This is a genomic window from Rhodococcus sp. MEB064 (assembly GCF_000834565.1).
Classification (GTDB): domain Bacteria; phylum Actinomycetota; class Actinomycetes; order Mycobacteriales; family Mycobacteriaceae; genus Rhodococcoides.
The window spans coordinates 57,672-102,641 of record NZ_JXQS01000005.1 but is presented as its reverse complement, the minus strand read 5'-3'; the positions used below and the strand labels follow the sequence as shown (position 1 = coordinate 102,641).

At 65.2% G+C, this 44,970-nt stretch carries 38 protein-coding genes and 1 pseudogene (1 of these 39 cut by a window edge); 20 read left to right on the top strand and 19 right to left on the bottom strand.

Going from position 1 to position 44,970, the window contains the following annotated elements:
* Positions 1-320: 320 nt before the first annotated feature.
* Genes RU01_RS02710 through RU01_RS02700 form a run of 3 tightly spaced genes read right to left on the bottom strand, consistent with a single transcriptional unit; the run spans position 321 to position 5,475 of the window.
* Positions 321-1,634, bottom strand: coding sequence for an amidase (locus RU01_RS02710; protein WP_231568576.1), 1,314 nt, complete (start codon positions 1,632-1,634; stop codon positions 321-323).
* On the bottom strand, positions 1,580-3,397 hold the full coding sequence (locus RU01_RS02705) for a hydantoinase B/oxoprolinase family protein (RefSeq protein ID WP_082042838.1): 1,818 nt from the start codon (positions 3,395-3,397) through the stop codon (positions 1,580-1,582). Before RU01_RS02705 ends, RU01_RS02710 begins: the two co-directional genes overlap by 55 nt.
* Positions 3,394-5,475, bottom strand: a complete 2,082-nt coding sequence (locus RU01_RS02700; RefSeq protein WP_027504877.1) for a hydantoinase/oxoprolinase family protein — start codon at positions 5,473-5,475, stop codon at positions 3,394-3,396. The genes RU01_RS02705 and RU01_RS02700 overlap by 4 nt, the downstream gene beginning before the upstream one ends.
* Before the next feature lie 369 nt (positions 5,476-5,844).
* Between RU01_RS02700 and RU01_RS02695 the strand changes: the two genes are divergently transcribed.
* The 8 genes from RU01_RS02695 (at position 5,845) to RU01_RS02660 (ending at position 14,049) form a co-directional block, all read left to right on the top strand.
* A complete protein-coding gene (locus RU01_RS02695; protein WP_027504876.1) occupies positions 5,845-6,579 on the top strand; it encodes a FadR/GntR family transcriptional regulator in 735 nt (244 codons plus the stop codon).
* A gap of 136 nt (positions 6,580-6,715) precedes the next feature.
* Positions 6,716-7,267, top strand: a complete 552-nt coding sequence (locus tag RU01_RS02690) for a MaoC family dehydratase (RefSeq protein ID WP_027504875.1) — start codon at positions 6,716-6,718, stop codon at positions 7,265-7,267.
* The gene (locus RU01_RS02685) at positions 7,264-8,478 is read left to right on the top strand and encodes a CaiB/BaiF CoA transferase family protein (RefSeq protein ID WP_042572949.1); all 1,215 of its coding nucleotides are present in this window, start codon (positions 7,264-7,266) and stop codon (positions 8,476-8,478) included. Before RU01_RS02690 ends, RU01_RS02685 begins: the two co-directional genes overlap by 4 nt.
* A complete protein-coding gene (locus tag RU01_RS02680; RefSeq protein WP_042572948.1) occupies positions 8,475-9,845 on the top strand; it encodes an MmgE/PrpD family protein in 1,371 nt (456 codons plus the stop codon). The genes RU01_RS02685 and RU01_RS02680 overlap by 4 nt, the downstream gene beginning before the upstream one ends.
* A gap of 26 nt (positions 9,846-9,871) precedes the next feature.
* Positions 9,872-11,035, top strand: coding sequence for an acyl-CoA dehydrogenase family protein (locus tag RU01_RS02675; protein WP_027504872.1), 1,164 nt, complete (start codon positions 9,872-9,874; stop codon positions 11,033-11,035).
* Positions 11,032-11,847, top strand: a complete 816-nt coding sequence (locus tag RU01_RS02670) for an HpcH/HpaI aldolase/citrate lyase family protein (RefSeq protein ID WP_082042837.1) — start codon at positions 11,032-11,034, stop codon at positions 11,845-11,847. Before RU01_RS02675 ends, RU01_RS02670 begins: the two co-directional genes overlap by 4 nt.
* A 133-nt stretch (positions 11,848-11,980) precedes the next feature.
* Positions 11,981-13,321 (top strand): hypothetical protein, encoded by a 1,341-nt coding sequence (locus RU01_RS23510; protein ID WP_331386521.1) that lies wholly within the window; start codon positions 11,981-11,983, stop codon positions 13,319-13,321.
* Positions 13,318-14,049, top strand: a complete 732-nt coding sequence (locus RU01_RS02660; RefSeq protein ID WP_052493092.1) for an HD domain-containing protein — start codon at positions 13,318-13,320, stop codon at positions 14,047-14,049. The genes RU01_RS23510 and RU01_RS02660 overlap by 4 nt, the downstream gene beginning before the upstream one ends.
* Positions 14,050-14,056: 7 nt before the next feature.
* Here RU01_RS02660 and RU01_RS02655 read toward each other — a convergent pair whose 3' ends face one another.
* Positions 14,057-14,356 carry a nucleoside triphosphate pyrophosphohydrolase gene (locus tag RU01_RS02655; RefSeq protein WP_042572974.1) on the bottom strand — a complete coding sequence of 100 codons (300 nt, stop codon included), beginning with the start codon at positions 14,354-14,356 and terminating at the stop codon, positions 14,057-14,059.
* Positions 14,357-14,374: 18 nt separating this feature from the next.
* On the opposite strand from RU01_RS02655, the gene RU01_RS02650 reads away from it, so the two are divergent.
* Positions 14,375-15,472 (top strand): HNH endonuclease, encoded by a 1,098-nt coding sequence (locus RU01_RS02650; protein ID WP_042572947.1) that lies wholly within the window; start codon positions 14,375-14,377, stop codon positions 15,470-15,472.
* Positions 15,473-15,543: 71 nt separating this feature from the next.
* Here the strand turns inward: RU01_RS02650 and RU01_RS02645 are convergent, their stop codons facing one another.
* The 5 genes from RU01_RS02645 to chvE form a co-directional block, all read right to left on the bottom strand.
* Positions 15,544-17,289 carry a TerD family protein gene (locus tag RU01_RS02645; protein ID WP_042572973.1) on the bottom strand — a complete coding sequence of 582 codons (1,746 nt, stop codon included), beginning with the start codon at positions 17,287-17,289 and terminating at the stop codon, positions 15,544-15,546.
* Positions 17,290-17,361: 72 nt separating this feature from the next.
* Positions 17,362-18,348, bottom strand: a complete 987-nt coding sequence (locus tag RU01_RS02640) for a LacI family DNA-binding transcriptional regulator (RefSeq protein ID WP_231568575.1) — start codon at positions 18,346-18,348, stop codon at positions 17,362-17,364.
* A gap of 86 nt (positions 18,349-18,434) precedes the next feature.
* Positions 18,435-19,769: a multiple monosaccharide ABC transporter permease gene (mmsB, locus tag RU01_RS02635; protein ID WP_042572945.1), complete on the bottom strand. Its 1,335-nt coding sequence runs from the start codon at positions 19,767-19,769 to the stop codon at positions 18,435-18,437.
* The gene (mmsA, locus tag RU01_RS02630) at positions 19,766-21,304 is read right to left on the bottom strand and encodes a multiple monosaccharide ABC transporter ATP-binding protein (protein ID WP_042572972.1); all 1,539 of its coding nucleotides are present in this window, start codon (positions 21,302-21,304) and stop codon (positions 19,766-19,768) included. Before mmsA ends, mmsB begins: the two co-directional genes overlap by 4 nt.
* Before the next feature lie 8 nt (positions 21,305-21,312).
* Positions 21,313-22,446, bottom strand: a complete 1,134-nt coding sequence (gene chvE / locus RU01_RS02625) for a multiple monosaccharide ABC transporter substrate-binding protein (protein ID WP_042572971.1) — start codon at positions 22,444-22,446, stop codon at positions 21,313-21,315.
* 290 nt (positions 22,447-22,736) lie between these two features.
* Here chvE and RU01_RS02620 point away from each other — a divergent pair, with 290 nt between their 5' ends.
* The 7 genes from RU01_RS02620 (at position 22,737) to RU01_RS02590 (ending at position 31,014) form a co-directional block, all read left to right on the top strand.
* Entirely contained in the window at positions 22,737-23,549 is an 813-nt protein-coding gene (locus tag RU01_RS02620; RefSeq protein ID WP_442970432.1) for an acyl-CoA thioesterase, read from the top strand.
* An 87-nt stretch (positions 23,550-23,636) separates the two neighbouring features.
* Entirely contained in the window at positions 23,637-25,262 is a 1,626-nt protein-coding gene (locus RU01_RS02615) for a long-chain fatty acid--CoA ligase (protein WP_042572943.1), read from the top strand.
* Positions 25,263-25,349: 87 nt separating this feature from the next.
* Positions 25,350-26,558, top strand: coding sequence for a hypothetical protein (locus RU01_RS21990; protein WP_052493091.1), 1,209 nt, complete (start codon positions 25,350-25,352; stop codon positions 26,556-26,558).
* On the top strand, positions 26,558-27,925 hold the full coding sequence (locus tag RU01_RS02605) for an outer membrane protein assembly factor BamB family protein (RefSeq protein ID WP_042572942.1): 1,368 nt from the start codon (positions 26,558-26,560) through the stop codon (positions 27,923-27,925). Before RU01_RS21990 ends, RU01_RS02605 begins: the two co-directional genes overlap by 1 nt.
* A 199-nt stretch (positions 27,926-28,124) precedes the next feature.
* A complete protein-coding gene (locus RU01_RS02600) occupies positions 28,125-30,014 on the top strand; it encodes a helicase-related protein (protein ID WP_231568574.1) in 1,890 nt (629 codons plus the stop codon).
* A gap of 69 nt (positions 30,015-30,083) precedes the next feature.
* The gene (locus RU01_RS02595; protein WP_052493090.1) at positions 30,084-30,434 is read left to right on the top strand and encodes a TA system antitoxin ParD family protein; all 351 of its coding nucleotides are present in this window, start codon (positions 30,084-30,086) and stop codon (positions 30,432-30,434) included.
* Between the two features lie 4 nt (positions 30,435-30,438).
* Positions 30,439-31,014 carry a zeta toxin family protein gene (locus RU01_RS02590; RefSeq protein ID WP_042572939.1) on the top strand — a complete coding sequence of 192 codons (576 nt, stop codon included), beginning with the start codon at positions 30,439-30,441 and terminating at the stop codon, positions 31,012-31,014.
* A gap of 4 nt (positions 31,015-31,018) precedes the next feature.
* Here the strand turns inward: RU01_RS02590 and RU01_RS02585 are convergent, their stop codons facing one another.
* The 4 genes and pseudogenes from RU01_RS02585 to RU01_RS02570 all read right to left on the bottom strand — a co-directional run bounded on the left by RU01_RS02585 (position 31,019) and on the right by RU01_RS02570 (position 34,086).
* The gene (locus RU01_RS02585; RefSeq protein WP_042572938.1) at positions 31,019-32,389 is read right to left on the bottom strand and encodes a cytochrome P450; all 1,371 of its coding nucleotides are present in this window, start codon (positions 32,387-32,389) and stop codon (positions 31,019-31,021) included.
* 111 nt (positions 32,390-32,500) lie between these two features.
* Positions 32,501-33,010, bottom strand: coding sequence for a hypothetical protein (locus RU01_RS02580; RefSeq protein ID WP_231568573.1), 510 nt, complete (start codon positions 33,008-33,010; stop codon positions 32,501-32,503).
* 70 nt (positions 33,011-33,080) lie between these two features.
* Positions 33,081-33,680 (bottom strand): annotated as a pseudogene (locus tag RU01_RS02575) (transposase); the annotation flags it as partial.
* A 94-nt stretch (positions 33,681-33,774) separates the two neighbouring features.
* A complete protein-coding gene (locus tag RU01_RS02570; RefSeq protein WP_042572937.1) occupies positions 33,775-34,086 on the bottom strand; it encodes a putative quinol monooxygenase in 312 nt (103 codons plus the stop codon).
* 107 nt (positions 34,087-34,193) lie between these two features.
* Here RU01_RS02570 and RU01_RS02565 point away from each other — a divergent pair, with 107 nt between their 5' ends.
* A complete protein-coding gene (locus RU01_RS02565) occupies positions 34,194-35,135 on the top strand; it encodes a GlxA family transcriptional regulator (protein ID WP_027504856.1) in 942 nt (313 codons plus the stop codon).
* A gap of 378 nt (positions 35,136-35,513) precedes the next feature.
* On the opposite strand, the gene RU01_RS02560 is transcribed toward RU01_RS02565, so the two are convergent.
* On the bottom strand, positions 35,514-35,903 hold the full coding sequence (locus RU01_RS02560; RefSeq protein ID WP_052493089.1) for a nuclear transport factor 2 family protein: 390 nt from the start codon (positions 35,901-35,903) through the stop codon (positions 35,514-35,516).
* Positions 35,904-36,599: 696 nt separating this feature from the next.
* Here RU01_RS02560 and RU01_RS22710 point away from each other — a divergent pair.
* The gene (locus RU01_RS22710; protein WP_156148764.1) at positions 36,600-37,082 is read left to right on the top strand and encodes a hypothetical protein; all 483 of its coding nucleotides are present in this window, start codon (positions 36,600-36,602) and stop codon (positions 37,080-37,082) included.
* A gap of 93 nt (positions 37,083-37,175) precedes the next feature.
* On the opposite strand, the gene RU01_RS02550 is transcribed toward RU01_RS22710, so the two are convergent.
* The 5 genes from RU01_RS02550 to RU01_RS02530 form a co-directional block, all read right to left on the bottom strand.
* On the bottom strand, positions 37,176-39,410 hold the full coding sequence (locus tag RU01_RS02550; protein WP_042572935.1) for an NADP-dependent isocitrate dehydrogenase: 2,235 nt from the start codon (positions 39,408-39,410) through the stop codon (positions 37,176-37,178).
* Positions 39,411-39,632: 222 nt separating this feature from the next.
* The gene (locus RU01_RS02545) at positions 39,633-40,382 is read right to left on the bottom strand and encodes an amino acid ABC transporter ATP-binding protein (protein WP_156148765.1); all 750 of its coding nucleotides are present in this window, start codon (positions 40,380-40,382) and stop codon (positions 39,633-39,635) included.
* 26 nt (positions 40,383-40,408) lie between these two features.
* Complete coding sequence (locus RU01_RS02540; protein ID WP_027504852.1) at positions 40,409-41,149, bottom strand: amino acid ABC transporter permease; 741 nt, start codon at positions 41,147-41,149, stop codon at positions 40,409-40,411.
* Positions 41,150-41,160: 11 nt separating this feature from the next.
* Positions 41,161-42,021, bottom strand: coding sequence for an ABC transporter substrate-binding protein (locus RU01_RS02535; RefSeq protein WP_042572933.1), 861 nt, complete (start codon positions 42,019-42,021; stop codon positions 41,161-41,163).
* A gap of 169 nt (positions 42,022-42,190) precedes the next feature.
* Entirely contained in the window at positions 42,191-43,204 is a 1,014-nt protein-coding gene (locus RU01_RS02530) for a LacI family DNA-binding transcriptional regulator (protein ID WP_042572932.1), read from the bottom strand.
* A 169-nt stretch (positions 43,205-43,373) separates the two neighbouring features.
* Between RU01_RS02530 and RU01_RS02525 the strand changes: the two genes are divergently transcribed.
* Entirely contained in the window at positions 43,374-44,336 is a 963-nt protein-coding gene (locus RU01_RS02525; protein WP_042572966.1) for a dihydrodipicolinate synthase family protein, read from the top strand.
* Positions 44,326-44,970, top strand: the 5' portion of a protein-coding gene (locus RU01_RS02520; protein WP_231568572.1) for an NAD(P)/FAD-dependent oxidoreductase. The gene runs 510 nt beyond the window's last position; only the first 645 of its 1,155 coding nucleotides appear in the window; it begins with the start codon at positions 44,326-44,328; the stop codon falls past the right edge of the window. Before RU01_RS02525 ends, RU01_RS02520 begins: the two co-directional genes overlap by 11 nt.

The window sequence follows — 44,970 nt, the reverse complement described above, 5'->3', positions numbered from 1 at the left end:
GTAGATCTCGGCGGCAGCCGACACCGTCACGTCGATGGTGACGGGGTTCGCGGGGTCTGCGTCGCGGCCCGGTCCCGAACTGCAGGCGGTCAGTCCGACGGTCAGTCCGAGTACCGCCAGGAGCGGCGCGACTCTGCGTCTGTACATCTGTTCCTCGCTGGCTGGTCGATGTAGTGACGGACCACGAGAGGCGTCTCCGACGCCTGATCCGTTCGGTTGCAGTGCGGTTGGTGATCCACGCAACACCGACTTTACGGGATACATACGATGATTGACAGCGTTCGTGGTGATTTGTCACCCGCGATTCCGACAATTACCGCTCAATCATCTGATGTATGACGGCCAGGGCGTCGCTCGTGCCAATCGGTCGCGCCCTGATACCGCACCCCGGCCTCGAAGAGCACACTCTCTCGACCTCGCGCAGCGGTGAGCTGAGCACCGACCGGCATCCCCGACAGTGGGTGGAACCCCACCGGCAGCGCGAGAGTCGGTCCGTCGTGCAACGACCACGGATAGGTGAACTGACCCATCCGTCGAGACAGGGCAACCACGCCGTCACCGCCGGCGAGGGGCGGCACGTCCACGGGCATCGTCGGGGTCAGCACCAGGTCGACGTCCTCGAGGACCGGACGCAGCAGGGCTCGGAACCGTTCGCCCGCCTCGTGCGCCGCGGCGCGATCCTCGTCGGTGATGCCGAGCCCCAGCATGATTCGTTCTCTGGTCGCCGCCTGGAACAGGGACGGTTGCGTACGCAGCCTCGCTCGATGGTGACGCGCGAGATCGCTGTAGACGATCGTGTAGACGATGTCCTGGGCGTCGGCCGCGAAGGGCAGCGACACGGGAACGATCGTCACGTCCAGCTCGGCGAACAGGCTCACGGCGTTTCGGACGGTACGGGCCACACCCTCGTCCACGTCGGCGCAGATGAACACGTCCGGCACTCCGACACGGACTGTGCCCGTGACGTTCTCGGTCGAGCGGGAGGACAGTGCGTCGAACAGGGCGGCCACCTCCCCGACCGTGCGCGCCATCGGGCCCACCGTGTCGAACTCCTCGCTGACCGGGTGAACACCGGCCGTGCTGATCGACCCTCTACTCGGACGCAGGCCGGTGACACCGCATGCGGCGGCGGGGAGTCGGACCGAACCGCCGGTGTCGGTACCCAGCGCGGCGTCCACGATTCCGGCCGCGACGGCGATACCTGAGCCTCCGCTGGAGCCACCCGGAACCCGGCCGAGGTCCCACGGGTTACGTGACGGCCCCGCGGCCGAGTTCTGCGAGGTCACGCCGACGGCGAACTCGGCCATGTTCAGTTTCGCGGTCACCCGAGCGCCGGCCGCACGTAGGCGTGTCACCACGTCCGCGTCGTGGTCCGCCCGGTGGTCGGCGAAGTAGGCCGAGGCACAGGTGGTCTCGATGCCGGAGACATCGATGTTGTCCTTGACCCCGACGGTTTTCCCGGAGAGAGGCCCCTCGCCGGCCGGGGGTGCATCGATCCATCGGATGACACTCCCCAACCGAAGGTCGAGAGCGAGCGGGGACAGGTCCGGTGTCTCACCGGCCTGTCCCCCACTCTCGGTCAGGCTGCGCTCCGCGCTCGCAGCTCCGCCGTCGCGTCCTCGTCGACGGTCCACGATGCGGTGTTCACGACCACACCGTAATCGCGTCGCGCGTCCTCCTCGGTGAGGTACTCGTCCCAGACGTCGCTCAACACCTGGAACGGGTCCCGCTCGAAGGGATCGCCGAAGCCGCCACCGGACGGGAGCTTGATTTCCAGGGTCTCACCGGCACGGATTGTCTCCTGGGTCACCTTGGAGTAGAGCACCTCCTCGCGGTCGGTCCCGGCGTTACGAGTGAACGCACCCGAGACGCCCTGGTGCCCACCGAGTGCTCCCGCCGGCGGATCCGAGCGGTTGTCCGCCTCGGAGCCCAGGAACGTGTCGGTCTCCATCAACCACTTGCGCACGCTGCCGATACCGCCACGCCACTTGCCGGGAGCCGGTGCCTCGTCGCGCAGCTCGTATCGCAGCGCCCGCATGGCGTGGTTGAGCTCGAGCTCCTCGATGGGGTTGTTGCGGGTGTTGGCCATCAGCGCGTCGACGGCGTCCATGCCGTCCTTGCCGTTGCGGCCGCCGTACGACCCCTCGTTGATCTCGATGTACACCCAGTACGACTCGCCGTCGGGCGCGATTCCGGAGTATGCGATGGCACACAGCGCCGCGGACGATCCTGCGATCGCATGGTCCGGAAGGACCGGTGCGAGAGCGAGATTGATCGAGTCGAACACCCGGTTCACCTGAGAGAAACGCGCGAAGCACGACGCCGGGAAGTCCGGGTTGAAGATGGTGCCCTCGGGTGCGTACGCCTTGACGGGTCGGAAGCAGCCGTCGTTCTGCGGAACGAAGTCCTCGGTGAGGTCCTCGTCCAACAGAATGGTCCGGATCGCCGAGACCGCGACCGGGAGGACCGACCCCTCGAAGGGGACGTTGAAGGCGGTGGGGACCTGACTGTTCGAGCCGGTGAGGTCGATCAGGATGTCCTCCCCCTCGACCTGCACGCGTACGGCCACCTTCAGCGGCTCGTCGCGGTTCTTGCCGTCGTCGTCGAGGTAGCCGATCGGTGCCTCGTAGCTGCCGTCGGGAATCTCGCGGATCTTGGCACGCAGCATGGACTCCGAGTAGTCCATCCACCGTTCGCCCGCACTCATGACGGTGTCGAGACCGTACTTCTCGAGCAGCTCCGTGAAGCGCTTCTCGCCGATCCGCGAGCACGCGATCAGGGCCTCGAGGTCGCCACGGTTCTGCTCGGGGGTGCGGACGTTGTCGAGAATGTGCTGGATGAGGTAGTCGTTGCGGACGCCCGCCTGGTAGATCTTCATCGAGTCCATGAGCTTGCCCTCGGCCCACACGTCGACGACGTCCATGCACAGTCCGGGGAAGTTGCCGCCCACGTCGGAGACGTGGCCGGTGCAGCCCGCGAAGCCGATGTGTTCGCCCTGCCAGAAGATCGGGATGATGACGCCGTAGTCCGGCGAGTGTGCGGCGCCGTGGTACGGATGGTTGTGCAGGATCACGTCACCCGGTTCGTACGTTCCCGCAAGCCTGCGGTTGACACCCCGAATGTAGGCGGGGATCGAACCGCAGTGCATCGGTGTGGAATCCGACTCGCACAGCTCACGCCCGTTGATGTCGAAGATGCCGGCGCCGAGGTCCTCCGACTCGCGGATGAGGCTGGAGTACGCCATCCGGTAGAGCACCTGGGCCATCTCCTTGGCCATCGACTGCAGAGCACCGCCGATCACCCGGAGCGTGATCGGATCGACCTCCACGTCGTTCCACGTGCGCGTGGAGTCACCCGCCAACGAAACTCCGGTGGTGGGCATCAGCGTCTTGCTCATGCGAGGTTCCTCTCGATGATGATGTGGCCGACGGCGTCGACGGTGGCGTGCTGATTCATTCCGACGATGGTGGTCGAGTCGAACTGCTCGACGATGGCGGGTCCGTCGAACCTGTTGCCCGCCAGCAGGAGAGATCGCTCGTACACCGGGGTCTCGACCCATTCGGGCTTCGCGGTGTCGTCCTTCCAGAAGAGCGCGCGGGCCGTGGTCTTGATCGCGGCGGAGGCGTCGGCGGTGCCCTTCTCGATGTCGGCGATGCGCACGTGAGGCACCGCACCGACTCCCGTGACACGGACGTTGATCAGCTGCACGGGCTTGTCGTCGAAGCGCTGGGAGTACGTGCGCCCGTGCGCCTCGTGGAAGGCCTCGGCCGTCGTCTTCACCCAGACGTCGTCGATCTCGCCGTCGGGTGCCTGCACGCGGAGCTCGTACCCTTGCCCCACGTAGCGGCAGTCGACGCTGCGCTCGAGCGAGATGTTCTCCGGTGCAACCCCGTCCGCCCGCAACTGGGCCACTGCCTGCTCGGACAGCCGCTCGACCTGCTGACGCAGCAGCTCGATGTCCGGGTCGGCCGACGAGGTCCACACCGTGGTGGGCTCCTCGTAGCGGATGTCGGTGGTGAGCAGACCGACCGCCGACGTGATGCCGGGGTGGCCGGGCACGATGACGCGCGGGATACCGAGCTGATCGGCGATCTGCCACGCGAACAGCGGCCCTGCTCCACCTTCCGCGATGAGGGAGAAGTCGCGGGGGTCGTACCCCTTGCGCACCGAGTGCAGGCTGATGGCTTCCGTCATGGAGTGCGCGAGGATCTTGAAGATGCCCATCGCCGCCTCGTCGAGAGGCGCGTCCAGCTTGTCGGCGATGTGGGTCTGGATGGCGGTGCGGGCGAGTTCCGGCTGTACCCGCATGGTGCCGGACAGGAAACTGTTCTCGCGCAGCCACCCCATCATGACCATCGCGTCGGTCGAGGTCGGCTCGGTACCGCCGTGGCCGTAGCACGCAGGTCCGGGAACGGCACCGGCGCTGCGCGGTCCGACGCGGAACATGCCGCCGTCGTCGACCACCGCGATGGAGCCACCGCCGGCGCCGATGGTGTCGACCTCCGCCATCGGCACCATCGCGTGGTAATCGCCGATGCGAGTGTCCAGGAGGTGCTTCATCCGCAGTGCGCCGTCGGGCGCCACTCCCACGTCCGCCGAGGTGCCGCCGACGTCGAGGGTGATGACGCTCGGGAAGCCCGACGCCTTGCCGATGGCGCAGCCGCCGAGGAGACCGGCGACCACGCCGCTGGTCAGCAGTGACACGGGGATCTCACTGGCGCTCCGGGAGGTGACCAGTCCGCCGGCGGAGGTCATGAGGTGCACGTCCTCGCCGACCTGTGCCGCGCTCGCCTTCTGTGCGAGGTTCTCGATGTACTGCGACGTCTTCGGCCCGATGAACGCATTGAGCGCGGCGGTGGAGAAGCGCTCGTACTCGCGGTACTGCGGAGCGACCTCGCTGGACAGCGACACGAAGACGCCGGGGAACTCCTCGGCGATGATCGCCTTGACCCGCTGCTCGTGGGTCGGGTTGCGGTACGAGTGCAGAAAGGCGACGGCGATGGCGTCGACGCCTCGCTCGCGCAGGAGCCGAACCTGTTCCCGCACAGCATCTTCGTCCAGGGGTGTCAGGACCGCGCCGGAGGCGTCGATACGCTCCGGAACGACGCGCCGGTTCCGCCGCGGTACCAGTTGCCACTTCTGCCACGGCAGATCCTGGTAGTTGGAGTAGTTGAGGGGTCGCTTCTTGCGTGCGATGTGCAGGAGGTCGCGGAACCCCTCCGTCGTGATCATTCCGACGTCGCACCCGTTGTGCTCGAGGACGATGTTGGTGGCCACCGTCGTGCCGTGGAAGAACATGTCGATCTCGGCCGGGTCGATTCCAGCCCGCTCGGCCAGGACAGCGATGCCGTCCATCGTGCCGATCGAGGGATCGTGGTTGGTCGACGGCGTCTTGTGCACCACCACGGTGCCGTCGTCGTCCCACAACACGAGGTCGGTGAAGGTTCCACCGACGTCGACTCCGATTCGTTTCATGTGCCATCCAATTCTGTCGGCTCTCACGTGGGGAGCAGGAGTGGGACGACCGGGACGCGTCGCTGCAGTCCGGGAGTCCGTGCGGGGTCTCTGTACACCCTGCGAAGGTGACCCGAGTCATAGTGCGCCACCCCGTGCCCGAAAGCAATACCTCTGATGTTTCGGGCAGGTGAAGCGTTGTCACGCACCCTTCGGGCCAGTTCGACGGCATTCGACACCCTAAACAGCCGATGTATCACCGAGGTGACCATCTTCCGATGCCACTGCTCACCGCAGTCGCTCGCGCTACGCTCGTGCTGTTCCGCCACCGTCGCCCCACGTGATCGCCCGTCGTCACGAGCCGGACGACCGACCGAGAGGCCCGCCTCAGTGCCCGAATCCTCGACCGCCGATCCGAGCGCCAAGAGCACGCCGGCCTACGCCGCACTCGCGACACGACTGCGCGACCGCATCCTGTCGGGCGAACTGCAGCCGGGTGAGCGCCTCCCCAGCGATACGGAACTGACGGCGGAGTTCGGCGTCGGCCGGAGCACCATCCGCGAAGCCCTACGGTCGTTGGCGAGCCAGAATTTGATCCTCACCACTCGCGGCGTCACGGGCGGCAGCTTCGTGGCGGTGCCCAGCGTCGGCCACATCAGCGAGCACCTCGAAACCGGTGTCGCGCTCATGACCACGGCCGATGCCGTCACTGTCGACCAGCTGATGGAGGTACGCAACCTCATGGAGGTGCCTGCGGCGGGCATGGCCGCCTTCCGCCGCACCGAGGACCACCTCGATCAACTGCGCGCCTCGATCTTCGATCCCACCGACGCCCAGGGGCCGGAGACCTTCGTCAAGAACCAGGAGTTCCACCTCGTCCTGCTGCGCGCTGCGCAGAATCCCCTGCTCGAACTCATCACGGCACCGGTGTTCCGGGTGCTGTCGAAGCGATTCGGTCGTGATCACGCGCCGGAGGGCTTCTGGCAGTGCGTCGACCATGACCATCGGGCGATTCTCGACGTCGTCGCCGCGGGCGACTCGATGTCCGCGATGGACATGATGCGTCGCCACCTCGACCATCTGGGCGGCTCCTACCGACAGATGGACAAGCTGCGCACCCAGTAGCACCAAACATCTGCTCTTTCCTCAGAATCGACCGCATCGGATCCTGCAGATCCGGTCAGATCTCCCCCTTGACGGTCTAATCATCTGATGTTTATGGTTCAGGTGCAGGCTTCGCCGACCGACACAGGGAGACACCGTGGCAGTCCATCCGGCCGTTCTAGGGCGCTTCTTCGAGGATTACGTGGTGGGTGACGTCTACCAGCACCCTCTGGGACGCACCGTCTCGCAGGCCGACAACACGTGGATCACGCTGCTGTCGATGAACACGAACCAGAACCACTTCAACGCACATCTCGCGGCGCAGAACCCGATCACCGAGGGGCGCGTCATCGTGAACTCGGGCTTCACGGTTGCGGTGATTCTCGGCATCTCCGTACTCGACATGAGCCAGAACGCGATCTCCAATCTCGCGTTCACCGACATCAAGATGTCTCATCCCGTGTACGAGGGCGACACGCTGTACGCCGAAAGCATCTGCACGGGCCTGCGACTCTCCGAGTCCCGCCCCTATGCCGGCATCGTCTCGATGATCACCCGTGGCCTCAATCAGGATGGCGTGGAGGTCATCTCGTGGAAGCGCTCCGTCATGGTGGCGACGCGAGAGAGCGGCATCGGCCAGAACTACTTCCCGGAGGCGCAGAGCGGTCCGCTGCAGCTGCCGTCCGACACGAAAGGCGACGCACGATGAAACCACTCGAGGATGTCCGCATCATCTCGCTGGAACAGTACGGCGCAGGCCCGTTCGGCAGTCTTCACCTCGCCGACCTCGGTGCCGACGTCATCAAGATCGAGGACCCCAACGTCGGCGGTGACGTCGGCCGGTACGTGCCGCCGTTCAACGAGGGCGAGGACTCGCTCTTCTTCGAGACGTTCAACCGCAACAAACGCAGTCTGTCGCTCGATCTCTCCACACCCGCCGGGCGCTCCGTCTTCGAGGACCTCGTGAAGTCCAGCGACGCAGTCTATTCGAACCTGCGCGGTGACGTTCCCGCCAAGATCGGCATCACGTACGACGATCTCAAGCACCTCAACCCCGCTATCGTCTGCTGCAGCCTGACCGGGTTCGGTATGACCGGTCCGCGCGCGAAGGAACCAGGTTACGACTACATCCTGCAGGGACTCGCGGGCTGGATGAGCGTCACCGGTGATCCCGACGGCCCACCCACCAAATCCGGTCTCTCGCTGGTGGACTACTCGGGCGGGTTCGTCGCCGCGATCAGCCTGCTCTCCGGTCTGCACGCCGCGCGGCGTGACGGTGTCGGCGGGGACTGCGACGTGTCGCTGTACGACACCGCGATGTCGCTGTTGACGTACCCCGCGACGTGGCATCTCAACGCGGGTTTCGAGCCGGTGCGAACCAAGAATTCGGCCCACCCGTCGCTGGTCCCGTTCCAGGCCTTCGAGGCCACGGACGGCTGGCTCATCGTCGGCTGCGCCAAGGAGAAGTTCTGGGAACGGCTCGTCGTCGCCATCGGCCGACCCGATCTCGGCGCCGATCCTCGCTTCGCAAGCTTTTCCCTGCGGGGGCAGAACAAGGACGTTCTGCTGCCGATGTTGGAGGACGTGTTCGCGACCGACACCGTCGCACATTGGTTGTCGCTGCTGGGCCCGGCAGGCGTTCCGTCCGGACCGATCAACGACGTGGCGCACGCGCTCACCGAACCCCACACGCTCGCACGCAATCTCATCGTCGAGACCGAGCACCCGGTGTACGACACGGTGCGCCAACTCGCCTCCCCCGTCAACTTCGGGCCGCAGCGTCCCGAATACCGACGTGCACCGCAGCGCGGGGAGAACCTCGAGGAGATTGTGGCCGAACTCGGCTACGACGAGGAGACCATCGCCACCCTGCGCCGTAGCGGCGCCTTCGGCGAGGTGACGGCCGAGGCACACGCGTGACCTCGACCGTGCTGACCGAGTGGGCGACGGGAGTCACACTCGACGATGTGCCGCCGGCCGTGCGGCACGCGACCGCTCGTCACCTGCTCGATTCGGTGGGTACCGCGGTGGCCGCGCAGCGTCTGGGCCACGGACGCGCCGCCTGGACCGTCGCCGACGGTCTCGGCGGCCCTCCCGAGGCCCGCCCGTTGACGGGTAACCGAGCACTGTCCGCACCCGCCGCCGCCCTGGCCACCGGCGTTCTGGTGCACGCGCTCGACTTCGACGACACGCACGCCGGCGCGCTGGTCCACGCCACCGCCGTCACCCTGCCGGCAGCCTTCGCCGTCGGCCAGCAGACCCACGCCACCGGTGCCGAGGTACTCACCGCCGCGACACTCGGCCTCGAGACGGCCTGCCGGCTGGGCGCTGTCAGTCCCCACGGTTTCCACGCTCGGGGAATCCACGCGACCGCGGCGGTGGGCCCGCTCGCTACGGCCGTCGTCGCCGGTCGACTCGGAAAGTTCGACAGCCAGACCCTGGTCAACGCTCTCGGCATCGCTGGATCGTCGAGCTCAGGCCTGCTCGAATTCCTCGACACCGATGCCGACACCAAAGCGCTGCACCCTGGCACGGCCAGCTTCAACGGCATCCTGGCCACCCGCCTCGCAGCCGCCGGCGCCACCGGACCGGGCTCCGTGTTGGAAGGGCGACGGGGTATCTATGCGGCACTCACCGATCGACCCGTCGACCTGACCGTTCTGACCGACGATCTCGGAACCCGCTGGGAAGCACTGGGGATCGGCATCAAGCCGTACCCCAGTTGCCAGCTGATGCACGTCACCCTCGACGCGGTGTCCGCCGCTGTCGCGGGCCACGACATCCACATCGACGACATCCGTGACATCGAGGTGCTGGTCCACCCGGACTCCACCCCGTTCGTGTGCGGACCCAACACGGGCGTCGCCTCCCCGCGCAGCACGTACGACGGCAAGTTCGATCTGCCGTGGAGCGTGGCCGCGTTGCTGCGCGACGGCGTGGTCGACGTATCCACCTACACCGACGCGTCGATCGCCCGAGCCGACGTGCTGACAACGGCGCGCACGGTCCGCGTCGTCGAACGTCCCACCGACGGGCCCGCGGCCGCCGCTCCCGGACACGCCACCATCACCCTCGCCGACGGCCGTGTGCTCGTGGGAGACGTCGGCGGAAGTCGCGGCAGTAGCGCATTCCCACTCGACGACGCGGCACTTCGGGAGAAGTTTCTCGGCAACTGCGGCCACGACGCTCGTGCGGACGAACTCGCCGATCGCGTTCTCGGACTCGCCGACGAACACGACCTCTCCGCCGTGCTCGATCTCGCCGCAGCCATCGCGCCCGCCCCCTGACCCTCGCCTGGAAGAAGGACACCACCATGGATTTCACGTACGACGAACAGCAGACGGCGTTCCGTAAGGCATTGCGCACCTTCGTGGACAAGGAGATCGTCCCGGTCGCGAACGAGTGGGAGAAGACCGGCCGCTACCCCACGGAGATCGTCGACCACATGAAGGCCATGGGCCTGTTCGGGATCACGACGCCGGAGGAGTACGGCGGCCTCGAACTCGACAAGGTCTCCTTCACTCTCGTCTACGAGGAGTTGGCGCGTGGATGGATGGGCATTGCCGGCATCGTCGGCAGCCACAACCTCTCGTGCTGGATGATTGCCAAGCACGGCACGGACGAGCAGAAGCAGTCTCTGCTCCCGAAGCTGGCCACGGGTGAGTGGCGTACCGGCGTCGGCCTCACCGAGCCGGGTGCGGGCACCGACCTGCAGGGCATCAAGACCACCGCCAAGCGCGACGGCGACCACTACGTCGTGAACGGCGCGAAGACGTGGATCACCAACGCGCGGCATGCGAACGTCCTGCCCGTGCTGGTGAAGACCGATACCTCCGCCACCCCTCCCCACAAGGGCATGAGCCTGCTGCTCATCGACACCACCAGTGAGGGTTTCGAGGTCCAGCGTGACATGGGCAAGCTCGGTTACAAGGGCACCGAGTCGTGTGAGATCAGCTTCGACAACGTCCGGGTACCGGTCGACGCACTCCTCGGCGGCGTCGAGGGCCGTGGACTGCAGCAGGCGTTGTCTGGACTCGAGATCGGTCGACTCAACATCGCGGGCCGCAGTGTGGGAATCGCGCAGGCGGCCTACGACGCCGCGCTGCAGTACGCGAAGGAGCGCACCGCCTTCGGACAGCCCATCGCCGAGTTCCAGGCGATTCAGTTGAAGATCGCCGACATCGCCACGCAGCTGCAGGCTGCCCGGCTCATGACCTACTGGGCTGCATCGCAGGCGGATTCGGGCAAGCGCGTCGACATGGAGGCGGGCATGGCCAAGTACTTCGCGTCGGAGGCCGCCATCACCGCCAGCCTCGAGGCCATGCGTATTCACGGCGGCTACGGCTACTCGACCGAGTTCGTCGTCGAGCGTCTCTACCGCGATGCGCCGCTCATGGCAATCGGCGAGGGAACCAACGACATCATGCGCACCGTCATCGCGAAGTCGTTGGTCGCGGGATCGAGCGTGATCGGGTGAGTGGGGCGCTCACCTACCTCTACGTCCCCGGCGACATGCCGGCCCGCTTCGACAAGGCGCTCGCCTCGGGTGCGGACGCCGTCGTGCTCGATCTCGAGGATGCAGTCGCTCTGCGGGACAAGGACTCCGCACGCGCGGAGGTCGCCGCCTGGGTCGCTGCGTGCGAGCCCGGTGACGTCGAGTTGTGGGTGCGCGTCAACCCGGGCCCGCTGCAGGAGGCCGACATTCGCGCGGTGGCGCATCCCCGGCTGACCGGGGTGTGGCTCCCCAAGGTGGGGTCACCCGAGGAGATCGCGATCGCCGATCGGGTGCTCGCCGACGTGTGTCCACACGCCGCGGTGTCGCCATTGCTCGAGACGGGTGCGGCGCTGTTCGACGCGCTCGCCATCGCGCGAGGACCCCGTGTGCGCTTCCTGCAGATCGGTGAGGCCGATCTCGCCGTCGACCTCGGTATCGACGGCGAATCGGACCCCAGCGCGCTGCTGTTCGCGCGGTCACAGGTGGTCGCGGCCAGCGCCGCCGCAGGCCTCCTCCCCCCGCTGGGGGCCGTGTCCCGCAACTTCCGCGACCTCGACGCGTTCACCGCGGACACGCACTCGCTGTCGCGTCTCGGCTTCGTGGGCCGCGCGTGCATCCACCCGGCCCAGGTCCCGGCGGCGCGCGCGGTGTTCGAGCCCACGCCCGAGGACGTCACCCGAGCACGCGCCGTGCTCTCGGCCCTCGAGTCCGGTGGGGCCGGGGTCGACCAGGACGGCCACCTCATCGACGAGGCAGTCGCGAAGCGGGCACGGCGGGTGATGGAGCGCGCGTAGAGGGCGAGTGGGTTCGGGCCCGAAACATGTCGGTGCCCTGCTGTAAACAGTGAGTAGGCAGACGGATGATTCCTGCCGGCGACGCTCGGTTCTCCGACGTCGAGCTAGCTGTTCGCACAGAATCGAGAACCCCATGGACCACGACAGTCGCGGCTTGGGCGGTATCCCCGCCGGCAATCCCGGTTTCACTATCGCAGTCGAGATCGACCGACCCTTCGACCAGATCGAACCGGACGAATACCTCCGGCTGCTGCACCTGGTCGGTGACGACGCGGCCAGGATCGACCGTTCCCTACTCGGTCATGCACGCGTCGTCCTCGACGTACCCGACAGCGGATGGTGGGTCTCAGGGCAGGCCGCTCTCCATGCTGTCGACAGGCTCGCAGAGGAGTGGACCGTCCTCGGTGTCGAGACGAGCCGATCGGACCTCTGGTCCACCAGCCCTCACATGGCCGACAGTCGCCTCCCCCGCACTCGCCGACTGCCGGCGAGTGAGGGCACGCGGTACACCGTCATCATCGAGGTCGAGCCATTCGATACCGATCACGGCGCTATCGAGCTCTCCCGGCACTTCCCGTTCGGCGAGCGCGCCGACGCCGTCGTCGCCGAGAACGGACTCGACCACATCATCGTGTCGAGGCGCGATCGCGACGTGTCCTGGGCCTGCCAGCTCACGGCGAAATCCTTGCACTCCATCAGCAACGCGTGGTCCATCACACGCATCAGGACGGTCGAGACAGCGGTATGGAAACGAGAGCACTCTCGTCCGCGCGTCGACAATCGGCCGACGGCAATCCCGCAGTGGCAGTACGCACTCCGTATCGACGGCACCAGATGCGTCGTGGTCACCGACAAGGATGTCGACCTGGACAACTGGTACGCGAAGTACACCAACTCGGACGGCATGACCGGCGTCGAGCAGTTCTTCCACGGCCCCGCCTGGTTGACCGACGACGGTATCGCGAACCTTCGCAGGAACGGCGACGCCATCGACGCATGGATAGCTCCCCTGCCCAGCGGTGGCCTACTCGACAACATCACCGACGGATACGGCCGAGTTCTGCCCGTCGACGATTCCGACGGCACCGCAGCATGGTTGATGGAATCGATGTACGACAAGCCCGCCGGACTGATCATCGAACTCGGTCCCAACGACTACGACCCAGACGACGAGGGGGACGTGTTCAACGCGCAGATCCACGTCCTCGACGACGGTGTCTACATGGTGCGACGATCGCGAGCCGTTCTCCAGCGACTCCGACTGGCCGACCATGGTGTCGAGGGGTTGGAACTGGACCTCTGGCATCACGACGATCATTTCGACGACTGCACGGACGGCTACCTGTTCACCCGTGATACGCATTTGATCGCCAACGCGTGCGTCGCGTGGTTCCGCCAGAACGGAGTCACGGACAAGCGCAGTTCTCTGGGATGCTCGTACGAATTCGTCGACCACCTCCCCCGCACTTCATGACCTCCGACCGAAAGGACACCATGCCGTCGACGTCCGACGCCCTCACCCGCGCAGTGCGCGATGTTCCTCTGAAAGACATGGATCCATCGCTACTCGCCCACGCCATCCGCTACGAGGTAGGTGGCCACGGACTCGACACCTCCTCTCTGCAGGACGCGCTCGCTGTCGCGTCGTACGCACACCTGACGCAACGGCGTACTGCGCGCGGTGATCAGATCAACGACCCCTACATCACGCATCCGTCTCGAAATGTGCTGAGACTGAGCCGGTACGGGAGCTCGGACCTCGACGTTCTGGTGGCTACGGCCCTTCACGACACCGTCGAGGACCAGGCGGACCGCATCGTCGAGGTACTCGGCGGCTCGACTGCACTCGGCGCTATCGAGACCCACTTCGGCGCGGAGGTCGCCAGGCTCGTCGATGCCGTGACCACTCCGCCGAAGAACGGCCGGGATCGCGCAACGCAGTACGCCGAACACGTGACGACAGTAATCCGCGACCCGAAGGTTTTCCTGGTCAAGGTGTCCGACTTCGTCGACAACGCCGGCAGCCTGAAGTACCTCGCAGACGAGGCGAAGCGAACCAAGCTGCTGCGCAAGTACGCGCCGCTCGTCGAGATCTTCGAGGTGGCCGCCACCGAGCACGGCGAGGCCCTTGGTCTCACGGCGGACGGGATGGAGGATCTGCGCGGTCACCTGGAGTCGATCAGGGAACAGACGAGGAACTGACTCCGCGTCATTCCAACCAGATGCGATCGACGAAACCACCCCGGCGTTCGCGTTTGTCAGCCGCAAGAGCAGCCACATCCGCCATCGTGAGCCCCAGGGACGATGCCAGACAACTGACGACCTCGAACACGTCCGCCAGCTCTTCCGGCCGGTCGTCGCGACCGGCGCGTCGGAACTCGTCGGCCTCCTCCATCAGCTTCTCGGCAAGTGCCAGCTCGAACTCGTGTGTGTCGAGCTGTCGCGTCCGAGGTATACGGCCCGACTGCTCGATGATGTCGGGAATCAGATCGCGAACGAGTTTGCCCATGTCGCTAAGTTTGATGCCATGCACCCGCGCACGCCAACCGACGCCCTGACGCTCGGCCAACATCTGGTCAGTCTTCTGGACAGCGGGGCACGAGTCGCGACCTACAAGCTCGCAGTCCTGGTCGCTCTACTCGAGTACTGCGTCGAACACGTTCCTGCGGAACAGGATGCGACCATCGACGTCGACTTGACTGACCTCGCGGAACGCGTCATCGCCCTCTATTGGCGTCAGGTGCGCGACTTCGAGGGCGTGTACCTCCGACAGTCGTCCAACCGGATCGCGAAAATCCCGGATGCGGTGCGGCAGTTGGCCGCGCAGACCCGGTCGTTCGGCCGCAATCTTCCTCTCGAGACCGCGGCCGCTGCGGCACCCGAACTGTGGGAGAAGACGGTCGACACAGTTCGGCTGACCATGATCCAACAGCCACTTCATCGCCTGCAGAAGGTTCCGGGCGCCTCGACCCACTCGACGTTTCTCTACGACGATTCCTGGATGCACGACGCGGTGGGCAGGAAGCGGATCGCAGAAGTCGGTAATCGCATCACCCTTTATCCGGGTGTCGCTTTCGGCCTCGCGCGCTTGTCCGGTCTTCTCAAGCCAGGTCTCTTGCTTGCATGGGTAGACGACGTGCGTCGAATGAACCCTGCGCTGTCAGAGGGCGTCCCAGACCTCGAGGGGCATCTCTTCGGCCAGGACCGCATCGCTCTGCAGAGACCGCGCCAGGTCCTGATCGACGAGTACGGGGACCGCTGCTTCTACTGCGGATCGCGGGTGGGACCGGCAGCCCATGTCGACCACGTCCTGCCCTGGTCTCGAGTCGGATTGGACGGACTGGCCAACCTGGTGCTCGCCTGCTCGCGGTGCAACACGAGCAAATCCGATCTGCTCCCTGAACGCACCCACGTATCTCGAGCACTGGATCGCGATCCCGATCGATTGACAAGTCTGGCCGCGGCCATCACGTGGCCAGTTCAGTACCACCGAGTCGTCACTGCTGCTCGCGGTCTCTACGCCACTCAGCCCGATGCGTCACCGCTGTGGCGCGCGCCGGGCGACGTCGTTCCCCTTACTCGGGATGTCACGTGGCTGCACTCGAAAGTGATTTTCCAAGGCTGAGTTTCCGGCGTCAGCAACGACCTCCAGGCCGCGAGGGTTGCGCCACGCGCGGATGGTGGTGCGGGCGCTGATCAGTCGTCGACAACGACTCCGTACCGGGTTGCCAGAGCGGCGAGACCATCGTCGTACCCCTGCCCCACTGCTCGGAATCTCCACGCGGTGCCCCGCCGGTAGATCTCGGTCAGAATGAGACTCCGCTCGGTAGTTGCGGCATCCAACACTGCAGTCGCGATACGCGATTCGGGCGTGGAGAGCGAGATGGACACCGCACCGACATCACCGAACGTGTGCTCGTTCTCGATCGCCGCGGCGATCACGATGCGCTCGACGTCGTCGGGCACGGCACTCAGACCGATGCGGACGCCCTGCTCGCTGTCCCCGTCGAGGGACAGCACCACTGCCCCGTCGGACGTCGACGGGGCGTTGTAGAACACGAAGTCTTCGTCGCTGGACACCACGTCATCCGCTGTCGTCAGGAATGCGACCACGTCGACGGCGATGGGGTCGGCGTCGGCGGCGCGCCATGATGCATCCACAGTCACCACGGTGGTGTTCTCCGGCAGATCGACGACGCCGCCCCGCGGAACGAGTGGGGTCAGTGTCCGCCGGGTCCTCACCTCGATGCGCGGAGTCACCTCGTCGAGATTCAATGCTCTGTCAACGTCGATCGAGGACAGCGTCGTCAACTGTCGTTCCCGTACGCGCGGCATACGCGGGTCACCGTCGCCGTGGGACAGCAGAAGTACGTCGGTCACACCTGCACTCAGATTGACGGCAGGGGTGGCGCCCAGTTGGATCAATCGCGACCGCATGAGCACCGACTCGGCGTGGGATCCGCCCATCACCAGGACACGGCGAGTCGACCAGGGTGCGGCGGACGGGGTCGGCAGAGGCATCGTCGCCACGACGGGCTTCCGCGGACCTTTTCGTGTGCCGGGGCGGACGGCGCGCATCAGATCGTGCAGCACGTACTCCGTAATTACCGGAATGCCCTGCGAGCGCGCCCGAGTCACTTTGACGCTCTCCGACGCGGGATCGGTACAGACGACGACGCTGGTGTACCTACTGACGGAGTTCATCACGTCGAGCCCGGCATCGGTCAACTGCTCGGCCAGACGCAGTCGCGGGGTGCGCGTGTCGCCGCTGATGACGACGCGCATGCCTCGAATCAACCCGTGCGCGACATCGAGCCGTCCGGGGTTCTCCCAGGGGCACTGCGTTCGAGGAATGGAGTCCGGGTAGAGGGTCAGGCGGTCACTGCAGGTGACGACCGGGAGCGGCAGATCGAGTGAGCGCGCGAGCCGAGAGCTGTGGGTGAAGATCTGCGCCAGGACGCGGGCGTCGTCGTACGCGTCGTGCGCCTGGGACTGCATCACCTTCCAGTGCGCGGCGAGGGTGGACAGCTTATGGTTCGAGAGGTCCGGCTGGAGTCGTCGGGACAGAGCTAACGTGCACAGCCGTTGACGCGTCGGCATCTCCAGACCGGCCCGCATCGATTCGAGCTTCAGGAACCCGTGGTCGAAGCTGGCGTTGTGCGCCACCATCGTGCGCCCGTCGAGCATCGACATGAGGTGCGGCGCGATGTCCTCGAAGCGCGGAGCACCGGCCAGCCGCTCGGGTGTCAGATTGTGAATGTGGACCGGCCCGGGATCGCACCCGGGATTGACGAGAGTCGACATTTCACTTCCGACGCGTCCGTGATCGTCCAGGGTCAGGGCAGCAACACTCAACACCCGGTCACGGTTCGCCTTCAGCCCTGACGTCTCGACATCGACCACGACCCAGCGGTCGTCGGGCACCGAGGTTGCACTGCGCATGGACATCCACCTTCGCGAGGAAACAGACTGCCCGGTCACTATGCACGATGACCACGACATCGCGCCCGCCCGTCAGTCGGGCGGCGCACCGGTACTCGCTCGGGTCACCAACCTGGGCGCGATGCTGAACCGCCGGGTACTTCGGGTGCCGGACTCGATCTGCGCGAGCAGGATCTCGACGCTCCGGATCCCCACTTCGCCGAACTCCTGACGGATCGTGGTCAAGGGAGGCGAGTAGAACTCGGCATCGGGCACGTCGTCGAAGCCCACCACGCTGACGTCGCGCGGAACGCTTCGGCCGGCAGCATCGAGAGCGCGCAGGACCCCGAGGGCCATCGAGTCGTTCCCCGCGAACACTGCGGTGACACCCGCGATCTGCGCCAGGACAGTGCCGGCGGCGCATCCCGATTTGGCGGTCCAATCCCCGTTCAGGATCGGCGGCGGATCGATACCCCTGTCCTCGTGGGCCATTCGCCAGCCGCTCACCCGGTCGGCTGCCTCGTACCAGCCGAGCGGACCTGCCACGTGCCACACCTCGCGGTGTCCGAGCTCCAACAGGTGCGACGTGGCTGCCCGTGCTCCCGCGACCTGGTCGACGGACACCACGGCCAGTTCCCCGGCGGGCGAGCCCTCCACCGCGACGAGCGGAAGGTCTCCGGCCAATCCGGCGATGTCGCCGTTGTCGGTTCGCAGAGGCGCGATCACGACGACGCCGTCGACACCTTGCTTCTGCAACCGACGGACGCAGGCATTGATCGCGTCTTCGTCGAGCGATGTAGGGACACCCACCAGCACGGAGTAACCGGCTTGTCGGGCAGCGCGTTCGACGCTGTACAGCGTCGAGACCGGTCCATGCAGAGCATGACCGGTCCCGACGATGCCGATAGTGCGGTTGCTGCCGGTGACCAACGCACGAGCAGCGGTGTTGGGCCGATACCCGAGCTGTGTGATCGCTTGGTTGACCCGCGTCCTCGTTGCCTCGGTAACATTCGGGTGACCGTTGATCACGCGGGACACGGTCTGGTGGGACACGCCTGCGAGTCGGGCCACGTCTGTCATGGCCGGTCCACGTGTCGGCGTCATCGTCCCCCCGTTCGCTCGATGGTCGTACCTGATCTCAGCACGCCCGAGCGCTTCCTGCCTGTCTAGTTGGGCGTGGAGGGTGGCACGGTGACGGCCGGGCCGGGTGCGGACGGGGTGGTGCCGCCCAGCATCTCGGCCGGAACCGGGAGACCCATGTAATTCGACGGTGCCGGTTTCTCGGCCTTGTCCGGTTTACCGCCTCGACCGCTGGCGGCTCGACGCTTCGTCCAGATGTCGAACGCCACGGCAGCGAGGAGCACCAGTCCCTTGACCAATTGGACTCGCTCACTGGGCGATCCGATGAGGGACATTCCGCTGTTGATGACGGCGATGATCAGTCCGCCGGTCAGAGCGCCGACGATGCGACCGACACCGCCCTGCACTGCTGCACCACCGATGAAGGCGGCCGCGATGGCGTCGAGCTCGAATCCGTTACCGGCGGTGGGGCCGGCCTGGTTGAGTCGGCCGGCGAAGATGATGCCGGCAAGGGCGGACAGCACACCCATGTTGACGAAGAGCCAGAACGTGACCGGCTTGACCTTGATGCCCGACAGCGACGCGGCGTGGATGTTGCCGCCGATGGCGTAGACGTGGCGACCGAATACCGTTCGGCCGGCCAGCGTGGAGTACCCCATGACGAGCACCGCGAGGAGGATCAGGACGTAGGGCAGGTTCTTGAAGCGCGCCAGCTGAACAGCGATGGCCAGTACGAGAAGTCCGGCGAAGGTGACCTTGGCGATGAACAGCGGCAGAGCGTCGACAACCTGGCCGTACTTCTGCCGTCCTGTGCGGGTCCGCCACTGGCTGAACACGATTCCAGCGATGGCCGCGATGGCGACCAGCAGCGTGAAGATGTCGGCGCCGCCCAGGGGTCCGAGGCCGACGTTGCCCAGGAATCCCGGGAGGAAGCCGTTGGACAATGTCCGCACCGGTCCGGGGAACGGCCCGATGCCCTGGTTGCCCAGCACGATGAGGGTGACGGCGCGGAAGACGAGCATGCCGGCCAGCGTGACGATGAACGCGGGGATGCCGAAGTACGCGACCCAGTAGCCCTGCCACGCTCCGATCAAGCCGCCCACGACGAGCGTGATCAGCACCGCCAGCGGCCATGGCACGTTCTGTTGAACCATGAGGACACCGGCGATGGCGCCGGTGGCCGCGACCACCGATCCCACGGACAGGTCGATGTGGCCGGCGATGATGATGACGACCATGCCGATGGCCAGGATCAGGATGTAGGAGTTCTGCACCACCATGTTGCTGATGTTCTGCGGCACCAGGAGTTGGCCACCGGTGAGCGCGGTGAAGAGCAGGATGATCAGCGCGAAGGCGATGAAAATTCCGCTCTGGCGGAGGTTTCGCGTGAGCAGCCCCCGGACGGTCGACAGCTGATTCATCGAAGTACTCCTGTTCCACGGGTCATAAGATGCATGAGAGATTCCTGCGTCGCGTCCTCCCGAGTCACCTCACCGGTGATGCGGCCTGCGGACAGCGCGTAGATCCGATCGCACAGCCCCAACAGTTCGGGCAGCTCGGACGAGATCACGAGAACGGCCTTTCCTGCATCGGCGAGGCTGTTGATGATCGAATAGATTTCGAACTTGGCGCCGACGTCGATTCCTCGCGTCGGCTCGTCGAGAATGAGCACGTCCGGATCACTGAAGATCCACTTGCTCAACACGACCTTCTGCTGGTTGCCACCGGACAGCTTGCCGACAACGGCTTCCACGTTGGGAGCCTTGATGTTCATGCTCTTGCGGAAGCCCTCGGCAACCTCGTACTCGTGGTTGTCGTCGACGAATCCGTGTGCGACCAGTTTGTCCAGGGCCGCGGTGGAGATGTTGCGTTTGATGTCGTCGATCAGGTTGAGCCCGTAGCGCTTGCGATCCTCGGTCGCGTACGCGAGGCCGTGTTCGATCGCGTCGTTGACCGACTTGATGTGGATCTCTTTGCCGTACTTGTACAAGCGCCCGGAAATGTCCGTGCCGTAGCTGCGCCCGAAGACGCTCATGGCCAGTTCCGTGCGGCCGGCGCCCATCAGCCCGGCGAGGCCGACGATCTCACCGCGGCGGAGCGTCAGGTTCGCCTTGTCCACGACGGTCCGACCGTGCTGGGTGGGGCTGTGCACGGTCCAATCCTCGATCCGCAGCACCTCCTCGCCCACCGTGGATTCGTGCGGCGGGAAGCGGTGCTCGAGATCGCGGCCGACCATGAGCGAGATGATGCGATCCTCGGTGACATCCGGGTTGCGCATGTCCAGTGTCTCGATGGTCCGACCGTCGCGGATGATCGTGGTCCGGTCGGCGATGGCCGCGATCTCGTTGAGCTTGTGCGAAATGATCACGCACGTGATGCCCTCGTCCCGCAGACCGCGCAGCAGGTCGAGAAGGTGGGTGGAATCCGAATCGTTCAGTGCCGCGGTCGGTTCGTCGAGGATCAGCAGTGTCACGTCCTTGGACAGTGCCTTGGCGATCTCGACGAGTTGCTGCTTGCCGACACCGAGGTCGTTGACGACGGTGACCGGGTTCTCCCGCAGCCCTACACGGTTCAGTAGGGCTGCGGCCTCGGAGTTGGTGCGGTTCCAGTCGATGAACCCACGCTTGGACCGCTCGTTGCCGAGGAAGATGTTCTCGGCAATGGACAGATGCGGACTCAGCGCGAGTTCCTGGTGGATGATGACGATGCCCTTGGCTTCGCTGCTCCGGATGTCGGAGAACTCGCAGGCCTGACCGTCGAACACGATGTCGCCGTCGAATGTGTCATGGGGATACACACCCGACAGAACCTTCATGAGCGTGGACTTTCCCGCGCCGTTCTCGCCGCAGATCGCGTGTATTTCGCCGCGCTCCACCGTCAAGGTGACATCCTGCAGTGCTTTCACGCCCGGGAACGTCTTGGTGATCCCGCGCATTTCCAAGATCTGGCTCGTCATCGCCGAACTCACTTCAATTGATCCTCGGTGTAGTAGCCGCCGTCGACGAGGAGCTTCTGGTAGTTGTCCTTGTAGACGATCTCAGGCTGCAGCAGGTAGGCGGGAACGACCTTCTCACCGTTGTCGTAATCGGTCGTGTTGTTGGTCTCGGGGGTCTGGCCCTCGAGAACTGCCTGTGCCATCTGGATGGTGACCGCCGCCAGTTCGCGGGTGTCCTTGTAGATGGTGGCGTACTGCTCACCGGCGATGATCGACTTGACCGACGGGACCTCGGCGTCCTGACCGGTGACGATCGGGTAAGGCTGACCGGCGGTTCCGTATCCGTTGCTCTTGAGCGCGGACAGGATTCCGATGGACAGGCCGTCGTAGGGCGAGAGCACGCCCTGAACCTTCTGGCCCGACGAGTACGTCTTGGTCAGCAGGTCTTCCATGCGCTTCTGAGCGGTCGCCGGGTCCCAACGAAGGGTTGCGGCCGTCTCGAAGTCGGACTCACCGCTGCCGATCTTCAGGGTTCCCTTGTCCAGGTACGGCTTCAGGGTCTCCATGGCACCGTCGAAGAAGAAGGTGGCGTTGTTGTCGTCGGGCGAACCGGCGAAGACCTCGATGTTGAACGGGCCGGCGGGGGCATCGGCCTTGTCGGTGCCGTCCTCGTTCTTCAGGCCCAGGCCGACCAGCAGGGACGTGGCCTGGTCGACGCCGACCTTGTAGTTGTCGAAGGTGGCGTAGTAGTCGACGTTCGGCGAGTTGCGGATCAGGCGGTCGTACGCGATGACGCCGATGCCGTTGTCCTTGGCTTCCTGCAGCTGCGTGGTGATGGCGGTGCCGTCCACGGAGGCGACGATCAGCAGCTTCGCGCCCTGGGTGATCTGGTTCTCGATCTGGTTGACCTGGGTGGGGATGTCGTTCTCTGCGTACTGCAGGTCGACCTTGTAGCCCTTCGACTCGAGCGCGCTCTTGAGGTTGTCGCCGTCGGCGATCCATCGAGCGGACGACTTGGTCGGCATGGTGACACCGATCAGAGCGCCGGCCGTGTCCCCTCCGGTCGTCGGAGCGTCAGCGTCCTTGGTGCTCGATCCGCAGGCCGACACCGTGATCGCGATGGCGACCGCGGCAGCAGCTACGGGTAGATATCGGAACTTCATCGTGTCTCCCTGGTGGTGGTGGTCGTTCATGGTCGGCGCGCGTCCGACTCGCTTCGAGCTCCGAGGTGTTCGTCATGTCACGTCGCGTACGCATGAACGCATGTGGTCCGAGTCACACCGCTTGAAGAGTGTGAGCGATAACAGAACCGTTGTCAACGTGCTCTCCGAACTGGGGAGACGCGGTTGTTAGCGTTAACACGTCAGCGTTCGCCGCGCAGAGTTTTCGGAGGGAGTTTCGGCTCGATCGCCGGGCCGCGAGTTATGCTTCCTCGCATAACTACGGAGTGAGGATCACCATGAGCCACGCGGGACACCATGTCTTCGACGACGCCCTGTCGCTGGAGAACCTCGGCGACGGACTCTATCGAGGCCATACGTCGAAGCCCTACAACAACATGGTCGGCCCGTTCGGCGGCGTCACCGCGGCGACGCTGATCCGCGCCGTCGAGATGCACCCCGCCCGACTGGGTGACCCTGTCTCCCTCACAGTGAACTTCGCCGGGCCCGTCGCCGAGGGCGCTTTCGAGATTTCGGCCCGCGCCGTGCGCACCAACCGCAGCAACCAGCACTGGTACCTCGAACTGAGCCAGGACGGAACGGTTGCCACGACGGCCACCGCCGTCTTCGGTACCCGACGGGAAACCTGGGACTCGCTCGAGTCCTCTCCTCCCTCCGTACCCGCGCCCTCCGACGTCGAGTCCGTCGATTTCCCGGAGTTCATCGCCTGGGCGAACAACTACGACATGCGCTTCACCGCCGGCGCGTTGACGGAGACGGAAGCGGCCGATTCCGTAGCGACGCTGTGGGTTCGCGACTCCCCTCCCCGCCCGCTCGACTTCACCTCACTCACGTCGATGAGCGACATCTTCTACCCCCGCGTCTTCCAGCGTCGAGGAAAGTACGTCGCCGCCGGCACGATCTCGCTGACGGTCCACTACTTCGCCACCGCAGACGATCTGGCCGCCCAATCCGACGACTTCATCCTCGCCACAGCCCATGCCCGACGCTTCCACAAGGGCTACTTCGATCAGACCGCCGAGTTGTGGAGCACCACCGGCACTCTGCTCGCCACCGGTCACCAGGTCGTCTACTACAAGGACTGATATCGGACACCTGCCGGTCCGCAGTGTGCACAATGTGACGCAGGGCACGTTGCTTGCGCGCCGCGTGGATCGACCAGCAGGAGAGTCATGAAGAGCACCATGCAGGACACGCCGATGTCCATCGGCCAGCTCGTCCGATACGGAACATCCATTCACGCGTCGGCACAGATCACGACGTGGAGCGAGACCGGTCCGTCCACCGTCACGTTCGCCGACTTGGGGCGACGGGCCGCGCAGCTCGCACATGGCCTCCGAGCCCTCGGTATCGACGGCGATCAGCGCGTCGCCACCTTCATGTGGAACAACTCGCAACACATGGAGGCCTACATGGCCGTACCGGCCATGGGTGCCGTGCTGCACACGCTGAACATCCGACTGTTCCCGGAGCAGCTGACCTTCATCGTCGAGCATGCCGAGGACAGCATCATCATTGCCGACGCCAGCCTGCTCCCCCTGCTGACGCCGTTGCTGCCGACCATGTCGACGGTCCGCCATCTCATCGTCGTGGGCGCCGACCCCTCTCAGGTGCAGGCCCCCGAGGGCATCGAGGTGCTCGGCTACGAGGACGTCCTCGCCGGTCATCCCGAGGAGTTCGACTGGCCCGAGCTCGACGAAGGTTCAGCTGCCGCAATGTGTTACACCTCGGGAACGACCGGAGATCCGAAGGGCGTCGTCTACTCGCACAGGTCGATCTGGCTGCATTCGATGCAGGTCTGCATGACCGATGCGATGGCACTCGCTCAGTCCGACACGGTCTTGGCCATCGTGCCGATGTTCCATGCGATGTCGTGGGGATTGCCCTATGCGGCACTGATGGTCGGCGCGTCGCTGATCATGCCGGACCGCTTCCTGCAGCCTGCGCCGCTCGCCGAGATGATGACCACTCTGAAGCCGACCGCCGCGGCCGCTGTTCCGACGATCTGGCAGGCACTTCTGGTCCACCTCGAGGACCACCCGGCGGACCTGTCGAGCCTGCGCGACGTCACCGTGGGCGGCAGTGCGTGCCCGCCGAGTCTTCTGCGGGCCTTCCACGAGAAGTACGGCATCCACATCTCGCAGGCGTGGGGCATGACCGAGACGTCACCGCTCGGCACGTCCGGGCGCCCGGACGTCGGCTTGTCGCCGGAGGACGAATTCGACCTGCGGTGCACCCAGGGCCGTTTCGTCTCGGCGGTGCGGGCGCGGCTTGTCGATGACTCCGGTGCCGTGTTGCCCTGGGACGGGAAGCATGTCGGCGAACTCGAAGTGCGGGGGCCGTGGATCACCGGCAGCTACTACAAGGTCGACTCGGCGGACAAGTTCGACGACGGGTGGCTGCGGACGGGCGACGTCGGCACGATTTCCGAGGGTGGGTACCTCACGTTGACGGACCGGTCCAAGGACATCATCAAGTCCGGCGGCGAGTGGATCTCGTCGGTCGAACTCGAGAATCACGTGATGGAGCATCCGGCCGTACGTGAGGCAGCCGTCATCGGCGTGCCCGACCCCAAGTGGGACGAGCGGCCCCTGGTCGCGGTCGTCGTGCGCGACGGCCAGGCCGTCACCGCGGAGGAGCTGCGCGACTTCCTCGACGGACGAGTTGCGCACTGGCAGTTGCCCGAACGGTGGACCTTCATCGACGAGGTGCCCAAGACGAGCGTCGGCAAGTTCGACAAGAAGCGGCTGCGAGGGTCACATGCGGACGGTGCGTTGGAGGTTGTCGAGGTCGGCTGAATCCCCGTGCTCGACTCGGGGACGGACACCTGAACATTCCGAATGGTATGAATGGGCGTCCGCCCCCTAGCCGAGCGAAAGCGAGCCATGGACGAGAAGAGACAGCCGCGCCACGACACGCTGATGTCCACCTTCGTCGTCGTGTCCATCGTCGCTCTCGGGGTCGTCGTCGCCGGCCTCACGACGCCTCCGGAGGAGCCCGCCCTGACGGTGCAGCCGGTGAATCCTGTCGAGACCACACCGCCGCCGCCTGCTCCCGAGTACGACATCGTGACACCCGAGGTTGCCTACCCCACCACCATTCCGGGCTGCGAGACGGTCGAGCCTCCCGTGGAGAGCAGCTATTTCGGAGTGGCCGGGATCGGCGAGTCGTCATACGACAATCCCGATGCTCCGTGGTTCACCGGGCCGAAAGCGCACCTCATGTCGCAAGCCCTCGTTCGTGCGCTCCCTGCCGACATCACGTTCGCACGGGGCATGCTCCCGTACTTCGATCCGATACCGGTGTACGAGAACCTCCCAGAGGAGGACCAATTCGACAGTACGTCGGCACTGGTCGATGTCACTCGGGGTGATCGTTCCGGATTCATCAGCATCGGTGTCTCGCAGCAGACTGACGGTGTGCCGCCCTGTGTCGCCGGGGTGCTCGACAGCCGCGAGTCGATGAGCGACGGCACTGTGGTCGACAGGCAGGACACGTGGCGGGAAGTCGACGGCGCTCGGACATCGACCCGGAGCGCCACCGCGTATCGCACCGACGGATCGCAGATCAGTGCTTACGCGTCAGCGACCGGTGGCGAGGACCGACTGCCGTTCTCGATGCCCGAACTAGTCCGCATAGCGACCGACCCGGCGTTCGTGACGTCGACACCTGCGCCGCCCGCCACACCGGGAAACATCGCCGAATGCAATTCATATCCAGGAACCGAGGGTGTCGCACAAGAATTCACCGCACCGGTCGTCGAGTCTTTGAGCGACGCACTCGCCCGCGCGGACACGGGAAATCTGGCGCCCACACCTCCGCTGGGAGCACTGCGCTCCAGCGTGAACGGCGGCGCGCTGTGTCAGGTCGTGAACAGTGCTGCCGGTCGGTTGACCATCAGCCTCGGCAGTCCGGTGCCCTCGGAACAGCTTCGGGAAGCCCCACAGGGGCTCGGTCCCATACCGGTCAGAGTTGGAACGGTGGTGTCCATTCCCACGGTGTCAGGATTGGGCGTCACCCTGGTCACCGAGAACCCCTGGGACCCGGCTGAACTGGATCGTATTGCCCGCACTCCGGCGCTGGTTGCCCAGTGATGCCGACACGCCTGATCCTCGCGGGAACCGTTGCTGCAGTCTCGGTCGCCGCTGCCGTCGTGGTGGTCACCCAGGATCGAACGACGACCGTCAAGCGCATCACTGACGCGTCACCCTCGGCGCCGGGAGTTGCGTGGACCGTGGATGCGGCGGACAGCGGTCTGGACGGTGCCCGCTTCGCCGACCCACGAGCGGGGTCGATGTATCCCTACGTCGCGGGGTCGATCCGAATCGATGACCACCTTCTGACAATCGCCGCCGTCGTGGACTCCCAGGGGCCTTCGACGGAGGCGCGACTGATGTCGATCGACACCGCGTCGGGCGCACTGGAGTGGTCGGTGCCGGCGACGGATCTGCAGTCGTGTGCGGAACAGCCCATTGATAACCAGTTGGTCTGCATCACGCCGAGTTACGCCGATGACCCGACCCTTCGAACCTTTGATCTCACGACCGGCGAGTCCGCGACGCACGGGGACACGTCGGATACGTTCGCCATGACAGTCTCGGACGGTCACGTCTATACGACCAGCGGCAACTTGGAAGACGCGGACGTCACCTTGCATCGCGGAACTGTGGACGATCTGTCCGCCGACTGGACGGCTCCCCTGCAGGCGTGGGCCGGCTGGGAGGACCAGTATGCGGATCAGCTCGCAGTCGCCGACGGCACTGGGCACTTCGATGTCGGCGGCGGCTTCTCGACATTCGATCCTCAGACGGGCGAGCAGATCTGGGCCTCCGACGTACTCGACGATTGCTTCTCTGGCGGCTACAGAACGGTCGGCGACGTCGTTGTCGGCTCACGGCTGGACTGCGATTCCTACGAGCCGGTGGGCGGCATCGCCTACTCACGCACAGGAGACGTACTCGTCGAGTCGGCGAACCAGGTGCCGACGTACCTGACCATCGACGAACCGACAGACGAATCCGTGCCCTTCGTTCTCGGGGCCGCCTATGACCGCACGACCGGCGAGAAGCGTTGGAGCAACGACAAGCTGATCGTCGATCGTCCCGCGGATGACTACAACGAAGCGAGCACGTACGGCGCGTTGCAGTCGGTGATCGGTGATGTCGGAATCCTGTCCGGCGAGTCGTCCATGATCGGACTCGACATGATCACGGGTGAAGAGCTGTGGGAAGCAGAGTCATTCTCGCCGGTCGGAACGGACGGTGACGTGATGATCGCAGTGCGCGAAAGCGATCTCGTGGCCGTCGATCTGCACTCCGGCGATGTGGTGTGGACCGCCCCTCTGGAGAATTTCCGGGAGGGCGAGCGTCTCAGCCCCGAAACTATGATCGGTGGAGAGGGCGGCGCTCAAATCCTGCAGTCAGGATCGGAGATCGTCAGTCTGGCCCCTCTTCCGAGCTGACTCGGCTCGCCGGCAGCGATTCGGCCATATCCAACCTTATGGCCACAAGGTTGGATATGGCACGGTCGTATCCAACCTTGGCGACGTTGTCGGACGTCGATGCAACTCTTGGCCGTGCCCGGTTCCTACGGCACCGGATCCCACTTCGGCGAACGACCCTTGTCGTGGCCATCAGTTGCGATCGGAGAGGATGTTCCCGATGCCACCACGTAGACGCTCCACCACGACTCGTACCGTGAAGGCCGGGCAGAGCAGCGCAGCCCGGAAGTTCGCCGGCACTGCCAAGAGGCCGACCAAGCGCCGCGCACCCGCGAAGAAGACCGCAGCACCGGACCTGCGCGTGCCCGACGCCGGTGAGCGCGTGTGGGTGCTGGACGTTCCCTTCGAGGATCGCTCCGCCGCGAGTGCTGCGGGAGCGCGCTGGCACCCCGGCCCGCGAGTGTTCGCGTACTACGGCACCGAATTGCCCGAGTACCTGCAGCCGTACGAGTCGATGCCGTACAGCCTGCAGCGGTGGCTCGAGGACGATGCCAACGAGACCTGGCGCCCCGAGACAGTGCATGCCCGTTCGCTGCTGCCCCGCGACACCCAGCTCGAATCGGTGCATCGGCAGCTCACTGCCCTCGAGGAGGGCTTCCCGTACTTCGCACAGATGGACTCCACCGGCTTGGGCAAAACCCTGTCGGTGTGCGAGGCGGTGCGGCAGATGTCTGCTGCCGAGATCGGCACCGTCCTGGTCGTCGCACCGAAGGGAGCGCTGCCGGGATGGCGTCGGACGATCGCCGACAGTGAGGCCGATATCGAGCCCTCCGACCGCAAGCGCTGGCTTCTGGTCACCTACCAGTCGACGAAGAAGCTGCTGTCCGTCCCACCGGACACCGATCTGGGGAAACGCAAACGGACACAGAACAAACGAACGATCACGCTCGGCGAACTGCGATTCGACATCGACGTCGTCATCGCCGACGAGTGCCATGCGTTGATGAACATCGAATCGCAGCAGTCGCAGATCGTGTGGCGCTATCAGGAAGCCGCGCGGTCGGTGGTGTGGATGTCCGCGACCCCCGGTTACCAGCCGCTGCACTTCGCGTACATGGCGCGCGCGATCGAGCAGTCACGCGGCGTCGAAATCGTGGGCGACGACGACCAGCTCGGTTACGCCCTCACCGTGAAGTGGGCCAACTTCCTCGACGAGTCCGGCTTCGCGATCAAGGCCGGCAAGGCGTCGACCGGGCTGGCCACGTGGCGCTGGGAGCCAGAAGATGCTGCCCGCCGCGAGCGCGATATCGCTGCCGTGCACGGGTGGTTGTCGGGAGGTGCTGTGCCGTGGTCGATCTCGCGACCGTCCCCGCCCACGCCCCGTGAACCGCTCGGGCAGGAGCTGACCGCCGCGCAGAAGCGGCTCTACAACTCCGCATGGGTCGACTACCGCAAGGAGGTCGGTCTGCCGATGTGGAAGGTGTCCGGCGGCAAACGGGTGCTGCAGAAGAATCCGAGTGTTCGCGCTGCAACGCTGCGGTTCCGCCAGAAGTGTTCGTATCTCCGCATACCCGCGTCCGCCGACCAAGTGCGTACGTGGGTGAAGGCCGGCAACCAGGTGTTCGTGTCGATGTTCTACCGCGAGTCCGTCGCCGCTCTCGCCGACGACTTGCGCGAGAGCGGGCTTGCCGTTGCGGTGGTCGACGGCAGCATGAGCAGTCCGGAGCAGGAGGCCGAGATCCGGCGCTTCCAAACCGGGGACGCGACCGTCATCGTGTCGACCACAACGAGCGCCATCAACCTGCACACCAACGAGATGCTGCTGCCCGAAGGCACGACGTCCACGCTCGCGCCTCGGGTGACGCTGATCCACGACCCTCGGTGGACACCCATCGACATCCGCCAGATCGAGGGCCGCGCCAACCGCGTCGACAAGGACCACAACCACACGACCTCCACCTGCTACTACGGCTACGCCGAGGGGACCGTCGAGGAGGAGATGGTGCTGACCGGAGTGGAGCGGATCGCCGACCTGGGATCGATCGTCGGGCAGGCTGATCTGATCGATCCGGAAGCGTTCCTGGCTGCTCGGGTTACTGCTGACAGCTAGTCATCATCCGGCAGTAGATAGCTGTGGCAGATTGCTACACTAGGTGCACGACAACGAACGGAGCAGCTCATGGGTACGACGTCATCGCTACGGGTCGACGATGAACTGTATGCATCGGCGAAGCTGGTCGGCAGTGCGTCGAGCCGGAGCGCAGCCCAACAAATTGCACACTGGGCACTGGTCGGGCGTGAGATCGAGGCCTCACATCACATAGCCTCACGCGACATCGCCGGGGTATTGGCAGGTCGGCAGAACTACGACGCGCTCACCCCGCGAGAGCAGGCAGTCGTACGCGCGGAATGGTCCGAGCGAATCGACGCGATGTCAGAAGGCCTGGATCTGCGCAGCGAATTCGAGGCAGAAGGACGGGCCTTCGTCGAATGCGACGAAGACGGCGCTGTGATCGAGCATCGTCCCTGACGGAATGACCCGCGACCCGGTCCTGCACCTGCTTGCCGGCCCGAACGGCGCCGGCAAGAGCACCTTCTTTGCTCGGGTGCTGGCGCCCGTCACTCATCTTCCCTTCGTCAACGCCGACGAGATCGCTACCGAGAACTGGCCCGGTGACGAACAAGCGCACGCGTACGACGCATCGAGGTTAGCCGCCGAACAGCGGGTGGCCTTACTCGCACAGGCCGCGTCGTTCGTCACCGAGACAGTCTTCTCGCATCCGTCGAAGCTCGATCTGATCGAGACGGCGAACGAGGCCGGGTACCTCGTCACACTTCATATCGTCGCCATTCCGGTCGACCTGGCCGTAGCCCGCGTCGTCAACCGCGTCGAGATCGGCGGTCATTCCGTGCCCGAGGCAAAGGTCCGTGAGCGATACGTGCGCCTGTGGCCCTTGGTTCGATCCGCGATCGATGTCGTCGAAAATGCCCGCGTCTACGACAATACCAACGCACGCAATCCCTTTCGCGTTATCGCTCGTTACGACCATGGTCGACTGGTTGGGGACCCGTCATGGCCGTCGTGGGCTCCCGCCGCACTGATGACCTGACACCTCAGCCACGCAGCGACACGTACAGACCATGCTCGGATGCCGTGTGGATCGGATAGGCGTTGTCCGGGTGCGTCGTGTCCACCGCGGCGTCCGGGTGCGCCTGAAGGAAGTCGTGCACGAACACCGCGATCATCGACGACGCGAACGACTTGCCAGGGCACGATCTCGGACCCTTGCCGAAGGGGATCACCAGCGGGGCGACGTGATCCGTCGCGTGGGCGTTCAGTATCCGGTTCGGATCGAATGTCGGACCGTGAACCGCGTGCGCGGCATGAATGTTCGGCATCACCAGCGTATTACGGTGCAGATCGACACTGCCGTCACCGAGCACGATACGGCAGTCGTCGATCACCCGCCCGTTGAACACGGACCCGGGGGTGTCGATGCGCAACGCTTCCATCACGCACGCACGAACCACTGCAGAATCACCCAGCGACTCCACCGGAACAGCCGCGAAGGCGTCCTTCCACTGCGTGTTGGCGGGATCGAGCAGATGCTTCAGCGTGGCGAGAATGGCCGTGCGCGTCGTGTCGACACCGGCAATGAACGACGTCGTGGTGTCGTCACGGACCATGGTCGACGAGAACCCCGAGATGCCGTGCAACCGCCTGATCTGGCCGGCGATGGTGTCGTCGAGCGGCGTATCCGCCAGAGCCGAGGCGTGCTGCAGAAGCGTCCGAGTGTTGGTCCGCATCCACCGTTGCTCCTGCGAGAACGTCCACCGTTGCAGCCGTGGCTCGACTCTCATGGCGTAGGTGTTCGCACAGCGTCGAAGGCGTAAGAAGTTGTCGTACATCGCATCTGCAAACGGCAGCGCCTCATGGGCGCCGCTCTCGTCGACGTAGTCGATCACTGTCGTCGCCGCGTCACCCCACAATGCCTCCGCCACAGCAGTGCGTACGCACTCGGTGACGATCGGCCGCAGGTCGATGCTGTCGTCGTCCGCACGAACATGAGCCGGCAATGCGCGCGTCATCGCTGCACGGGCGGACCCGGCGCTCGTCGCCACGATCATGTTGCGTTTGCGGTCACGGAAACGAGGCTGTTGCGCCGAGGAGAATGTCAGCGCTTCGGGACTCAGCTGACCGAACGAATACTGCGCGGCGGTGTCACGATCGATATGCACACCGGCGATCTTCGGATTGACGATTGCTTCGATGGCCCGGCGCGACACCGCATACAGCTGCACTCGACTGCCACGCCAGGTACCGATGAAGTCGGAGTCTCGATCGTCGACGAACAGGTAGTCACGCGACAGCTTCTTCCCGAACGCGTCGGACACCCTCCGCTCCGATGACAACGGCAACGGTCCGCCGACGAAACGGATCCCCTGCCGTTGGTAGCTGGCGCGCTGAGCGAATACCGACGCCACGCCACCACGCTCCTCGACAGGGCCGGCTCTGCCACGAACCGGACTCAGCGTGACAGTAGTGCCCAGCAGGTCACTGCGCTTGGGATGGTTCACAACGAGCGGCGGTCAACCTCACGGGACTGTCAGAAGACCGAGCCCCGGAAACAATGTCTCGGAGAACGGCGCGGGGAACTGGCGGCTCTGCGTCACCACAACAGCGACCTGACCGGGTCCGGTATCTGCGACGACGTCGAGCGGGAGCCCTCGGGCGCCAGCGTTCGGATCGACGGCCGAGAGGTCCTCGGAGGCCCAGTGGCGGAAGTCGACGGCGCCGGACGCTCCTGTCGAAAGATTGCGCCACTGCACCGTCATCCACCGGTAGTTGTACTGGTAGTAGTACGGCTTGATATCGGCGGCGGAGAACCGGACCGAGCCCGGCCGCTCCCCCACCGTGGCCTTGATCGGCGTGGTCTGGATGAGCCCGCCGGGCACGCTGACCGGCCCGATCTCCAGACCCGTCACGACGGGCACCTGCAAGATCGAGGTCTGGGGTGCAGCGGATGCCGTTCCCGCACCCACCCCCAGGAACACCGGGATCGCGAGTGCCAAGGCCACTGCCGCTCGACGCGTTGTCTGTCGCATGGTCATCACTCTGGCACCGTCAGGCAGAAAAAGACCGATCGTTTTGTGACTGTTACCGAGTCTTGATGGCTCATCCCAATCGGGGGTGTACGAGTTGGGGTCTGAAGCCGCCGGTCTCGAGCAGGCTTCGGGCGATGTAGTTGGTCAGGTTGCGGAACCCGAGTGCGGAGCCGCGCAGGTGTTCGAGCCGTCCGTTGAGCGCCTCGGTCGGCCCGTTGCTGGTGCCGGGTCGTTCGAAGTAGGCGAGCACGTCGGCGGCTCGCTTCTTCAGGGTCCGGCCCAGGGTGGTGAGCTCGGTGAGCACCTTGGGGACGCCGGCGCTGAGGTCGGTGATCAGCTTCTCCATGAGCTCGCGGCCACGTTGCCGGTCCTCGTGGCGATAGGCGGCGATCATGCGCTGGTAGACACCCCAGGTCGCCTCGACCTCGACGTGAGCGTCATCAACGAACAGCGCGCGTAGCCTGTCGCTCTGCTTGTCGGTAAGCAGGTCCGCGCCGGTGTGCAGCGTGCGCCGCGACTTGTAGAGCGGGTCGTCCCTGAACCCACGGTGCCCGTGGATCGCGAGTTGGACCCGGCGCCGACACCTGTCGAGGGTGTCACCGGCCAGGCGCACGACGTGGAAGGGATCCATCATCGTGACCGCGTCCGGGATCTCCTCTGGCCTCCTCGTGATCGGCCCGTCGGGGATCGTCAACGTGGTGCGGGTGTCGAGGCGATCGGGTCCGACGGCTCGGCGGGGCGCGATCGTCTCGTGTGTTGGCGGACTACGGGAGCTTGGACGCGAGGACGTCGGCCGCCAGGATCTCGGGTGCTGCGCCGAGGAGGTGCTGGTTGGCCATCAGGGCTGCGACGATGGCGCCGTTGGCGTGGGCGTCGCGAGCGGCCTCGTCGGGGAATGCATCGAAGATCCAGAAGGTGTCGGCGTGGGTCCTAGCCGCGAACCAGACAATCGTTCCTACTTCTTCGTTGGCGAGTGCGACAGCGCCGGTGAGCAGATCGGCGAGCGCGTCGTGCTGTCCATCGGCCGCGACGATCTTGGCGACGAAGGCATACGGAAGTGATGCGGGTGTGGACATGAGGGGTTCTCCTTGAAGTCGGGGTTCTTCGTGGGGCGAGTTCAGCGTATGACGAGCGAGGGCCGGTGGGGAGTGGCGTATACGACAGTATTGCTATTGTTCACGCCATGCGTATCGGACTGATCGCGATCGACGGCTGCTTCGGTTCGGCTGTCGCGTCGGTCATCGACATCGTGCGGGTGGCCGACGGAGCCCGCGGCGATGTCGACCCGCGGATCGACCCGATCGAACTCGCCATCCTCGGACCGAAACGGCGAGTGACCACGACGGCATCGATGACCCTGTCGGTAGACCACCCGCTGTCGGAGTCCGGAGAGTTCGACGTGGTCGTCGTCCCTGCGCTTGGAACCCTCACGGCCGCCGCTACCAACGACGCCCTCCAGAGCCGAGATGCACGTTCGGTCATCGCCTCACTCGGGCGCCTCGACGACGCGACCACCCGGATCGCCGCGGCGTGCACCGGTGTGTTCGCCGTCGCCGAGACTGGACGGATGCATCATCGGCGGGCGACGACCAGCTGGTTCTTGGGGCCGGAGTTCCTGAAGCGCTATCCGACCGTCGCCCTCGATCTCGACACCATGGTCGTGGTCGACGGGAACCTCGTCACCGCCGGCGCCGCGTTCGCCCACATCGACCTCGCGCTCTCACTCGTGCGATCGATCAGCCCCGACCTGGCCCAACATGTCGCCAAGCTACTCATCATCGACGAGCGTCCGTCGCAGGCGGCCTTCGTCGCCTACGAACATCTCCGGCACGAGGACCCGATCGTCGTCGAGTTCGAACGCTTCGTGCGCGCCCGCCTGGACGAACCGTTCAACGTCGCCTTCGTCGCGCAGTCGCTCGGCACCAGCCGGCGCACCCTCGAACGACGAGTCCGTGCGGCGCTCAACCTCACTCCGCTCGGCTTCGTCCAACGGCTTCGCATCGAACGAGCTCGGCACCTCTCAGCAACCACGGACCTCACCTCCGCCGAGATCGCGCTACGGGTCGGCTACGCGAACGCCGAGACTCTGCGCTCCCTCCTGCGCAGGGAGCGACGCCGTTCCTGACCTATCGCCATGCCTGTAGCCGGTGTCCTAGCGCTCGGTTGGAACCACCTCTCAGCACGTCGCGTCGACGCTCCTGCGTCGCCCCTGGACGACCCACTCGACACGCCCGCAGCACAGGCCATGTGACGTGCCCCGGCTTCCCGGACGGTCGGGGTTGGGTGGCTGTGATGTCGCTGCGTTCTCGTCGAGGGGGTCAGCAGACCCGATCAGGGTCGATTGGGATGAGCCGCGAAGGCGGTCAGGTCAGGGCGGCCGAAGCCGGCCGGCGGGGTAGCGTCGGACACGTCGAGGTCTTTCGGATGGATGGCGTAGGAACCTCCATCGTCGGGAGACCTCGACGTCTATCTGCGGACCGACGCGCCCGGCCGACCTACACCGTCATCTGGGAAGAGCCGTCTTGATGTCTGCCGACCGCTTGCGGGCGACTGCTTGGATTGGAGTTCCCTGATGAAACAGCAGCGTCCACCCAGCATCTACCCTGCGCCACCACGAGCTTCGGCGCGCGTGACGACCCTCATGCCTGGTCTCGTACGTCACGAGAACCATGTCGTCGGCGACCCATCGGCCGTTGAAGTTCGCGCTCTCGATGGGCTCCGACTCGGGTGCTTCGATCAGCGCTGCAATCATCTCGCGCCGCGTCCACAGCCGGCCCGACGCGCCGATCTCCTCGAACGACGGGTCGAGCAATCGGTCGAGTTCAGTTGGCGATGAGCGCGTCTGCGGCTCGAGCAGTGTCTTCTCCAGACCGATCACGTGCTCCATCGTCATGTCTTCCACCTCATGATCGTGGACTATGAACCCCGGTTTCCGGGGGCAGATTTCCACTATCAGGTCCTGTCGTACGCCGGCCGTACTCTCCGAGCACACGATCCTGGGGGGGACCTGATGAGTAAGAGCCAACGTAGGCCCAAGGCCGAAAAGCGCACCGCGCAAAGACGGCCGGCATTGTGCTGGCACGACGTGCTGAAACAATTTGCCGAATGGTTGGTGCGCTCAGGCTGCACCACAGACCCGTTGGCGGCATATTCGACGGCGATGGCAGTCGACCGATCCAGCCGCGAACACGACATCGTGGTCACGGGATCCGACATACCGCTGGAGCTGTTCGACACAGACTTATACGCCGATGACTGCGGACACACACCCTGGTCACCTTACGACACTGTCGATGCTCTCGGTCTTTTCGCTAGATTCGTTGTCGAAGAACGTGTTTCGCCGACACAGACAGACGACTTCGCGGAGATCGTCGGGGTCTCGCCGCCACGCGTGGCATCGGTCCCGCGTCGTTGCTCGGCACCACTCGGTCCGACCACCCTGACGTCTCACGTCCGGCGGGTTGCTGCCTGGTGCGAGGACAACGGCAGTGTTCCCAAACCCTGCTTCGCACACCCGCGCTCGAGCAGGCAGCTTCGAGACGCCCTCAGCCCGACCGGTGAAGGCGACACCCTCAGCGAACTGCTGTCGATGGTGACGTACCAGGTGGTTATCGCGACCGCGTTGGGAGTGGGCGTCCTGCGCAACGAGGATCGAACACTTCGAGCAGGAGACGCGTTCGATCACTGGCTCTCGGCACCGAGCGAGGAGTGGCGACGCCGAAGTCTCATCGAGGCCTATATCGCGTGCTTGGAACCCGTTGTCGCACTGAACGCCTCGCCGCAGCGGGAGATAGCCGCAGCCTGCGCGGCGCTGTGGTTCATCCTCGTCCGCTCCCTGGTCGACGACCCAGCCCATGACGGCGAAGCTTTCGACGCGGGCATCGACACCGACATCGAGAAAGTCAGCGCGTGGGTGTTCGTGCGACTGGCAACCATGGTCGACCTCGGACTGATCGTCCCGGTGAACGGACAGTTCTGTGTTCCGGACTCTCACGCGCCGGCACTTATCGAGGCGCTCGATCGTCGTCGTCTCGACACGTCGACGCCGGCGGATCTCGAGCGTCGATCCTGATCGTGGACTTCAGACCCCGGATTCCGGGGCCCAAAGTCCACAAACGACTCTGGCCCATGCACGACGCGCGTGCATGGGCCAGAGGGCCGTGAACTACTTGGTCGCAGACTCCAGAGCCTGATTGAACGTCTTGCTCGGACGCATGATCGAGGTCGCCTTCTCGGGATCCGGGTAGTAGTACCCGCCGATGTCGACGGGCTCACCCTGCGCGTCGCCGAGCTCCTTGACGATGGCCTCTTCCTGATCGGCCAGCGTCTTGGCGAGCGGCGCGAAGTGCTTCGCCAGCTCCTCGTCCTCGGTCTGGTTCGCCAACTCCTGCGCCCAGAACTTGGCGAGGTAGAACTGGCTGCCGCGGTTGTCGAGCTCGCCGGTGGTGCGCGACGGGCCCTTGTTCTCCTCGAGCAGCTTGCCGGTCGCGGCGTCGAGGGCCTTGCCCAGGACGTTCGCCTTGCCGCCGGTCTTCTTGCCCAGGTCTTCGAGGCTCACGGCCAGCGCGAGGAACTCACCGAGCGAGTCCCAACGGAGGTGATTCTCTTCGATGAGCTGCTTGACGTGCTTCGGCGCGGAACCGCCGGCGCCCGTCTCGTACAGTCCGCCGCCGGCCATCAAGGGAACGATGGACAGCATCTTGGCGCTGGTGCCGAGCTCGAGGATCGGGAACAGGTCCGTGAGGTAGTCACGGAGGATGTTGCCGGTCGCGGAGATGGTGTCCAGGCCGCGGACGACGCGCTCGAGTGTGTACCGCATCGCGCGGACCTGCGACATGATCTGAATGTCGAGGCCCTCGGTGTCGTGATCCTTCAGGTACGTGCGCACCTTCTTGATCAGCTCGTTCTCGTGGGGGCGGTACGGGTCGAGCCAGAAGAGCACCGGCATCTTCGAGTCGCGCGCACGGTTCACGGCGAGCTTGACCCAGTCCTGGATCGGCGCGTCCTTGACGATGCAGAGGCGCCAGATGTCGCCCTTCTCCACGTTCTGCGTAAGCATGACCTCGCCGGTCGCCACGTCGACGATGTTCGCGACGGCGTCCTCTTCGATTTCGAAGGTCTTGTCGTGCGAGCCGTACTCCTCGGCCTTCTGCGCCATGAGGCCGACGTTGGGAACGGTGCCCATGGTCGTCGGGTCGAACTGGCCGTTCGTCTTACAGAAGTTCACCATCTCCTGGTAGATGCGGGAGAAGGTCGACTCCGGGTTGACGGCCTTGGTGTCCTTGGGACGACCGTCTGCTCCCCACATCTTGCCGCCGGCGCGAATCATCGCGGGCATGGAGGCGTCGACGATGACGTCGCTGGGCGAGTGGAAGTTCGAGATACCGCGCGCCGAGTCGACCATGGCCAGCTCGGGACGATGCTCGTGGCACTTGTGCAGATCCTCGACGATCTCGTCGCGCTTCGACGCCGGGAGGGTGTCGATCTTGCTGTAAAGATCGGAGAGGCCGTTGTTGACGTTGACGCCGAGCTCTTCGAAGAGCTCGTTGTGCTTGGCGAAGGCGTCCTTGTAAAAGACGCGCACCGCGTGACCGAAGACGATGGGGTGCGAGACCCGCATCATCGTGGCCTTGACGTGCAGGGAGAACATGACGCCGGTCTCGTAGGCGTCCTGCATCTGCTCTTCGTAGAACTTGTCCAGAGCCTTGGCGCTCATGAACATGCTGTCGATGACGTCGCCGTCGGTCAGCGAGACCTTCGGCTTCAGGACGACGGTCTTGCCGCTCTTCGTCTCGAGTTCCATCCGGACGTCGCGGTCGCCCTCGACGGTCATCGACTTCTCACCGTGGTAGAAATCGCCCTCGCGCATGTGCGCGACATGCGTGCGCGACGCCGGCGACCATTCGGTCATGCTGTGCGGGTGCTTGCGCGCGTACTCCTTCACGGCCTTCGGCGCGCGGCGGTCGGAGTTGCCCTCACGGAGAACCGGGTTGACGGCGCTACCGAGGCACTTGGTGTAGCGGTCGCGGATCTCCCGCTCCTCGTCCGTCTTCGGGTTGCCCGGGAAGTCGGGGATCTTGTAGCCCTTGTCCTGCAGTTCCTTGATCGCGGCGTGCAGCTGCGGTACCGAGGCACTGATGTTGGGGAGCTTGATGATGTTCGTGTCGGGCAGCTGCGTCAGCTTGCCCAGCTCGGCCAAGTTGTCCGGCACCCGCTGGTCCTCGTCCAGGTAATCGGGGAACTCGGCGAGGATACGACTGGCAACGGAGATGTCGCTCGACTCCACCTCGATCCCGGCTGCGCTGGCGAAAGTGCGGATGACCGGCAGGAACGCGTGAGTCGCCAGCATGGGCGCCTCGTCGGTCAGGGTGTAGATGATGGTCGGCTTTTTCTCAGTCATTGCAGGTCTTGCCTCGTTTTCCGTCTGCTCGACGTCGTCTGTCCTTGTGGGCTCGGAGACAACTTTAGTCGTGCAGGGCTGTGTTGTGGCGACCCCGGTCCAGCGGGCTCGACGTGTCTCGAGACATAACCTGACCTGCGCCGACGATCTTCCACCGGCGGTCCGGGAGGCTACCGGTGAGTAACCTGCGGTGACCGGCGGCGGAGGTCGGGCGCCGGTGACTCACAGCATTCGACTCAGGAACTGCTTCGTGCGTTCGTTGCGCGGATTGTCGAAGAATTCATTCGGCGCCGCATCCTCGACGATGCGCCCGTCGCTCATGAACACCACGCGATCGGCAGCCGCTCGCGCGAACCCCATCTCATGACTCACCACGACCATGGTCATCCCCTCGTCGCGCAGTCGCAGCATGACGTCGAGAACCTCCTTGACCATCTCGGGATCCAGCGCCGAGGTCGGCTCGTCGAACAGCATGACCTCGGGCTTCATCGCGAGCGCTCGCGCGATGGCCACCCGCTGCTGTTGACCGCCGGAGAGCTGCGACGGGTAGTTCTCACTCTTGTCACCGAGTCCGACGAGCGTGAGCAGCTCCTGGGCTTGCAGTCGCGCCTTGTCCTTGGGCGTTCCGAGCACGTGACGTGGGCCGGCGGCCACGTTGTCGAGCGCCGTCATCATCGGGAACAGGTTGAAGTTCTGGAACACCATCCCCGTGTAGTGGCGCTGCCGGGCGATGCTCGACTCGGACAGTGGTGTCCGCTTGCCGTCGTCGGAGAAGCCCATGAGTTCCCCGCACACCCGGACCGTCCCCGACTCGATCGTCTCGAGGCAGTTGAGTGTGCGGAGCAACGTGCTCTTCCCGCTTCCCGACGGCCCGAGGAGTAGCACCACCTCACCCTTGGCGACGCGGAAGTCGATGCCGTCGAGCACCACGAGATCGTTGAACGCCTTGGTCATGTCCTGAACGTCGATCATCGTCAGGTTCGCGATCGCCTGATCGGTCATCGGTTCACCGCCTCCGCGTCGATGACACTGTCGTCGAGCGCTGCCATGTCGGTTCTCCCTTTGCGACGATAGTTCCTGTCGTATCCACGTCCGGCTCGTACTTCCAGACGCTTCTGGATCAGACCCCAGAGCGTGGTGAGCAGGAGGAAGTAGAGCGCTGCTGCGCACAGCCCCTCGAGCACCCTGAAGTTCACCTGAACCAGGAACTGCGTGCGGCGCAACAACTCCTGGACGGAGATCACCGAGACCAGCGTCGTCGTCTTCAGCAGGCCGTTGAAGCTGTTGCCGAGCGGAGGGATCATGACGCGCAGCGCCTGGGGCAGCACGACGACGCGGAACACCTTGGTCGGCGACATCCCCAGCGCTCGTGCCGCTTCCGTCTGCCCCGTGGGGACGGACAGCAATCCGGATCGCACGATCTCGGACAGGTAGGCAGCTTCGTTCAGCACCAGTCCGAGCAGCGCCGCCTCGATGACGCCGAGCTTGATGCCGACCTGGGGCAGCCCGGTGTAGATGATGACGAGTTGCACGAGCAGCGGGGTCCCTCGCATCAGCCAGACATAGAACCCCGATACCGCGCGGAACGGCAGGAACTTCGACGAACGGGCGACCGCGACGACCACCGCCAGCACGAGCCCCAGGATCATGCTGACCACGGTGAGCCAAATGGTCACCCAGGCGCCCTCCAGCAACTGTGTACTGGTGAGGATGGAGAAGAACGCGTCCCACGACCACATGTCGGAGCCTCTCAGCTCTCGAGCGGGCCGGTGCTGACGGCGATGTCACCCTCGTACCCGCTGACGTCGTACTGCTCGAACAGGTCAGGCAGGTAGCCGTCGTCGCGCATCTCGGACAGGACGCGAGCGACCTCACCGGCGGACTTGCTGCCCTTCGCGAAGCCCATGGCGAGGGGCGCCTCGTTGATGCCACCGATGGCGGTCTCGAAGCGACCGTCCTCCTGGTAGAACGAGGTGACCGACTCGACGATCGATGTTCCGTCGAGCTGCCCTGCCGAGAGTGCCTGATAGGCATCGGCATTCGTCTTGAACGTCTGCACGGTCAGCGGCGCCTTGCCCTCCGTCGCGAACTGTTCGGACAGCGCGGTGAGAGTGTCGAATTCGTATCCGGGCGCTTCCACACCGACCGTCTTGCCGGCGAGGTCTTCCACCGTGCTGATGCCCTCGGGATTGCCCGACGGAACCGAGATCGACACGGCCTGAACCTCGTACGGCACCAGATCGATGGTTTCGGCGCGCTCGGGTGTGTAGAACATGCCGGTGTCGATCATGTCCCACCGACCACTCTGCACACCGGGGATCTGGGCCTCGAACTCGATGTTGACGAACTTCGGTGTCAGGCAGAGTCGCTTGGCGATCTCCTTGCCGAGGTCGACCCGCATGCCGATCACTTCGCCGTCGGCGTCGACGTACTGCATGGGCGGGAGGGTGGCATTCGTGGCCATGGTCAGCGAGCCCTCCTCGGCGAGATCGGCTGCGCCGAGAGTCGGAGTGCAGTCCGTCGGCGCGGCATCCTGCTCCGACGAGGAGCCGCACCCGACGAGGCCGAGGGTCAGGACGCCGGCGGCGGCAATTCCGATGAGCGTGCGCATAGGAGAGACCTTTCGGTGTCGACTGCTGTCCGCAGCGACTGTCTGGATCGGGATGGTCGACCTCGATGGGATCGATTGCATGAACCATCGCAGAGTTCCCGCGAACACGTCAACGTGGTTAACACGGACGACACGTGTTTCAACGAAAGTTAACGTCGGCCCTCGTGAATCACGAGTTCACGACGGGCGCACACGACGCGCGCTCGACCAATCGGGCGCCGATCCGGTACGTGCGGCCGTCCGGCTTCGACGGCTCGCTCATCTGCTGGAACAGGAGATCCATCGCGACGTTGGCCAGCTGTGAGGCACCGTTGTCGACGACGGTCACGGCCGGGTGCCACAGCGAGAGCCACGGCATGTCCTCGTGGCAGATCAGCGACAGGTCGCTGGGCACCGACACCCCTCGTCCGACGAGTGTGGGCAGAATCCCGAACACTGCCTCGTGGTTCGCCGCGTAGAGCGCGGTCATGCCGGATGGTTCGTCGAGCAGCGAATCGACTGCTGCGACACCGAATTCCGTGGTGAACGGCCCTTTCCTGACCAACGACGGGTCGACCTCGATGCCGTGGTCCGCCAGTGCCGAGCGGTAGCCCTCGAACCGCTCCCTGCCGGAGGTGGCGTCTTCGAGTCCGCCGATGTAGCCGATGCGTCGGTGCCCCAGGTCCAGGAGATGCGCCGTCGCATCGCGCGCGCCGTCCAGGTCGTCGGCGAGGACGGTGGGTGCGGCGCTCCCTCGAACCGACCTGATTACGTTGACAACAGCCCGGCCCTGGGCCAGCAGAGCATTGGATTCGACTGCGCTGCGACCACTCCCGATGACGATGGTTCCATCGACTCCGTGGTCTCCCAGCATCGCGAGCACATCTCGCTCGCGGGCCGGGTCCGCATCGGTGATGCACAGCAGAACCTGAAAGCCGTTGTCCGAGCACCTCTTGTGGACAACTTCGGCCACGGTGTGGAACGTCGCGTTGAGGAGGTTGTTCATCACGAGACCGACGAGATGCGACTTGTTGGAGCGCAGCGCACTCGCGGCCCTGTTGGGCCGGTACCCCAGTGTTCGGGCCGCCTCCTCGACGGTCCGTCGGGTATCGGCCGAGATCAGCGTCGACCCGCTCAACGCCCGGGAAGCCGTGCTGCGCGAGACTCCCGCGGCAGAAGCTACGTCAGCCAGAGTGACCGTCATCGACCCTCACCTCCCCTCGTCGCCGATCGTGCACAGACTCTCCCACGCCGAGCCTCGCTCGTTACAAGTGCGTTTCCGGCTTGACGATGTGTCTTCACCGACGGCAGTCTATGCAATCGATCCCATCGAATCGACCCAGTCCGGCTTCCACGCCGCACGAAAGGTATTCATGAACCGCGATGACGTCGCCTGGTCCGGCTACTGGCCCGCTGCACCCACCCCGTTCACCGCCGTCGGCGCAGTCGACACGGACGCTCTGGCTTCTCTCATGAACCTGTACGCCGACCACGAGGTGGACGGTGTTCTCGTCAACGGCAGCACCGGCGAGTGGTTCAGCCAGAGTGACGCGGAGCGGCGAACCGTCGCCGAGGTCGCCATCGATGCGGTGCGCGGACGCTTCCCCGTCGTCATCGGTGTCAGCGCGTACACCGCACGCGACTCCGCAGCACTCGCGCGGCATGCCGAGTCGGCAGGCGCCGACGGCGTGCTGGCCACACCTCCGCCCTACGTTCATCCGTCGAAGGACGAACTGCTCGCCTTCTATCGATCCGTCAGCACCGCAACGGCATTGCCGTTCATGGTCTACAACTGGCCGCGTGGAGTCGCTGTCGACATGGGCACTCTTCCCGGCCTGTTCACCGAGCTCGCGGCGCTCGACAACGTGGTGGCTGTCAAGGACAGCACCGGCAACTGGCTCTCCATGCTCGACACCGTCGAGGCGGTGGCGGGCACGGTCCGAGTCTTCGGCAGTTTCCTTCACCACCGCGGACTCGCAGCGTTGCTGGATTTGGGTGGCGACGGGAACATCGACGGCGGCGGGGTGGGCGCACCCTTCGCCGTTCCGTTCTACCGTGCCGTCGCTGCGCGCGACGCGGCCGCCGCGCGGTCCTGGGCCGACAAGTACCGCGCGCTGTCGGGACGCCTGATCAATCCCGACTACAGCGGCGTGTACGCCTCTCCGATTCCTCAGCTCAAGGCCGTCATGAACCTTCTCGGACAGCCCGGCGGCAGCGTGCGCGAACCGCTGTTGCCCGTGACGGACCCGACGACGCTGGACCACCTGGCGCGGATCGTCGAGGACTCGGGAATCGCCGACGCATCCCGGACAGCAGGAGTGGGCAGTGCAGTCTGACTTCGACGTGGTCGTCGTCGGAGCCGGCATCGTCGGCGCTGCGACGGCCCTGGCACTGACGAGGTCCGGCGCTCGCGTCGTCGTGCTCGACCGATCCGCGCCCAACACCGGTGGTTCCGGGACAACCGCGGGCAACCTCCACATCCAGACGATTCACACTCGACGTCCCGGCCAGGGTGCAGCCGTGGACGTCCGACGTCTCCTTCCGCTGCAGCACCGCACCAGCTCGCTGTGGAACGACCTTGCCGACAGCGTTCCCGGTCTCGGCCTCAACCGCTGCGGTGGGTACATGGTCGCCGAGACGGAGGACCAGGTGCAGACACTCGGGACCAAACACGACTGGGAACGCGCGGCGGGAATCCCCACCGAGGTGCTGACCGGATCCGAGGCACGCCGGGCGCTGCCGGCGCTGGGACCCAGCGTCGAAGCCGCGACCTGGTGTCCCCTCGACGGATTCGCGGAGCCTGACCTCGCGGGGCCCGCAACTCTGCGTCAGGCCGAGGCCGAGGGTGCCGTCCTGCGGTCACACTCTCCCGTCACGGGTGTGGAACGAGTCGGCGACCTGTGGACGGTGACCACTCCAGACTCCACGTGGGTCGCACCCACCATCATCGACGTCGCCGGTCCGTGGATG

What these genes read in the sequence shown, in the direction of transcription:
- RU01_RS02675 (WP_027504872.1), top strand. Translation starts at nt 9,872, where the DNA reads ATGGATTTCACGTACGACGAACAGCAGACGGCGTTCCGTAAGGCATTG.
- mmsB (WP_042572945.1), bottom strand. Translation starts at nt 19,769, where the DNA reads ATGAATCAGCTGTCGACCGTCCGGGGGCTGCTCACGCGAAACCTCCGC.
- RU01_RS02660 (WP_052493092.1), top strand. Translation starts at nt 13,318, where the DNA reads ATGACCTCCGACCGAAAGGACACCATGCCGTCGACGTCCGACGCCCTC.
- RU01_RS02645 (WP_042572973.1), bottom strand. Translation starts at nt 17,289, where the DNA reads ATGCGCAGTGCAACCTCGGTGCCCGACGACCGCTGGGTCGTGGTCGAT.
- RU01_RS02600 (WP_231568574.1), top strand. Translation starts at nt 28,125, where the DNA reads ATGCCACCACGTAGACGCTCCACCACGACTCGTACCGTGAAGGCCGGG.
- RU01_RS02640 (WP_231568575.1), bottom strand. Translation starts at nt 18,348, where the DNA reads ATGACAGACGTGGCCCGACTCGCAGGCGTGTCCCACCAGACCGTGTCC.
- RU01_RS02525 (WP_042572966.1), top strand. Translation starts at nt 43,374, where the DNA reads ATGAACCGCGATGACGTCGCCTGGTCCGGCTACTGGCCCGCTGCACCC.
- RU01_RS02560 (WP_052493089.1), bottom strand. Translation starts at nt 35,903, where the DNA reads ATGACGATGGAGCACGTGATCGGTCTGGAGAAGACACTGCTCGAGCCG.
- RU01_RS02655 (WP_042572974.1), bottom strand. Translation starts at nt 14,356, where the DNA reads ATGGGCAAACTCGTTCGCGATCTGATTCCCGACATCATCGAGCAGTCG.
- RU01_RS02550 (WP_042572935.1), bottom strand. Translation starts at nt 39,410, where the DNA reads ATGACTGAGAAAAAGCCGACCATCATCTACACCCTGACCGACGAGGCG.
- RU01_RS02540 (WP_027504852.1), bottom strand. Translation starts at nt 41,149, where the DNA reads ATGTGGTCGTGGGACGCGTTCTTCTCCATCCTCACCAGTACACAGTTG.
- RU01_RS02685 (WP_042572949.1), top strand. Translation starts at nt 7,264, where the DNA reads ATGAAACCACTCGAGGATGTCCGCATCATCTCGCTGGAACAGTACGGC.
- RU01_RS21990 (WP_052493091.1), top strand. Translation starts at nt 25,350, where the DNA reads ATGGACGAGAAGAGACAGCCGCGCCACGACACGCTGATGTCCACCTTC.
- RU01_RS02545 (WP_156148765.1), bottom strand. Translation starts at nt 40,382, where the DNA reads ATGATCGACGTTCAGGACATGACCAAGGCGTTCAACGATCTCGTGGTG.
- RU01_RS02570 (WP_042572937.1), bottom strand. Translation starts at nt 34,086, where the DNA reads ATGTCCACACCCGCATCACTTCCGTATGCCTTCGTCGCCAAGATCGTC.
- RU01_RS02590 (WP_042572939.1), top strand. Translation starts at nt 30,439, where the DNA reads ATGACCCGCGACCCGGTCCTGCACCTGCTTGCCGGCCCGAACGGCGCC.
- RU01_RS02705 (WP_082042838.1), bottom strand. Translation starts at nt 3,397, where the DNA reads ATGAGCAAGACGCTGATGCCCACCACCGGAGTTTCGTTGGCGGGTGAC.
- RU01_RS02535 (WP_042572933.1), bottom strand. Translation starts at nt 42,021, where the DNA reads ATGCGCACGCTCATCGGAATTGCCGCCGCCGGCGTCCTGACCCTCGGC.
- RU01_RS02700 (WP_027504877.1), bottom strand. Translation starts at nt 5,475, where the DNA reads ATGAAACGAATCGGAGTCGACGTCGGTGGAACCTTCACCGACCTCGTG.
- RU01_RS02650 (WP_042572947.1), top strand. Translation starts at nt 14,375, where the DNA reads ATGCACCCGCGCACGCCAACCGACGCCCTGACGCTCGGCCAACATCTG.
- RU01_RS02615 (WP_042572943.1), top strand. Translation starts at nt 23,637, where the DNA reads ATGAAGAGCACCATGCAGGACACGCCGATGTCCATCGGCCAGCTCGTC.
- RU01_RS02530 (WP_042572932.1), bottom strand. Translation starts at nt 43,204, where the DNA reads ATGACGGTCACTCTGGCTGACGTAGCTTCTGCCGCGGGAGTCTCGCGC.
- RU01_RS02605 (WP_042572942.1), top strand. Translation starts at nt 26,558, where the DNA reads ATGCCGACACGCCTGATCCTCGCGGGAACCGTTGCTGCAGTCTCGGTC.
- chvE (WP_042572971.1), bottom strand. Translation starts at nt 22,446, where the DNA reads ATGAAGTTCCGATATCTACCCGTAGCTGCTGCCGCGGTCGCCATCGCG.
- RU01_RS22710 (WP_156148764.1), top strand. Translation starts at nt 36,600, where the DNA reads ATGGTGACGTACCAGGTGGTTATCGCGACCGCGTTGGGAGTGGGCGTC.
- RU01_RS02595 (WP_052493090.1), top strand. Translation starts at nt 30,084, where the DNA reads ATGGGTACGACGTCATCGCTACGGGTCGACGATGAACTGTATGCATCG.
- RU01_RS02580 (WP_231568573.1), bottom strand. Translation starts at nt 33,010, where the DNA reads ATGCGACAGACAACGCGTCGAGCGGCAGTGGCCTTGGCACTCGCGATC.
- RU01_RS02565 (WP_027504856.1), top strand. Translation starts at nt 34,194, where the DNA reads ATGCGTATCGGACTGATCGCGATCGACGGCTGCTTCGGTTCGGCTGTC.
- RU01_RS23510 (WP_331386521.1), top strand. Translation starts at nt 11,981, where the DNA reads ATGGACCACGACAGTCGCGGCTTGGGCGGTATCCCCGCCGGCAATCCC.
- mmsA (WP_042572972.1), bottom strand. Translation starts at nt 21,304, where the DNA reads ATGACGAGCCAGATCTTGGAAATGCGCGGGATCACCAAGACGTTCCCG.